This window comes from Devosia honganensis, from assembly GCF_042648785.1.
In the GTDB taxonomy this organism is placed as follows: domain Bacteria; phylum Pseudomonadota; class Alphaproteobacteria; order Rhizobiales; family Devosiaceae; genus Devosia; species Devosia honganensis.
In genome coordinates, this window is the sequence record NZ_JBHRYD010000013.1 from 182,760 (window position 1) to 239,781 (window position 57,022).

The 57,022-nt window shown below is 63.3% G+C and carries 53 protein-coding genes and 3 tRNA genes (1 of these 56 running past the window's edge); 41 read left to right on the plus strand and 15 right to left on the minus strand.

Features of this window, described 5'->3' with window-relative positions; genetic code table 11:
* Positions 1–93 precede the first annotated feature (93 nt).
* From ACFOOL_RS14045 to parE, 3 genes are all read right to left on the minus strand, one after another.
* On the minus strand, positions 94–1,137 hold the full coding sequence (locus ACFOOL_RS14045) for a GGDEF domain-containing protein (protein ID WP_380097843.1): 1,044 nt from the start codon (positions 1,135–1,137) through the stop codon (positions 94–96).
* Between the two features lie 160 nt (positions 1,138–1,297).
* Positions 1,298–2,755 (minus strand): DEAD/DEAH box helicase, encoded by a 1,458-nt coding sequence (locus tag ACFOOL_RS14050; protein WP_380097845.1) that lies wholly within the window; start codon positions 2,753–2,755, stop codon positions 1,298–1,300.
* A gap of 380 nt (positions 2,756–3,135) precedes the next feature.
* Positions 3,136–5,148 (minus strand): DNA topoisomerase IV subunit B, encoded by a 2,013-nt coding sequence (gene parE, locus ACFOOL_RS14055; RefSeq protein WP_380097846.1) that lies wholly within the window; start codon positions 5,146–5,148, stop codon positions 3,136–3,138.
* 281 nt (positions 5,149–5,429) lie between these two features.
* Between parE and ACFOOL_RS14060 the strand changes: the two genes are divergently transcribed.
* The gene (locus tag ACFOOL_RS14060) at positions 5,430–5,600 is read left to right on the plus strand and encodes a hypothetical protein (RefSeq protein ID WP_380097848.1); all 171 of its coding nucleotides are present in this window, start codon (positions 5,430–5,432) and stop codon (positions 5,598–5,600) included.
* A gap of 379 nt (positions 5,601–5,979) precedes the next feature.
* On the opposite strand, the gene tig is transcribed toward ACFOOL_RS14060, so the two are convergent.
* Both tig and ACFOOL_RS14070 read right to left on the minus strand, forming a co-directional pair.
* Positions 5,980–7,359, minus strand: coding sequence for a trigger factor (gene tig / locus ACFOOL_RS14065; protein WP_380097850.1), 1,380 nt, complete (start codon positions 7,357–7,359; stop codon positions 5,980–5,982).
* A gap of 49 nt (positions 7,360–7,408) precedes the next feature.
* A tRNA-Leu gene (locus ACFOOL_RS14070) sits at positions 7,409–7,493 on the minus strand.
* A gap of 329 nt (positions 7,494–7,822) precedes the next feature.
* On the opposite strand from ACFOOL_RS14070, the gene ACFOOL_RS14075 reads away from it, so the two are divergent.
* Entirely contained in the window at positions 7,823–8,161 is a 339-nt protein-coding gene (locus ACFOOL_RS14075) for a P-II family nitrogen regulator (protein WP_380097851.1), read from the plus strand.
* Positions 8,162–8,221: 60 nt separating this feature from the next.
* Positions 8,222–9,631: a type I glutamate--ammonia ligase gene (gene glnA / locus ACFOOL_RS14080; protein WP_380097852.1), complete on the plus strand. Its 1,410-nt coding sequence runs from the start codon at positions 8,222–8,224 to the stop codon at positions 9,629–9,631.
* A gap of 36 nt (positions 9,632–9,667) precedes the next feature.
* Here the strand turns inward: glnA and ACFOOL_RS14085 are convergent, their stop codons facing one another.
* A complete protein-coding gene (locus ACFOOL_RS14085) occupies positions 9,668–10,345 on the minus strand; it encodes a hypothetical protein (protein ID WP_380097854.1) in 678 nt (225 codons plus the stop codon).
* 128 nt (positions 10,346–10,473) lie between these two features.
* Here ACFOOL_RS14085 and ACFOOL_RS14090 point away from each other — a divergent pair, with 128 nt between their 5' ends.
* From ACFOOL_RS14090 to ACFOOL_RS14210, 25 genes are all read left to right on the plus strand, one after another.
* Positions 10,474–12,012: an NAD(P)H-hydrate dehydratase gene (locus ACFOOL_RS14090; RefSeq protein WP_380097855.1), complete on the plus strand. Its 1,539-nt coding sequence runs from the start codon at positions 10,474–10,476 to the stop codon at positions 12,010–12,012.
* A gap of 187 nt (positions 12,013–12,199) precedes the next feature.
* Positions 12,200–12,472 carry an HU family DNA-binding protein gene (locus tag ACFOOL_RS14095; protein ID WP_380097857.1) on the plus strand — a complete coding sequence of 91 codons (273 nt, stop codon included), beginning with the start codon at positions 12,200–12,202 and terminating at the stop codon, positions 12,470–12,472.
* A 132-nt stretch (positions 12,473–12,604) separates the two neighbouring features.
* Positions 12,605–12,680 (plus strand) — tRNA-Val (locus ACFOOL_RS14100).
* 199 nt (positions 12,681–12,879) lie between these two features.
* A tRNA-Asp gene (locus tag ACFOOL_RS14105) sits at positions 12,880–12,956 on the plus strand.
* Positions 12,957–13,124: 168 nt separating this feature from the next.
* Positions 13,125–13,835: a peptide-methionine (S)-S-oxide reductase MsrA gene (gene msrA / locus ACFOOL_RS14110; protein WP_380098018.1), complete on the plus strand. Its 711-nt coding sequence runs from the start codon at positions 13,125–13,127 to the stop codon at positions 13,833–13,835.
* A 92-nt stretch (positions 13,836–13,927) separates the two neighbouring features.
* Positions 13,928–14,473, plus strand: a complete 546-nt coding sequence (locus ACFOOL_RS14115; protein WP_380097859.1) for an outer membrane protein — start codon at positions 13,928–13,930, stop codon at positions 14,471–14,473.
* Positions 14,474–14,792: 319 nt separating this feature from the next.
* Complete coding sequence (locus ACFOOL_RS14120) at positions 14,793–15,371, plus strand: outer membrane protein (RefSeq protein ID WP_380097861.1); 579 nt, start codon at positions 14,793–14,795, stop codon at positions 15,369–15,371.
* 387 nt (positions 15,372–15,758) lie between these two features.
* Positions 15,759–16,124 carry an NADH-quinone oxidoreductase subunit A gene (locus ACFOOL_RS14125; protein ID WP_380097862.1) on the plus strand — a complete coding sequence of 122 codons (366 nt, stop codon included), beginning with the start codon at positions 15,759–15,761 and terminating at the stop codon, positions 16,122–16,124.
* Positions 16,115–16,696: a NuoB/complex I 20 kDa subunit family protein gene (locus ACFOOL_RS14130; RefSeq protein WP_380097864.1), complete on the plus strand. Its 582-nt coding sequence runs from the start codon at positions 16,115–16,117 to the stop codon at positions 16,694–16,696. Before ACFOOL_RS14125 ends, ACFOOL_RS14130 begins: the two co-directional genes overlap by 10 nt.
* A 9-nt stretch (positions 16,697–16,705) precedes the next feature.
* Positions 16,706–17,323 (plus strand): NADH-quinone oxidoreductase subunit C, encoded by a 618-nt coding sequence (locus tag ACFOOL_RS14135; protein WP_380097865.1) that lies wholly within the window; start codon positions 16,706–16,708, stop codon positions 17,321–17,323.
* A complete protein-coding gene (locus ACFOOL_RS14140; RefSeq protein ID WP_380097867.1) occupies positions 17,323–18,513 on the plus strand; it encodes an NADH-quinone oxidoreductase subunit D in 1,191 nt (396 codons plus the stop codon). The genes ACFOOL_RS14135 and ACFOOL_RS14140 overlap by 1 nt, the downstream gene beginning before the upstream one ends.
* Positions 18,513–19,820 (plus strand): NADH-quinone oxidoreductase subunit NuoE, encoded by a 1,308-nt coding sequence (gene nuoE, locus ACFOOL_RS14145; RefSeq protein WP_380097868.1) that lies wholly within the window; start codon positions 18,513–18,515, stop codon positions 19,818–19,820. The genes ACFOOL_RS14140 and nuoE overlap by 1 nt, the downstream gene beginning before the upstream one ends.
* Entirely contained in the window at positions 19,821–20,024 is a 204-nt protein-coding gene (locus ACFOOL_RS14150) for a hypothetical protein (RefSeq protein ID WP_380097870.1), read from the plus strand.
* A 2-nt stretch (positions 20,025–20,026) separates the two neighbouring features.
* Positions 20,027–21,340: an NADH-quinone oxidoreductase subunit NuoF gene (gene nuoF, locus ACFOOL_RS14155; RefSeq protein WP_380097871.1), complete on the plus strand. Its 1,314-nt coding sequence runs from the start codon at positions 20,027–20,029 to the stop codon at positions 21,338–21,340.
* A 4-nt stretch (positions 21,341–21,344) separates the two neighbouring features.
* Positions 21,345–23,447 (plus strand): NADH-quinone oxidoreductase subunit NuoG, encoded by a 2,103-nt coding sequence (nuoG, locus tag ACFOOL_RS14160; protein WP_380097873.1) that lies wholly within the window; start codon positions 21,345–21,347, stop codon positions 23,445–23,447.
* A 9-nt stretch (positions 23,448–23,456) separates the two neighbouring features.
* Positions 23,457–24,554, plus strand: coding sequence for an NADH-quinone oxidoreductase subunit NuoH (gene nuoH, locus ACFOOL_RS14165; RefSeq protein ID WP_380097874.1), 1,098 nt, complete (start codon positions 23,457–23,459; stop codon positions 24,552–24,554).
* On the plus strand, positions 24,554–25,042 hold the full coding sequence (nuoI, locus tag ACFOOL_RS14170) for an NADH-quinone oxidoreductase subunit NuoI (protein ID WP_380097875.1): 489 nt from the start codon (positions 24,554–24,556) through the stop codon (positions 25,040–25,042). Before nuoH ends, nuoI begins: the two co-directional genes overlap by 1 nt.
* 11 nt (positions 25,043–25,053) lie before the next feature.
* Entirely contained in the window at positions 25,054–25,662 is a 609-nt protein-coding gene (locus ACFOOL_RS14175) for an NADH-quinone oxidoreductase subunit J (RefSeq protein ID WP_380097876.1), read from the plus strand.
* 15 nt (positions 25,663–25,677) lie between these two features.
* A complete protein-coding gene (gene nuoK, locus ACFOOL_RS14180; RefSeq protein WP_380098020.1) occupies positions 25,678–25,986 on the plus strand; it encodes an NADH-quinone oxidoreductase subunit NuoK in 309 nt (102 codons plus the stop codon).
* Positions 25,987–25,995: 9 nt separating this feature from the next.
* Positions 25,996–28,065, plus strand: a complete 2,070-nt coding sequence (gene nuoL / locus ACFOOL_RS14185; RefSeq protein WP_380097878.1) for an NADH-quinone oxidoreductase subunit L — start codon at positions 25,996–25,998, stop codon at positions 28,063–28,065.
* Positions 28,065–29,645, plus strand: a complete 1,581-nt coding sequence (locus ACFOOL_RS14190) for an NADH-quinone oxidoreductase subunit M (RefSeq protein ID WP_380097879.1) — start codon at positions 28,065–28,067, stop codon at positions 29,643–29,645. Before nuoL ends, ACFOOL_RS14190 begins: the two co-directional genes overlap by 1 nt.
* Before the next feature lie 9 nt (positions 29,646–29,654).
* Complete coding sequence (gene nuoN / locus ACFOOL_RS14195; RefSeq protein ID WP_380097881.1) at positions 29,655–31,100, plus strand: NADH-quinone oxidoreductase subunit NuoN; 1,446 nt, start codon at positions 29,655–29,657, stop codon at positions 31,098–31,100.
* 1 nt (position 31,101) lies between these two features.
* A complete protein-coding gene (locus tag ACFOOL_RS14200; protein WP_380097883.1) occupies positions 31,102–31,932 on the plus strand; it encodes a biotin--[acetyl-CoA-carboxylase] ligase in 831 nt (276 codons plus the stop codon).
* Positions 31,933–32,005: 73 nt separating this feature from the next.
* Entirely contained in the window at positions 32,006–33,679 is a 1,674-nt protein-coding gene (locus tag ACFOOL_RS14205) for a ribonuclease J (RefSeq protein ID WP_380097886.1), read from the plus strand.
* Positions 33,680–33,747: 68 nt separating this feature from the next.
* Positions 33,748–33,999 (plus strand): DUF1467 family protein, encoded by a 252-nt coding sequence (locus ACFOOL_RS14210; RefSeq protein WP_380097887.1) that lies wholly within the window; start codon positions 33,748–33,750, stop codon positions 33,997–33,999.
* A 17-nt stretch (positions 34,000–34,016) separates the two neighbouring features.
* Here the strand turns inward: ACFOOL_RS14210 and ACFOOL_RS14215 are convergent, their stop codons facing one another.
* Positions 34,017–34,211, minus strand: coding sequence for a hypothetical protein (locus ACFOOL_RS14215; RefSeq protein WP_380097888.1), 195 nt, complete (start codon positions 34,209–34,211; stop codon positions 34,017–34,019).
* Positions 34,212–34,629: 418 nt separating this feature from the next.
* Between ACFOOL_RS14215 and proS the strand changes: the two genes are divergently transcribed.
* The 7 genes from proS (at position 34,630) to hflX (ending at position 43,810) form a co-directional block, all read left to right on the plus strand.
* Positions 34,630–35,979 carry a proline--tRNA ligase gene (proS, locus tag ACFOOL_RS14220; protein WP_380097889.1) on the plus strand — a complete coding sequence of 450 codons (1,350 nt, stop codon included), beginning with the start codon at positions 34,630–34,632 and terminating at the stop codon, positions 35,977–35,979.
* A gap of 62 nt (positions 35,980–36,041) precedes the next feature.
* The gene (locus ACFOOL_RS14225) at positions 36,042–37,349 is read left to right on the plus strand and encodes an ABC transporter permease (protein WP_380098021.1); all 1,308 of its coding nucleotides are present in this window, start codon (positions 36,042–36,044) and stop codon (positions 37,347–37,349) included.
* Positions 37,342–38,028: an ABC transporter ATP-binding protein gene (locus tag ACFOOL_RS14230; RefSeq protein ID WP_380097891.1), complete on the plus strand. Its 687-nt coding sequence runs from the start codon at positions 37,342–37,344 to the stop codon at positions 38,026–38,028. The genes ACFOOL_RS14225 and ACFOOL_RS14230 overlap by 8 nt, the downstream gene beginning before the upstream one ends.
* Positions 38,029–38,278: 250 nt before the next feature.
* Positions 38,279–40,609 (plus strand): sensor histidine kinase, encoded by a 2,331-nt coding sequence (locus tag ACFOOL_RS14235; RefSeq protein WP_380097892.1) that lies wholly within the window; start codon positions 38,279–38,281, stop codon positions 40,607–40,609.
* Positions 40,610–41,992 carry a nitrogen assimilation response regulator NtrX gene (gene ntrX / locus ACFOOL_RS14240; RefSeq protein WP_380097893.1) on the plus strand — a complete coding sequence of 461 codons (1,383 nt, stop codon included), beginning with the start codon at positions 40,610–40,612 and terminating at the stop codon, positions 41,990–41,992.
* Between the two features lie 186 nt (positions 41,993–42,178).
* On the plus strand, positions 42,179–42,433 hold the full coding sequence (gene hfq / locus ACFOOL_RS14245) for an RNA chaperone Hfq (protein WP_380097894.1): 255 nt from the start codon (positions 42,179–42,181) through the stop codon (positions 42,431–42,433).
* Positions 42,434–42,496: 63 nt separating this feature from the next.
* Complete coding sequence (gene hflX / locus ACFOOL_RS14250) at positions 42,497–43,810, plus strand: GTPase HflX (RefSeq protein WP_380098022.1); 1,314 nt, start codon at positions 42,497–42,499, stop codon at positions 43,808–43,810.
* A 48-nt stretch (positions 43,811–43,858) separates the two neighbouring features.
* Here the strand turns inward: hflX and mazG are convergent, their stop codons facing one another.
* The gene (mazG, locus tag ACFOOL_RS14255; RefSeq protein WP_380097896.1) at positions 43,859–44,668 is read right to left on the minus strand and encodes a nucleoside triphosphate pyrophosphohydrolase; all 810 of its coding nucleotides are present in this window, start codon (positions 44,666–44,668) and stop codon (positions 43,859–43,861) included.
* 175 nt (positions 44,669–44,843) lie between these two features.
* On the opposite strand from mazG, the gene ACFOOL_RS14260 reads away from it, so the two are divergent.
* From ACFOOL_RS14260 to ACFOOL_RS14285, 6 genes are all read left to right on the plus strand, one after another.
* Positions 44,844–45,035 (plus strand): hypothetical protein, encoded by a 192-nt coding sequence (locus ACFOOL_RS14260; RefSeq protein WP_380097897.1) that lies wholly within the window; start codon positions 44,844–44,846, stop codon positions 45,033–45,035.
* A gap of 1 nt (position 45,036) precedes the next feature.
* Positions 45,037–45,759, plus strand: coding sequence for a hypothetical protein (locus ACFOOL_RS14265; RefSeq protein WP_380097898.1), 723 nt, complete (start codon positions 45,037–45,039; stop codon positions 45,757–45,759).
* A gap of 179 nt (positions 45,760–45,938) precedes the next feature.
* Positions 45,939–47,582 carry a hypothetical protein gene (locus ACFOOL_RS14270; RefSeq protein WP_380097899.1) on the plus strand — a complete coding sequence of 548 codons (1,644 nt, stop codon included), beginning with the start codon at positions 45,939–45,941 and terminating at the stop codon, positions 47,580–47,582.
* 2 nt (positions 47,583–47,584) lie between these two features.
* On the plus strand, positions 47,585–48,139 hold the full coding sequence (locus ACFOOL_RS14275) for a hypothetical protein (protein WP_380097901.1): 555 nt from the start codon (positions 47,585–47,587) through the stop codon (positions 48,137–48,139).
* 49 nt (positions 48,140–48,188) lie between these two features.
* Entirely contained in the window at positions 48,189–48,686 is a 498-nt protein-coding gene (locus ACFOOL_RS14280; protein WP_380097903.1) for a M15 family metallopeptidase, read from the plus strand.
* A 66-nt stretch (positions 48,687–48,752) separates the two neighbouring features.
* Complete coding sequence (locus tag ACFOOL_RS14285; protein ID WP_380097904.1) at positions 48,753–50,123, plus strand: rolling circle replication-associated protein; 1,371 nt, start codon at positions 48,753–48,755, stop codon at positions 50,121–50,123.
* A 559-nt stretch (positions 50,124–50,682) separates the two neighbouring features.
* Here ACFOOL_RS14285 and ACFOOL_RS14290 read toward each other — a convergent pair.
* From ACFOOL_RS14290 to metG, 7 genes are all read right to left on the minus strand, one after another.
* Positions 50,683–50,901, minus strand: coding sequence for a hypothetical protein (locus ACFOOL_RS14290; protein WP_380097905.1), 219 nt, complete (start codon positions 50,899–50,901; stop codon positions 50,683–50,685).
* A 357-nt stretch (positions 50,902–51,258) separates the two neighbouring features.
* On the minus strand, positions 51,259–51,879 hold the full coding sequence (locus ACFOOL_RS14295; RefSeq protein ID WP_380097906.1) for a class I SAM-dependent methyltransferase: 621 nt from the start codon (positions 51,877–51,879) through the stop codon (positions 51,259–51,261).
* A gap of 122 nt (positions 51,880–52,001) precedes the next feature.
* Complete coding sequence (locus ACFOOL_RS14300) at positions 52,002–53,231, minus strand: MFS transporter (protein ID WP_380097908.1); 1,230 nt, start codon at positions 53,229–53,231, stop codon at positions 52,002–52,004.
* Positions 53,232–53,293: 62 nt separating this feature from the next.
* The gene (locus ACFOOL_RS14305; protein ID WP_380097910.1) at positions 53,294–53,989 is read right to left on the minus strand and encodes an ArsR/SmtB family transcription factor; all 696 of its coding nucleotides are present in this window, start codon (positions 53,987–53,989) and stop codon (positions 53,294–53,296) included.
* Between the two features lie 193 nt (positions 53,990–54,182).
* Positions 54,183–55,019, minus strand: a complete 837-nt coding sequence (locus tag ACFOOL_RS14310; RefSeq protein WP_380097912.1) for an MBL fold metallo-hydrolase — start codon at positions 55,017–55,019, stop codon at positions 54,183–54,185.
* A 3-nt stretch (positions 55,020–55,022) separates the two neighbouring features.
* Positions 55,023–55,802, minus strand: coding sequence for a TatD family hydrolase (locus ACFOOL_RS14315; RefSeq protein WP_380097914.1), 780 nt, complete (start codon positions 55,800–55,802; stop codon positions 55,023–55,025).
* Position 55,803: 1 nt separating this feature from the next.
* A protein-coding gene (metG, locus tag ACFOOL_RS14320; RefSeq protein ID WP_380097915.1) for a methionine--tRNA ligase crosses the window boundary here: on the minus strand, positions 55,804–57,022 show its 3' portion. 332 nt of this gene lie beyond the right edge of the window; the window shows 1,219 of its 1,551 coding nt (coding positions 333–1,551); the start codon falls outside the window, past its right edge; it ends in the stop codon at positions 55,804–55,806.

Sequence of the window (57,022 nt, forward strand, 5' to 3'; positions counted from 1 at the left end):
CCGAGGGCCTCTGTCCACGCGCAAGAAACTTGACTTTGGCGCTCCCAAGCCCGCCCGGGACAGGCCTGAGGGCGATGGCCTGGGCGTCACCCCTCACACCATCGAGATGTCCTTTGCCGGGACTTCTTCGATCTCCACCAGTTCGGACTCGGCCACCACGCGGTTGCGGCCGGCGTGCTTGGCGGCGTAGAGGCAGCGGTCGGCGCGTTCGATCAGGGTGGCTGCGGCCTCCGCCGGCCGGTATTGCGCCACGCCGAACGAGGCCGAGATCCGGCCCAGCCGCTCATTGGTCGAGCGCTTGAGCAATTCCTTGGCCTGGATGGCCTTGCGCACGTTTTCCGCGACGATGAGCGCGCCGCGCAGATCGGTCGAGGGCAGGATGGCGACGAATTCCTCGCCGCCATAGCGGGCCGCCAGGTCCTTGCCCTTGATGTTGGATTTGAGCGTCATCGCCACGAGGCGCAGCACCTGGTCGCCGGTCTGGTGGCCATAGGTGTCGTTGAAGGATTTGAACAGGTCGATGTCCAGCAGGATCAGGCAGAGGGGTTCGCCCGAGCGTCTGGCATCGTCGATGGCGTCGGCGAGCCCCTCGTCGAAGCTCTTGCGGTTGGCGATCTTGGTCAGCGGATCGAGCATGGATTCGCGCCGCACGTCGTCGAGATCGCGTTGCAGCGCGGCGATGTCCTCGCGCGAGGCTTCCAGCTTGACCTCGAGCTGCCGGTTGGTCTCCTGCATGCGGTGCGTCTCGGCCAGCAGCCGCAGCGACAGCGTCCTCATCGCCTGGGGTTCGAGGTCCTCTTCCAGATCGTCGCTGGCCGCCTGCAGCGCGCCCGAATAGGCGCTGGCCGTCACCATGGCGCCGTCGATCGCCTCGTTGACGGCGCTGATGCGGGCGTGCATCCGCGCCGAAACGCTCGACATGCGCTCATTGAGGTCGGATTTGAGGAATTCGTTGTAGAGCGTTTCCGCCAGATCCGCCGAGGGCGGGATGCCGCTGCGGAAAATGGCGTTGATGCGGTTGTTCAGCGAGGGGTTGATGCCCGTGGCGTAAGTATAGAGCAATTCGTAGAACGGCGGATAGGGCGGAATCTCGCTGCGCTTGAGCATGTCGAATGCTGCATTGGCATAGCCAAGCACACGGGTGAACTCCTGATCCGACACACTGACTACCTCGCGCCCATAGCCTCGACCGTAAGCAATAACTGAGTCGTATCGACTTGATACCGCCCCGTCGAGGGGCGGTACAATCCCAGTTTAGCAGGATTCGGCGCTTGCGCGGATCAATATTGTGCTTGGCTTATTGTAACGTCCGGGCCGGCCTCAAGAGAAACGCCGGAATCAGCTCCGCATCGCCGAAGGGCGAATTGGCGGGCGGGGCCTCGGCGGTCGGCGCGGCCTTGCGGTTTCTGCCGCTGGCGGCCGGCTTCGGCTTCTCGGCAGGGCTGGGCTTCTCGGCGGGAGCCGGAGCCGGGGAAGCGGGGGCAGGGGAAGTTGCCGGCGCCGCTTCTTCGCTCGCGGCGGCCTTGGCGGGTTTCGTCGCCCGTCCCCGGCGCCCGCGGCTAGGCTTTTCCTTGGTCTCGTCCTCGCTTGCAGGGCTTGCGGGGCGGGCAGGGGCCTTCGCCTTGCCGGGCTCTTCCACCCATTCTATGGGCTTCTGGATGAGGCTCAGAATGGCATCGAGATGCTTCTCGTCGCCCGGGCAGACCAGCGTATAGGCGACGCCGGAGCGGCCGGCGCGGCCGGTGCGCCCGATGCGGTGCACATAGTCTTCGGCATGCACCGGCACGTCGAAATTGAACACATGGCTCACCGCCGGGATGTCGAGGCCGCGCGCGGCCACGTCGCTGGCCACCAGCAGCGTCAACTGGTTGTGCTTGAAGGCGTCCAGCGTCTCCATGCGGCTCTTCTGGTCCATGTCGCCATGGAGGGCGCCGGCGGAATAGCCGTGGCGTTGCAGCGAGCGGGCCAGCGTGGCGACGTCGCGCTTGCGGTTGCAGAAGATGATGGCATTGGTCAGCCCTTCGGCCGCGTCGATGCGGGCGCGCAGCGCCTTGCGCTTCTCATCGGGCTTGGACGAGGCCCTCACCAACTTCTGGTCGATGGTCTCGGCGGTCGATGCGGCGCGCGAGGCGTGCACATGCACCGGGTCCTTGAGGAATTTCTTGGTCAGCCGCTCGATCTGCGCGTCCATGGTCGCCGAGAACAGCATGGTCTGGCGGCGCGGCGGCAGGCGCGAGCAGATTTTCTCGATATCGTCGATGAACCCCATGTCCAGCATGCGGTCGGCTTCGTCGATGACGAGGATTTCGACGCCCGTGAGCAATATCTTGCCGCGGTCGAACTGGTCGAGCAGCCGGCCGGGCGTGGCGATCAGCACGTCGACGCCGCGATCCAGCTTCTTGTTCTGGTCCTCGAACGACACCCCGCCGATGATCAGCGCCATCGAAAGCCGGTGGTTCTTGCCGTATTTCTCGAAATTGTCGGCCACTTGCGCCGCTAGTTCGCGCGTCGGCTCCAGGATGAGCGTGCGCGGCATGCGGGCGCGGGCGCGGCCGGCTTCCAGCAGCGTCAGCATGGGCAGGACGAACGAGGCCGTCTTGCCGGTGCCAGTCTGGGCGATGCCGATCAGATCCTTCTTCTGCAGAAGGTGGGGGATGGCCTGGGCCTGGATTTCGGTGGGCTTGGTATAGCCGGCCTCGGCCACCGCGTCGGTGACCTTGCTGGAAAGTCCCAGTCCGGAAAAGTCGTCGGTCAAGTCGGTCGTTCCACTCAACGGTGATGCCCGATGCCAAGCCGGTCCGAATAAGTCGGGCCGGTGCGCCGGTCTTGGATTTTATGCAAGTTCCGCTCTTCGGGCGGGCGATCCCTGCATGGCTGCGGACGGAGGAAACGCTGTACTAGAATATCCGCGTCGGACACCGGAACGCACGCCTTGCCGACCTGTGCCAATGCCCATGGACTACCCGCGGGCGCAGCGGCAAGTAACTGTCGGCTGCAATCAGGAATAGCCCAGCGGCGCGGACCATAACGCAAACCCCTCGACTGTCAACGGTCTTGCGCTGATCATGTGTCGATGAGGTTAAGAGCGGCATGTCCTGCGGCCCGACTGGCCGGGGCGCGGATTGCCGCCGGGGGTCACACGTCCAGATCGGTCACGAAAGCGGCATTTTCCTGGATGAAGTCGAACCGCGCTTCCGGCCTGTTGCCCATCAGCCGGTCCACCGTGGTCTTGGTGGCGTCGCGGTCGTCCAGCACCTTGACCTGCAGCAGGGTCCGGGTCTTGGGCGACATGGTGGTTTCCCGCAGATGCGCGAAGGGCATTTCCCCCAGGCCCTTGAAGCGGGTGATGTCCACCTTGCCCTTGCCGGTGAACTCGGACGCCATCAATTCGTCCTTGTGCGCGTCGTCGCGGGCATAGAGCGTCTTGCCGCCCTGGCTGATGCGGTAGAGTGGGGGCAAAGCGAGATAGAGATGCCCGTTCTCGATCAGGCGCGGCATCTCCTGGAAGAAGAAGGTGATGAGCAGCGAGGCGATATGCGCCCCGTCGACATCCGCGTCGGTCATGATGATGATCTTGTCGTAGCGCAGGTCTTCTTCCGAATAGCGCTCGCGCGTGCCGCAGCCCAGCGCCTGGATCAGGTCGGCGATGAGCTGGTTGGCGGCCAGCTTGTCGCGGCTGGCTCCGGCGACGTTGAGGATCTTGCCCCGCAGCGGCAGCACCGCCTGGTTGATGCGGTTGCGCGCCTGCTTGGCCGAGCCGCCCGCCGAATCGCCCTCGACGATGAACAGCTCCGCCCCCTGCGCCGCGTTCTGCGTGCAGTCGGCCAGCTTGCCCGGCAGGCGCAGCTTGCGCGTGGCGCTGGCGCGGTCGATTTCCTTTTCCTTGCGGCGGCGCAGCCGTTCCTCGGCGCGTTCCACCGCCCAGTCGAGCAATTTGCCGGCCTGGTGCGGCGAGGCCGCCAGCCAGTGGTCGAAGGCGTCGCGCAGCGCATTGTCGACGATGCGGGTGGCTTCGCCCGAGGCCAGCTTGTCCTTGGTCTGGCCCACGAATTCCGGCTCGCGCACGAAGACCGAGAGCATGGCCGAGCACGAGGTCAGCACGTCCTCCGCCGTCAGGTTGGCCGCGCCCTTGTTCTTGGTCAGCTCGGCATAGTTCTTCAGCCCGCGCAGCAGGGCCATGCGCAGACCCGCCTCGTGGGTGCCGCCATCGGGCGTCGGCACGGTGTTGCAATAGGATTGCACCCCGCCATCGCCCAGCGTCCAGGCGATGGCCCATTCCACCGAGCCGTGGCTGCCCGGCCGTCCGCTCCGGCCGGCGAAGATCTCGTCGGCGATGCGCGTCTCGCCCGCGATCCGCGCCGTCATGAAATCCTTGAGCCCGTCGGGATAGTGGAACACCGCCTTGGCCGGCACGTCCTCGCCGGCCAGGCTCTCGTCGCAGCTCCAGCGCAATTCGACCCCGCCGAACAGATAGGCCTTGGCCCGGGTCATGCGGAACAGGCGGCCGGGCGAGAAATGCGCGTTGGGCCCGAAAATTTCCGGATCGGGATGGAAGCGCGTCATCGTCCCGCGCCGGTTCTGCACCCGGCCGACATTGACCACGTCCTCCACCACTTTCCCGCGGCTGAAGGTGATGCGGTAGAGCTGCTGCTCGCGCGCCACTTCCACCACCATCTCGTCCGAGAGCGCGTTGACCACCGAGACGCCCACGCCGTGCAGCCCGCCGGAGGTCTCATAGGCCTTGGAGTCGAACTTGCCGCCGGCATGCAGCACAGTATGCACGATCTCCAGCGTCGAGCGGTTGGGGAATTTGGGGTGTTTCTCGACCGGGATGCCGCGGCCGTTATCGGTGATGGTCAGATAGCCGTCGGCGCCCAGATGCACCTCGATGCGCGTGGCGTGGCCGGCAATGGCCTCGTCCATGGAATTGTCGATTACCTCGGCGAACAGGTGGTGATAGGCGTTGGTATCGGTTCCCCCGATATACATGCCCGGCCGGCGCCGGACCGGCTCGAGCCCTTCCAACACCTCGATCTCGGCGGCGCCATAGGCGGCGGCCACGGGCACGCCCGCCTCGGCGGCGTTCCGCTCGGCCGGCTTCTTGGGCTCCCGGCTGGGAGCGGCGCTTCCGAAGAGATCCTGGGACATGCACTCTACCACTGTTCACAACCCGAATCGGGTCGATGATTTTCTAGCATATCCCAGCGCTTCCTGGGGTATCGGGCTGCCGCAACGTTTCCCACAAGGCTGGCGATCCCGGGGCCGTCAAGATGAACGGGTCGGGAACCTGATCCGGGACGGCTCCAATTCGATACAGTTTGCGTCCCAGGATAAGCCGCCGGATTTACCCCTCGTTTGCTTCTTGAAAGCACTTTCTTAAGCGCGCGCTGCTAAACAATGGACATACGGTTTTTGTCTGGAGTTGCCGTATGCAGGCCGACCCGCCCAGTATTGCGTATCGAGGGGAAACGGTTGGCCTGGCGCGTTTCGGACATTGGCCGGAAGCCGGGTTTTGGAGTATTGCGTACCGGCTGGCCAATTTCCGCGTCCCGCGCCTTTGCGCCCTGATCGGCGCCAGCCTGCTGTTCTATTTCGCCTGACCCCCGCCGCTGCCCTTGAGTCGGGCTCGAAGACGGCGCCGGGGCAGGGCGGCCACGCTCTCCGGGCTTCCCTCTTTTCCACTTGCTCCCTGCCTTCACCCGCGCCAGCCATCTGCCCCGATACACCCCCCATCGTCACCACCGGGCTTGTCCCGGTGGTCCATGCGATGCCTCGGGAAAGGTGGATTGCCGGGACGAGCCCGGCAATGACGAAGGGGATAGGGCGGGAAAAGAGGCGGAAACCTGGAAGAACCATCTCCTCCCACACTCGCGTACTCCCCAACCCCTCCCCCGTGTCCGGCCCGCGCCGCCGCAAAAACGACACGGGCCGCCCGGATCGCCCGGACGGCCCGCAATTCATGACCGGTTCGCGGCGAACCTAGTGGTGATGCTCCTCGGGGACTTCGTCCTCGTCGGCCTGGATCAGCTTGGCCAGTTCCTCGCGGGTCATCTTCTTTTCGGCGATCTCGCCCAATTCGATGATGTGGTCGACCACCTTGTTCTCGAAGATCGGGGCGCGCAGGCTGGCCAGGGCCTGCGGGTTCTTCCGGTAGTAGTCGTAAACCTGCTGCTCCTGACCGGGGAAGCGGCGCACTTCGGCGATCAGCGCCTGCTGGTGCTCCTCGTCGGTCACCTGCACCTCGTTCTGGTTGCCGATCTCGGCGACCACGAGGCCCAGGCGCACGCGGCGCTCGGCGATGCGCTTGTACTGGGCCTTGGCGTCTTCCTCGGTCGTGCCTTCGTCCTCGAAGGAACGGCCATGGTGCTCGATCTCGTGCACGACGCGCTGCCAGATGGTGTTGAACTCGGCATCGACAAGCTGCGCCGGCACGTCGAACTTGTGACCGTCGTCCAGGGCGTCGAGCACCTGGCGCTTCATGTGCTGGCGGCCCATCGAGGCGAGGGCGGATTCCATCTGCTCGCGCACCGTGCTGCGCAGCGCGGCGACGTCCTCGAGGCCCAGCCGCTTGGCGAATTCGTCGTCCAGCTCGCCGTCATTGGGTCCGTCGACATGCAGGATGGACACGTCGAAAGTGGCCTTCTTGCCGGCCAGTTCGGCATTCTGGTAGTCCTCGGGGAAGGTGACCTCGATCTCGCGGGTCTCGCCCTTCTTCATGCCCACCAGCTGCTCTTCGAAGCCGGGGATGAATTCGCCCGAGCCGACGGTCAGATGCGCGTGGTCGGCGGCGCCGCCCTCGAATTCCTTGCCGTCGATCTTGCCCACGAAGCTGAGGCCCAGCCGGTCGCCGTCCTCGACGACGCCCTCGTCGCCCTTGTCGGTATAGCCCCGGTTCTGGGCGAAGACGCGCTTGACCTCGGTTTCGACTTCCTCGTCGGAAACCTCGATCACCGGCTTGTCGAGCTTGACGCCCTTGATGTCCATGAGGGTGACGGGGGGAAGGATTTCGTATTCCACCTCGAACGCCAGGTCCGCCTTGCCGTCCAGCACGTCGTTGATGACGGCCTGGTCTTCCGGCAGGTCGACCTTGGGCTGGGCGGCGGCGCGTTCCTCGCGCTCGTCCAGCGTGTCCGAGACGGTGGCGTTGATGGCCTCGGTCATCACTTCCGACATGGCGGAGCGGCCATAGACCTTCTTCAGGTGCGAGACGGGCACCTTGCCGGGACGGAAGCCCTTGATATTGGCCTGGCCCTTGAGCTCTTCCAGCTTGGCATCGAGGCGCGAATTGAGGTCCGCCGCCGGGATGGTGACGCTGAGCTTGCGCTTCAGGCCTTCGTTGAGGGTCTCGGTAACCTGCATGGGGGTCTATTCCCGTACTTGAATTGATCTCGTTAGGCCGGGGCCGCGATGGTGCGGGTGAGAGGACTTGAACCTCCACGCCTTGCGGCGCTGGAACCTAAATCCAGTGCGTCTACCAGTTCCGCCACACCCGCAAGGGTCCCCGTTGGCCGGGTTGGCGTTGCATCTATATGAAGAGTGAAAGCCAGTCAAAGCCTCATTGCCCGGCGGAGCGGGCCCATCCGGCGCTTATCCCGCCCTTCGCCCGCGGGCGCGGCGCGCGGGGCTTGCACACAAGGCATGCATATTGCACAGTTTTTAAGCACGGCTGGTGGTGCCATCGTGGTTGTCGGCCGGTGCAGGGTTCCCTAACGCTTTTGGATTCAACGGGTTTTCGGCTTCTGGCATGAGGTGGCACGAGCCGTGCATACGCTTTGGCACACGCTAGGCGATTACTGCCGAAAACGGTCAGCGGAGGCATGAGTTGAAAAAGATCGAGGCTATCGTAAAGCCGTTCAAGCTCGATGAGGTCAAGGAAGCGCTCCAGGAGGTGGGCCTGCAAGGCATCACCGTCACCGAGGCCAAGGGCTTCGGGCGCCAGAAGGGCCATACCGAGCTCTACCGCGGCGCCGAATATGTGGTCGATTTCCTGCCCAAGGTGAAGGTCGAGGTAGTTTGCCCCGACGATCTGGCGGACAAGGCCATCGAGGCGATCCGCGCCGCCGCCCAGACCGGGCGCATCGGGGACGGCAAGATTTTCGTCTATTCCATCGAGCAGGCCATCCGCATCCGCACCGGCGAATCCGGCGACGACGCGCTCTGAGGCGGCCTGCCGCCACCTGCCGTTCATGAACAAGCATTCCGACAACCAGGGGAATATTGAATGACCACCGGAAGCGACATCATCCAGAAAATCAGGGACGAGAACATCCGCTATCTCGACCTGCGCTTCACCGATCTGCGAGGCAAGCTGCAGCACGTCACCATGGACGTGTCGGTGGTGGACGAGGACCTGTTCGAGGAAGGCGTCATGTTCGACGGTTCCTCCATCGCCGGCTGGAAGACCATCAACGAAAGCGACATGGTGCTGATGCCCGATCCGGAATCGGCCTATGTCGATCCCTTCTTCGCGGCCGCGACCCTGGCGATGAATTGCGACATTCTCGAGCCCGCCACCTACCAGCCCTATAACCGCGATCCGCGCTCCATCGCGCGCAAGGCCGAGGCGCTGGTCAAGTCGAGCGGCATCGGCGATCTGGTGGTGTTCGGGCCCGAGCCGGAATTCTTCATCTTCGATGACGTGAAATATTCCAACAGCACCTACAAGGTGGGCTTTTCCGTCGATGCCGGCGAATTGCCGATCAACAGCGACGCCGACTACGAGGGCGGCAATAGCGGCCACCATATCGGCCTCAAGAAAGGCTATTTCCCCGTGCCCCCGCTCGACAGCGGCCAGGATATGCGCGGCGAGATGCTCGAGGCCATGGGCTCGATGGGCGTCATCATCGAAAAGCATCACCATGAAGTGGCCTCGGCCCAGCACGAGCTCGGCATCCGCTTCAAGCCGATGATCAAGTCGGCCGACGACGTGCTCATCTACAAATATGTCGTCCAGCAGGTGGCCAATGCCTATGGCAAGACGGCGACCTTCATGCCCAAGCCGGTCTATGGCGACAATGGCTCGGGCATGCACTGCCACCAGTCGATCTGGAAGGACGGCAAGCCGCTGTTCGCCGGTGACCAGTATGCCGGCCTCTCCATGGAATGCCTCTATTATATCGGCGGCGTCATCCGGCATGCCAAGGCCATCAACGCCTTCACCAATCCGGCCACCAATTCCTACAAACGGCTGGTGCCGGGCTTCGAGGCGCCGGTGCTGCTGGCCTATTCGGCCCGCAACCGCTCCGCCTCGTGCCGGATTCCCTTCGGCCAGTCGCCCAAGTCGAAGCGCGTCGAGGTGCGGTTCCCCGATCCGCTGGCCAATCCCTATCTCGCCTTCACCGCGCTGCTCATGGCGGGTCTGGACGGCATCAAGAACAAGATCCATCCCGGCGATCCGATGGACAAGGATCTTTACGAATTGCCGCGCGAGGAGCTCAAGCAGATCCCGACCGTGTCGGCCTCGCTGCGCGAAGCGCTGGAAAGCCTTTCCGCCGATCGCGATTTCCTCAAGGTCGGCGGCGTCATGGATGACGATTTCATCGACAGCTATATCGACCTCAAGATGCAGGAGGTGATCAAGTTCGAGCACACTCCGCATCCGGTGGAATATGAGATGTATTATTCCGCCTGACCGTAAACGGGGAGGGGGCGGGCGCCGCCCCTTCTCTCAATGCATGTGCGGCATCGCCTCGTCCGGGCCGGGGGCGCCGGCATGGTGGATGGCCGCGTGCCAGTCGGTCGCGGCTTCAAGCAGGCCTTCCACCAGATCGGGGTCCTGCCGCTCGAAAAACCGCACGGCAAAGCCGATATCGAATACCCGCACCACTTCGCCGGTGACCTGGCCTACGGTGACCACCTCGCCCACCACCGGCTGGAAGGCGCCCGACACCGCCACCCCTTCCGCCGAATAATCGATGATCAGGCAGGGCTGGTGCCAGTTGTCCGGCCGGCCGATCACCGTGCGCGGATTGCTCGGCAGGGACCGTTCCACCTTGCGCCGGTCCGCCGCGGCGGTCCACAGGCGCTCGCTGAAACTGGTGATGGCATCGTTGAGCCGGTCGCGCCGCGCGGCGGTCTGGTCGATGTCGATCTCGAACCCGTCCTGATATTGCCGCCGAACCCGTCCGCCCAGCTCGCCGAATCTGCTAAAGTTGAACGAAACCGCCTCGCCGAACTCGGGAATCACCGGCGCGGTCACCCGCAGATTGTCGCTGCCGATGGTGCGCAGCCGGCAGGCGAAAAGATTTATCCCCGCCAGGGCGGGCTGCGGGCCGATCACATAGCGGCCGGCGACGGTCGTGATGCCGTGGAGTGCGATGGTGGGGCGGTCGAGGACTTCGGACAATTCCGGTCTCCTTCCTGTGGGAGCCCATCATGGTGGAATCGCGTCAATGCAGCGTTATCGCCTGCGATGGAAATGTCCCGGAAATGTTAACGATGTGCTGACATTCGCGCCCTGAAGGATAAAACGAGATGACCGGCGCCGATCCCGAGCATTTGCTGACCCCAGGCGAAATGGCGGAGGCCGACCGGCGGGCCGTCGCCGCCGGCATTCCCTCCCTGCATCTGATGGAAAACGCGGGCCGGGCCGTCGCCGACGCCATCCTGGCCCGCTACCGGCCCGCCCCGGTGCTGGTCCTGTGCGGGCCGGGCAATAATGGCGGCGATGGCTTCGTTGTCGCCCGCCTGCTGGCTGAGCAGGGGTGGCCGGTCACCCTGCGCCTTGCCGGCGATCGGGGGCAGTTGAAGGGCGATGCCGCCGCCATGGCCGCCCGCTGGTCCGGCTCCGCCGAACCATGGCGGCCGGGCGATCTGGAGGCGGCGGAGCTGGTGGTCGACGCTCTCCTGGGCGCCGGTCTCGATCGGGACGTCACCGGGCCCCTGGCCGAATTGATCAACGCAGTCAATGCCTTCGGTCTGCCGGTCGTCAGTGTCGACGTGCCCAGCGGCGTCGATGGGGCGACCGGGGAGGTGCGCAATTATGCCATCCGCGCCCGCCTGACCGTGACCTTTTTCCGGCGCAAGCCGGGCCATTTGTTGCTGCCGGGCCGGCTGCTCTGCGGCGAGACGGTGCTTGCCGATATCGGCATCCCTGCCGCCGTGCTCGATGCCATCGATTGCCGCGCCTGGCGGAACGGGCCGGTTCTCTGGAGCCTGCCGGCGATGGAGCCCGGCGGCCATAAATTCGACCGCGGCCACGTCGTCGTGGTCTCGGGAGACCGGCTGCAGACCGGGGCCGCGCGGCTCTCGGCACAAGGGGCCTTCCGCAGCGGCGCGGGTCTGGTGACGCTGGTGGGCAGCGAAGAATCGCTTCTCGTGCACGCCGCCCATGTCACCTCCATCATGCTGAAACCGGCGGAAACCCTGGAGAATCTGGCCGAAATCCTTGAGGATTCCCGCATCAATGCCGTGGTCATCGGGCCGGCTGCCGGCATCGGCGCTCACACCGCGGGGCGGGTGCGCGCCATTCTCGCTTCCGGCGCCGCCACCGTGCTGGACGCCGATGCCCTCACCAGTTTTTCCGCCAGGCCGGACGAGCTGTTCGCGGCCATCGAGGGGCGAACCGCCCCCACCGTGCTGACCCCGCATGAGGGCGAGTTCGCCCGCCTGTTCCCCGATCTCGGCGGCAGTAAGCCCGAGCGGGCCCGGCAGGCCGCCGCACGCTCGGGGGCGGTGCTCGTGCTCAAGGGCAGCGACACGGTGATCGCGGCTCCGGACGGGCGCATCGCGATCAACGACAACGCCCCGGCCTGGCTCGGAACCGCCGGGGCGGGGGACGTCCTGGCGGGAATCGTCGCGGGTCTCATGGCCCGGGGGATGGACGGCTTCGAGGCCGCCGCGGCCGGCGTCTGGCTGCATGCGGAGGCGGCGGGTGATTTCGGTGGCCCGGGAATGATGAGCGAGGATATCGCCGGGCGCCTGCCTGCCGTGCTGGCGCGCCTGGCGGCCGATCCGGCGCCGGGCTCTTCCGGCGGCCATCGGAGCGCGCCCGGCCGGGAAACAGGGACATGATCCCCGTAAAACCGGGCTTTGGCGACAAACTGGGCTTGCGAGGGTGATTTTTCCGGTCCATTAACAGATTCGCACCGTCGAACCGCCGAAGACCCCCGGATTTCCTTGCTTCTTACGCAGAATCGCCAAAGGTTGTCGGCGTTTTGGTTCGCCAGGGAACGGCGGGCATTCACTGTGAGGAAACGCTATGAACAAAAACGATCTGGTTGGCGTCGTTGCCGACAAGGCTACGATCACCAAGGCACAGGCCGCCGAAGCGGTTGACGCAGTGTTCGAAGCCATTACCGAGGCTCTCAAGGGCGGCGACGAGGTTCGTCTGGTCGGCTTCGGCACCTTCGCCGTATCGCAGCGCAAGGCTTCGACCGGCCGTAACCCTGCAACCGGCGCGGAGATTCAGATTCCGGCGTCGAACCAGGCCAAGTTCAAGCCCGGCAAGGGTCTCAAGGACGCGATCAACTAAGATCCGGTCCTTTTTGCGCGGCAATCGGCCCCGTATATGATTCGGCGGGGCCGTTTCCGTGCGCGCAAATCCAGTTGACGGGCAAGGACAGGCACCCTAAGCAGGGCGCCGGCCCCGTCTCCCCGGCGGCATGGGCGATTAGCTCAGTTGGTAGAGCGCCTCGTTTACACCGAGGATGTCGGCGGTTCGAGTCCGTCATCGCCCACCAGTCCTCTTTCCGCCGGTCCAGGAGACCTGGCACCTCAACCATCGCTTTAATTCTAGCTTCTTCATCTTTGAAGAGGCGGAGTTATCCACAAATCTGCTGATGTGACGAAATTATTCGGGCGAAGCGGGCAGGGTGCTTGACTTCCCCCATGGTGCCCAGTACATGGACGCCACGTTGCACGAACGTCCAGTTCGCCGCTGCGGGAGTAGCTCAGTTGGTTAGAGCGCCGGCCTGTCACGCCGGAGGTCGCGGGTTCGAGCCCCGTCTCTCGCGCCATTTCTTCTTTCGTCACCCCTGAAGATTTTGGCCGGACCGCCATATCGGGCGCAGGATCGCTTCATATCGCCGTGAGGGCGATGATCTCGCGACGCTTCGGGTCCATATTGGCCGATATCCGGCCAGCAATCGGTGCGAGGTGACGTCGTGCCCACGCCCATCCCGAAAATATCCGCAGCCCCGCGCCGCCGCGCCCTTCTATTGGGGCTGAGTGCGATTGTTCTGCTTCCCGCCTCCCTGCGCCTGACCCGCGCGCAAGAAGCGCCGGTGGTGATACCGCCGCCCTTGAAGGATCTTGTTCAATCCGGCGAAACGGCCGTCGTCACCCTGGCGGGCGGTTGTTTCTGGGGCGTGCAAGGGGTGTTCCAGCGGGTGCGAGGCGTGAAAAGCGCCGTTTCAGGCTATTCGGGCGGCGTCGCGGAAACTGCCAGCTACGACATGACCACGAGGGGCGATACCGGCCATGCCGAGACGGTGGAAATTACCTATGATCCTGCGATCGTCAGCTATGGGCAGTTGCTGCACATCTATTTTTCCGTGGCGCATAATCCGACCCAGCTGAATTTCCAGGGTCCGGACCGGGGCACGCAATATCGTTCGGCGATTTTCGTGCACAGCCGGGAGGAAAGGGAGGTCGCGCGGGCCTATATCGACCAACTCGACGCCACGGGCCTGTTCGGCGCGCCGATCGTTACGACGCTGGAGCCGTTCGAGGCTTTCTATCCCGCGGAACAGTACCATCAGGATTTTCTGACGTTGAACCCGGACTGGCCCTATATCGTGGTGAACGATTTGCCCAAGATCGCGGCCCTGGAGAGGCTTTTTCCCGAACGCTTCAGCGCCGATCCGGTTCTGGTGGGAACGCTCGTTCCTTCCTGAGCCCGGCGAGGCGGCGTTGGAAGTGATAGGAACCAGCCTCGCTACAGGACGTTTTCCGGGAGACCGACCATCCTGCCATAAGGAAGACAGCGATGCGGATCTTGAAGATCTTTTCCATTGCCGGACTGGCGCTTGCGGCATCGAGCGGAGCGTCAATGGCCGCCGACCTCATCACCGTGCCCGTCTCCACCCAGGCCGAGATGCCCCTCCATGACGAATCGGGTTTCGACTGGAGCGGCTTTTATGCCGGCGTCTATGGCGTGGCCCAGAATGGCCCGGTCAGCGGAACCCAATATGGAATCGGCATCAATGCCGGCGTGAACGCCCAGTTCGATTTTTATCTGCTGGGTGCGGAAGTGGCGGTGAAAGGCCTTGCCGGCGAGGTCGGGGACACGGCCTATGGCCAGATTCTCGGCCGCGCCGGCCTCGTCGTGAACGACAACGTGCTGCTCTATACCGCCGGCGGCTTCGGTATCGATCTGGGCGCGCCGTCCGAAGAGGATGCGCTGCTGGGCGGCGGCGTCGAATTGTCGGTCACCGATTCCGTCTCGGTGCGGGCCCAATATCTGCATGGCTTCCCGATCGAGGGCGGCAATCCCAAGGACCAGTTCACCATCGGCGCCAATTTCCATTTCTGAGTCGACGCTTGGGTGATTCCCGTTCCTGCGCATCAGCGTCTCGGGGCGGTTGGCATTTGCGGCGAAATCGTGTCAATATCGCTTGTCCGCCATGTTTGGGGGAGCATGGATTTCATCGTGAAATCGACATTTGAGGGGCGCGAAAGGCGGCTTTTGTATCAAATTGGACCAATTCCGCGGTATCTGTGCAACACCGACCCCGAAATGGTCATCAAATCTTATCCCCACCGCCAAAATTGGCTGGCGGCACCCTTGCCAGCCATGCGCCCGTGAGGCATTTATCGACCGACTACGGTTAACTCTACTGGGAGTGCAAGACATGTTTGTACGTTCTTTGTCGCTTGGCGTTGCTGCCGCGGCTCTTATGGTTGGTGGCGCTCAGGCTGCCGACCTCATCATCCCGACCACCCCGCAGCCGATCTATGAGCCGGCCGGTTTTGACTGGGAAGGCCTCTATGCCGGTGTTCGTCTCGGCGGTCAGTGGACTGGCGATTCTGCCTATGGCAATGCCAACCTCAGCACCGGTAGCGGTGTTCTCGGCGCCGCCGTCGGCGTGAACTTCATCCCCGTCGATCCCCTGCTGCTCGGCGTCGAAGTGACCGGCGACTGGCTGTGGAACGGCGACTACTCCTCGGGTGAGTTCTTCGCCAACCTGCGCGCCGGTGCTGTCGTGACCGACAACGCCCTCGTCTACGCGCTGGCCGGTGTCGGCTTCCAGAGCCGTGACGGCTTCTCGACCGAAGGCGTCTATCAGCTGGGTGGTGGTGTTGAATTCGCCGTCACCGACGCGATCACCGTCCGTGGTGAAGTCGTCGGCCAGGGTGACTTCCAGAACGAGGCCGGCGACCGCTTCTTCGAAGCTGCCAAGGCCACCGTCGGCGTCTTCTACCACTTCTAAGATTGAATCGGGGCGGGGCGCCAACGCCCCGTCGCCATCACTCTTGCAACCCAATTCGGCGGACCGATTCCATCGGTTCGCCGTTTTGGTTTTTCCGGCCGCTCTTCCATGGATTCCGCTCTCGCCGGACGGGGCAGGGCACTCTTTCCCCGGAAGGGCGTTTTGCCGCAATAATCATATCCCAGCCGGTTTTGCGAAGGCATGGAGAGGCCGCAGCCGGCGTTTCCGTATATGATTATTTTGGTCATATTTTCTTTCCCTTGAAACCCCTTGGGGGAAGGTCTAAGCCCTTCCGCATAACCCCGTGTGCCGGTGAAGTGCCCCAATTGCACCGATACCCGCATGCATCGCGGCCATCTCCGGCCGGCTTGAACATTAGGTTGCCGCATGACTGACTTGCTCAGCGATTACCTGCCCATTGTCATCTTTATCGGCCTCGCCGCGCTGATCGGCGCCGCGCTTCTGGTAGCGCCGTTCCTGGTGTCCCTGAAGCGCCCCGATCCCGAGAAGGTCTCCGCCTTCGAGGCGGGCTTCGAGGCGTTCAGCGACGCGCGCATGAAGGTGGACGTCCGCTTCTACCTGGTGGCGATTCTCTTCATCATCTTCGATCTGGAAATCGCCTTTCTCTTTCCCTGGGCGGTTGCGTTCCGGGATGTCGGCTGGTTCGGCTTCTGGTCGATGATGATCTTCTTGGGCGTGCTGACCATCGGCTTTATCTACGAATGGCGTAAGGGAGCTCTGGAATGGGATTGACCCCGTCCAGTTCGACACTGGTTACCCCGCGTCCCACCGGCGCTGTCGATCCGGAAACCGGCAAGCCGGTCGGTGCGGACGATCCGTTCTTCGCCGGCGTCAACGACGAGCTGGCCGACAAGGGCTTTCTCGTCACCACCGTGTCGCAGCTCATCACCTGGGCCCGCACCGGCTCGCTGATGTGGATGCAGACGGGCCTGGCCTGTTGCGCGGTGGAAATGATGCAGATGTCGATGCCCCGCTACGACATCGAGCGATTCGGCACTGCGCCGCGTGCTTCGCCGCGCCAGTCGGACGTGCTGATCGTCGCCGGCACGCTCACCAACAAGATGGCTCCGGCTTTGCGCAAGGTCTATGACCAGATGCCCGAGCCCCGCTATGTCATCTCCATGGGCAGTTGTGCCAATGGCGGCGGCTATTACCACTATTCCTATTCGGTGGTGCGCGGCTGCGACCGGGTGCTGCCGGTGGACATCTATGTTCCCGGCTGTCCGCCGACCGCCGAAGCGCTTCTCTACGGCATCTTGCTGTTGCAGAAGAAAATCCGCCGGGACGGCACGATCGAACGATAGGGCAGGGACATGGACGAAACCGTTGCAGTCAACCCGCTCACGGCGCTTGGCGAGCATGTCGCCGCCTCGCTCGGCGAGGCCGTTCTGGGCTTTGAGGTCGCCTTCGGCGATCTTTCCGTCACCGTGGCCCGCGATTCGATCGTCGAGGTGGTCACTTTCCTGCGCGACGACCCGAAATGCCGGTTCATCAGCTTCGTGGACGTGTGCGGCGCCGATTATCCGGCGCGCGAATACCGTTTCGACGTGGTCTATCATCTGCTCAGCCCGCATCTGAACCAGCGCATCCGCATCAAGCTCGAGGCGGACGAGGCCACGCTCGTGCCGTCCATCTGCGATGTCTTTCCGGGTGCGAACTGGTTCGAGCGCGAAGTCTACGATCTTTATGGTGTGCTGTTCTCGGGTCATCCCGACCTGCGGCGCATCCTCACCGATTACGGTTTCGACGGCCATCCGCTGCGCAAGGACTTCCCGCTGACCGGCTTTGTCGAGGTACGCTACGACGAGGAGCGCAAGCGGGTGGTCTACGAACCGGTCAAGCTGGCGCAGGAATTCCGCTCGTTCGATTACCTGTCGCCCTGGGAAGGCACCGATTACGTGCTGCCCGGCGACGAGAAGGCTAACAACTGATGTCCGAAGTCGACGTTCGCAATTTCACCATCAATTTTGGGCCGGTGCACCCCTCGGCGCACGGTGTGCTGCGCATGATTCTCGAGCTCGACGGCGAATTGGTCGAACGCGTCGACCCGCATGTCGGCCTTCTGCACCGCGGCACCGAGAAGCTGATCGAATACAAGACCTATTTGCAGGCCGTGCCGTATTTCGACCGCCTCGACTATGTGGCGCCGATGAACCAGGAGCACGCCTTCGCGCTGGCGGTCGAACGCATGCTGGGACTGGAAGTGCCCCGCCGCGGCCAGTTGATCCGCGTCCTTTATGCCGAAATCGGGCGCTTGCTCGCCCATCTGATGAACGTCACCACGCAGGCCATGGATATCGGCGCGCTGACCCCGCCGCTCTGGGGATTCGAGCAGCGCGAAAAGCTGATGATCTTTTATGAGCGCGCTTCGGGCGCGCGTATGCATGCCGCCTATTTCCGGCCCGGCGGCGTCCATCAGGACCTGCCACAGGACCTGATCGACGACATCGCCGTCTTCTGCGCGGAATTCCCCAAGGCGATCGAGGATATCGATATCCTGCTCACCGAGAACCGCATGTTCAAGCAGCGCAATGCCGAGATCGGCGTCGTGCCGCTCGAGGATGCCTGGGGCATGGGTTTTTCGGGCGTCATGGTGCGCGCTTCCGGCGCCGCTTGGGATTTGCGCAAGAGCCAGCCCTACGACGCCTACGCCGAAATGGATTTCGACATTCCCGTCGGCACTCATGGCGACTGCTATGACCGCTACCTCGTGCGCATGGAGGAAATGCGTCAGGCCAACCGGATCATGCAGCAATGCATCGAGAAGCTGAATGCGCCGGACGGAAAGGGCCCCGTGGCCTCCACCGACGGCAAGGTGGTGCCGCCCCGCCGCGGCGAGATGAAGCGGTCCATGGAAGCGCTCATCCACCACTTCAAGCTCTACACCGAAGGCTACAAGGTGCCTGCCGGCGAGATTTACGCCGCCGTCGAAGCTCCCAAGGGTGAATTCGGCGTCTATCTGGTGTCTGATGGCACCAACAAGCCCTATCGCTGCCATATCCGCGCGCCGGGCTTCGCCCATCTGAGCGCCATGGATTATTTGTGCCGCGGCCACATGCTGGCCGACGTCACGGCGATCCTGGGATCGATTGATATCGTGTTCGGAGAGGTTGATCGCTGATGGCTACGCGACGCCTTGCAGATGAGTCGGTGCAGCCGGCAAGTTTCGCCTTTACCCCGGAAAACCTGGCCTGGGCGGAAAAGCGCATCGCGCTTTATCCGGTCGGCCGCCAGCAATCCGCGGTGATCCCGCTGCTGATGCGGGCACAGGACCAGGATGGCTGGGTCAGCCGCGCGACGATCGAGACGGTCGCCGACATGCTCGACATGGCCTATATCCGCGTACTGGAAGTGGCGACCTTCTACACCCAGTTCCAGCTTCAGCCCGTGGGCCGGCATGCACATGTGCAGGTTTGCGGCACCACGCCCTGCATGCTGCGCGGCGCCGAGGACCTGATCGAGGTCTGCAAGCGCAAGATCCACCCCGAGCCGCATCAGCTCAACGAGGACGGCACCCTGTCCTGGGAAGAGGTGGAATGCGCCGGAGCCTGCGTGAACGCACCCATCGTCGCGATCTACCATGACAATTACGAGGATCTGACCCCCGAGCGCCTCGAAGAGATCATCGATGCGTTCCATGCGGGCAAGGGCGATACCATAAAGCCCGGCCCTCAGATCGACCGGCAGTTTTCCGGCGCGGCGGGCGGCGAGAGCTCGCTGCTCGAAACGCCCACCGCCGAGCGCAAAAAATTTGTGCCGCCGCCGGTGGCCGAGGAGCCTTCGCCCGCCGTTACCCCTGCGCCCGCGCCCACCACTGCGGCCAAGCCCAGGGACGTGGTCGAGGAAAACGCTCCGGCGATCAAGGGTACGCCCAGGGCGGCCAAGGTGAGCCAGGCCAAGGCCGAGAGCGAGCGCAAGGCCGCCGATGACGCCGCCGGCGCGGATGGCGAGCCGAACACCGCCATGCGCGAGGATGCGGTGGGCGCCGAAGCCAAGGGCGGCAAGGTCGATGGCGGCAAGGCTGTCGGCAAGGCCAGCACCAACGCGCCCGCCGAGGGCGGCGCCTCCACCGCGGTGAAGAAGTCGAGGCCGGTGGTGAAGGCCGAAAAAGCCAATCCGAGCGAGGTGACGCCGAACGCCGAAAAGGGCGGCCAGTTGCGCCCGCTCTTCGAGCGGCCCGAAGGTACCGCCGACGATCTCAAGCTGATCTCCGGTATCGGCCCCGTGATCGAGAGGAAGCTCAACGAGCTCGGTATCACCAGGTTCGACCAGATCGCCGGGTTCAAGAAGGCCGACATCGCCCGCGTCGACGATGCGCTGGATTTCCGGGGACGGATCGAGCGGGACGACTGGGTCAGGCAGGCCAAGGCGCTCGCCAAGGGCGGGGCCGAGGAATACCGCAAGGTCTTTGGGAAGGACCCGCGTTAAATGGCTGGACGCAAGATCGATTTCGCAGCACTCACGATCGGGGACTACGCCGTTGGCGTCGTGTTCGCCCTCGTCGCCACGGCTGTCGTTTCCGGTCTGGAGCTGGCTGCGAATATGGCGCTGCCGGGCCTTGTGGCCTCGGCGGCAGGTGCGGCGATCGGAATTGCCGCCTGGTTCACTTATCTGTTGAAGCGGAAAAGCTGATCATGCTCGCCGACAAGGATCGCATTTTCACCAATCTCTACGGGCGCCACGACTGGACGCTCAAGGGCGCGCGCGAACGCGGCGCCTGGGTTGGCACCAAGGAATTCATCGACTCCGGACGCGATTGGATCGTCAGCGAGGTCAAGGCATCGGGGCTGCGCGGCCGGGGCGGCGCCGGCTTCCCCACCGCGCTTAAATGGACCTTCATGCCCAAGGAGGGCGCCGGCGACGGCCGCCCCAGCCAGCTTCTGGTCAATGCCGACGAATCCGAGCCCGGCACTTGCAAGGACCGGGAAATTCTGCGCCACGATCCGCATCATCTGGTGGAGGGCTGCCTGCTGGCCGGTCGCGCTATGGGAGCGCACATCGCCTATGTTTATATCCGCGGCGAATTCGTCCGCGAGCGCCAGCGTTTCGAGGAGGCTGTGCAGCAGGCTTACGACGCCAGGCTGATTGGCAAGAACAACGTTCATGGCTGGGATTTCGATATCGTCGTGCATCACGGCGCCGGTGCCTATATCTGCGGCGAGGAAACCGCCCTGATGGAATCGCTGGAAGGCAAGAAGGGCCAGCCCCGCCTCAAGCCGCCATTCCCCGCGGCCATGGGCGTTTATGGCAACCCCACCACCGTCAACAATGTCGAATCCATCGCCGTGGTGCCTGAAATCCTGCGCCGCTCCGGGGCTTGGTTCGCCTCGATCGGCCGCCCCAACAATACCGGCACCAAGCTGTTCATGGTGTCGGGCCACGTCAATAAGCCCGCCACCTTCGAAGAAGCCATGGGCGAGAGCTTCAAGGACATCATCGAGAAGCATTGCGGCGGCATTCGCGGCGGCTGGGACAACCTGCTCGGCGTGATCCCGGGCGGCGCCTCCTGCCCGGTGGTGCGCGGCGAGGACATGATGGACGCCGTCATGGATTTCGATGGACTGCGGGAAAAGAAGTCGTCCTTCGGCACCGGTGGCATGATCGTCATGGACAAGTCCACCGACATCATCAAGGCGATCTGGCGCATCTCGGCTTTCTTCAAGCATGAGAGCTGCGGTCAGTGCACGCCGTGCCGCGAAGGCACGGGCTGGATGATGCGCGTGCTGGCCCGCATGGTGGAGGGCCGCGCCCAGAAGCGCGAGATCGACATGCTGTTCGAGGTGACCAAGCAGATCGAGGGGCACACCATCTGCGCCCTGGGCGACGCGGCCGCCTGGCCGGTGCAGGGCCTGATCCGCAATTTCCGCGACGTCATCGAAGCGCGGATCGAGCAATATACCTATTCGTCCACCAGCGACGGCGCCGTGCCGTCGATCGCTGCGGAGTAAGCCGATGGCTCAGATCAAGGTTGACGGTCAGCTCGTCGAAGTCCCCGATCATTACACCCTGCTGCAGGCGGCCGAGGCTGCCGGCGCTGAAATTCCGCGCTTCTGCTACCACGAGCGGCTGTCGGTGGCCGGCAATTGCCGCATGTGCCTGGTCGAGGTGAAGGGCGGCCCGCCCAAGCCGCAGGCGTCCTGCGCCATGGGGGTCAGGGATTTGCGGCCCGGCCCCAATGGCGAGCCGCCCGAGATGTACACCAATACGCCCATGGTCAAGAAGGCCCGCGAAGGCGTGATGGAATTCCTGCTGATCAACCATCCGCTCGATTGCCCCATCTGCGACCAGGGCGGCGAGTGCGACCTGCAGGACCAGGCCATGGCCTATGGGGTTTCCGGCTCGCGCTTCTACGAGAACAAGCGCGCCGTCGAAGACAAATATATGGGCCCGTTGATCAAGACGGTGATGACCCGCTGCATCCAGTGCACGCGCTGCGTGCGCTTCACCACCGAGGTGGCCGGAATTGCCGAGCTCGGCGCCACCGGACGCGGCGAGGACATGGAGATCACCACCTATCTGGAAAAGACGCTCTCCAGCGAATTGCAGGGCAATGTCATCGACCTGTGCCCGGTCGGCGCGCTGACCTCCAAGCCCTATGCCTTCCAGGCCCGCCCCTGGGAGCTGAACAAGACCGAATCCATCGACGTGATGGACGCTCTCGGCTCGGCCATCCGTGTCGACAGCCGTGGCCGCGAGGTCATGCGCGTGCTGCCGCGGGTCAACGAGGCCATCAACGAGGAGTGGATTTCGGACAAGACCCGCTTCATCTGGGACGGGCTGCGGAGCCAGCGCCTGGATCGGCCCTATGTCCGCAAGGGCGGCAAGCTCCAGCCCGCGAGTTGGGACGAGGCCCTGGCTGCCGTGGCCGCAAAGGTCAAGAAGGCCGGCAACAAGGTCGGCGCTATTGCCGGGGACCTGGCCGCGGTCGAGGAGATGTATGCGCTCAAGGCGCTGCTTGCCTCCATCGGCTCGGGCATGACCGATGTGCGCCCGCCCATGTCGGGGATCGATCCCTCGATGCCGCGCGCCGCCTATCTGTTCAATCCCACCATCGCCGGTATCGAGCAGGCCGACGCCATCGTCATCATCGGCGCCAATCCGCGCCGCGAGGCCGCGGTGCTCAATGCCCGCATCCGCAAGACCTGGCGCGCTGGCAACCTGCCCGTGGCGGTGATCGGCGAACAGGTCGATCTCACCTATGACTACGAATATCTGGGCGCCGGTTTCGAGACGCTGGCCGACCTGGCCAATGGCAAGGGCGCCTTTGCCGAAACGCTGAAAAATGCCCAGCGCCCGCTGATCATCGTAGGGGAGGGCGCCGTATCGCACGCTTCCCTGGGCAAGCAGGCCGGCCGCGACACTATCGCGCTCGCCGCGAAACTCGCCAGCGGCCCCAACGTCATCGAAGGCTGGAACGGCTTTGCCCTGCTGCACAATGCCGCGAGCCGTGTCGGGGGCCTCGATATCGGCTTCGTGCCGCATGACGGCGGCGTCTGCTCCGCCGACCAGATCGCGCTGGCCGGCAAGGGCGAACTGGATGTGCTGTTCCTGCTCGGTGCCGACGAATACGACATGTCCGCCATGGGCAAGGCATTCGTCGTCTATATCGGCTCGCATGGCGACAGCGGCGCGCATCGTGCCGACGTCATCCTGCCCGGCGCGGCCTATACGGAAAAGTCCGGCACCTATGTCAACACCGAGGGCCGGGTGCAGGTCACGACTCGCGCCGTCTTCCCGCCCGGCGACGCCCGGGAAGACTGGGCCGTCATCCGCGCCCTGTCCGGCGCCATGGGCAAGCCTTTGCCGTTCAACTCGCTGGGCGAGTTGCGCCAGGCTCTTTATGGCGAGTTTCCGCATCTGGCGCGTATCGACGAGATCGAGCCGGGCCGGATCGCCGATATCGCAGGCCTCGCTACGGCGGCGATCAAGACCAAATCGGCTCCGTTCACCTCGTTCGTCGCCGATTTCCATCTCAGCAATCCGATTGCACGCGCTTCGGCGACCATGGCCGAATGTGCCGCCCTGGCCGCCGGCCAGCGACAGGCCGCGGAGTAGGGGCGTATAATGGACTTCATTCTCTTGGCCCTCGATTATCTGCTCGGCATCCCGGTTCTCGGCTGGGGCACGCAGGTCGGCTTCGTCTACAAGGCGCTTCTGCTGCTCGTCGTCCTTTTGGTCTATACCGCCTTCATCCTGCTGGCGGACCGCAAGGTCTGGGCAGCGGTGCAGATCCGGCGCGGTCCCAACGTGGTAGGGCCGTTCGGCTTGCTGCAATCCTTCGCCGACCTGCTGAAATTCGTCTTCAAGGAGCCCATCATTCCGGCGGGCGCCGACAAGATCCTGTTCCTTGCCGCGCCGCTGATCACCGCCACGCTCGCCCTGGCCGGCTGGGCCGTGATCCCCGTCTTCGACGGCTGGGCCATGGCCGATATCAATGTGGGCATTCTCTACCTGCTCGGCATTTCCTCGCTCGGCGTCTATGGCGTCATCATCGGGGGCTGGGCCTCGAACTCCAAATATCCCTTTTTCGGCTCGCTTCGTGCCGCCGCGCAGATGGTGTCCTACGAGGTTTCCATCGGCCTGGTCATCATCACCGTGCTGCTCTGCGTGGGATCGCTGAACCTCAACGACATCGTCGTGGCGCAGCAGGAAATGGGCCTGGCTCACGCGCTGGGCGTGCCCTGGCTGAGTGTGCTCAACTGGTTCTGGCTGCCGCTCTTTCCGATGTTCGTGGTGTTCTACATTTCGGCCCTGGCCGAGACCAATCGCCCGCCCTTCGACTTCGCCGAAGGTGAATCGGAACTGGTAGCCGGCTTCATGACCGAATATTCGGCCACGCCCTATATGCTGTTCATGCTGGGCGAATACATATCCATCCTCCTGATGTGCGCCATGACCACCATCCTGTTCCTGGGTGGCTGGGCTGCGCCCGTCGATCTGCCGCCCTTCACCTGGATTCCGGGTGTGGTGTGGTTCTTCATCAAGGTGAGTCTCGTTTTCTTCATGATCGCCATGGCCAAGGCCATCGTGCCCCGCTACCGTTATGACCAGCTCATGCGGATCGGCTGGAAACTGTTCCTGCCGCTCTCCCTGTTCATGGTGATCATCGTCGCTTTCGTCCTCCAGCTCACCGGCTGGGGCTGGCACGGGGGGATTTCCTGATGCGTGTCGGACAGATCGTCAACAAGCTTCTGCTGACCGAACTGGTCGCGGCCTTCTTCCTGGCCATGCGCTATTTCTTTTCGCCCAAGCCGACCATCAACTATCCGTTCGAAAAGGGCCCGATCTCCCCGCGCTTCCGTGGGGAGCACGCGCTGCGCCGCTATCCCAATGGCGAAGAGCGGTGCATTGCCTGCAAATTGTGCGAGGCCATCTGCCCGGCGCAGGCCATCACCATCGAGGCCGGCCCGCGCCAGAACGACGGCACCCGTCGCACGGTGCGCTACGACATCGACATGGTGAAGTGCATCTATTGCGGTTTCTGCCAGGAAGCATGCCCGGTCGACGCCATCGTCGAGGGGCCGAACTTCGAATTCGCAACCGAAACGCGCGAGGAGCTGTACTTTTCGAAGGAAAAGCTCCTGGCCAATGGCGACCGGTGGGAGCGTGAAATCGCGGCCAGCATCGCCGCCGACGCCCCCTATCGCTGAGAGGGAAGACCATGAGCCTTCCACTGTTCTTCTTCTACCTGTTCTCGGCCATTGCCGTGGCGTCGGCCTTTATGGTCATCTCGTCGCGCAACCCCGTGCATGCGGTGCTGTTCCTCATCCTTACCTTCGTCAATGGGGCCGGCCTGTTCATGCTGGCCGGCGCCGAGTTCCTGGCGCTGATCCTGATCGTGGTCTATGTGGGCGCGGTCGCCGTGCTGTTCCTGTTCGTGGTGATGATGCTGGACGTCGACTTCGCGGAGCTGAAATCGGGCTTTCTGCAATATGCGCCCATCGGCATCGTCGTGGGCGTGGTGCTGCTGCTCGAACTACTGCTGGTGGCGGGCAGCTTCGTGGTCTCGCCCGAGATCGCCGGTGGAGCGTCGCTGCCGATCGATGCCACCGTGGAGAACACCAGGGCGCTCGGACAGGTGCTCTATACGCGTTACGTCTTCCTGTTCCAGGGAGCTGCGGCCGTGTTGCTGGTGGCCATGATCGGCGCCATCGTGCTGACCTTGCGGCATCGCCAGGGTATTAGGCGCCAGAATCCGGCCTCGCAGCTTGCGCGCAAGCCCAGAGAGACGGTCAAAGTCGTCAAGGTCAAGAGTGGTCAGGGACTATAGGGGATTATCATGGGCTTGGGAATCGGGCTCGGTCACTACCTGACCGTCGCGGCAATCCTGTTCACGCTGGGCGTGCTGGGTATTTTCATCAACCGCAAGAACGTCATCGTCATCCTCATGTCGGTCGAATTGATGCTTTTGGCCGTCAACTTGAACATGGTGGCTTTCAGCGCCGAGCTCGGCGACCTGCAGGGCCAGGTCTTCGCGCTGATGATCCTGACCGTGGCAGCCGCCGAGGCCGCGATCGGACTTGCGATCCTGGTCATCTTCTTCCGCAACCGCGGCTCCATCGCGGTTGAAGACGTCAACATGATGAAGGGCTAGAGCACCGCTATGATCATTCAGGCGATTGTTTTCCTGCCCCTCGTGGGGGCGCTGGTGGCCGGGCTGCTCGGCCGCGCCATCGGACACCGTCCAAGCGAGTTCATCACCACCGGCCTGCTGCTGATCGCAGCGGTGCTGAGCTGGGTGGTATTCATTCCCGTCGCCTTCGGGGGCGGGCTCGCCGGCGGCGAAGGCGGTGTGCTCAAGGTCGAGGTGATGCGCTGGATCCAGGTCGGCGACATGGACCTGCGCTGGATTCTGCGCGTGGACACGCTCACCGCCATCATGCTGGTGGTCGTCAACACCGTGTCGGCGCTCGTCCACCTCTATTCCATCGGCTATATGAGCGAGGACCCGCACCGGTCGCGCTTTTTCGCCTATCTCTCGCTCTTCACCTTCGCCATGCTGATGCTGGTGACCGCCGACAACTTCCTGCAGATGTTCTTCGGCTGGGAAGGCGTGGGCCTGGCCTCCTACCTGCTCATCGGCTTCTGGTACACGCGGCCCTCGGCCAATGCCGCTGCGATGAAGGCCTTCATCGTCAATCGCGTTGGCGATTTCGGCTTCATCCTGGGCATTTTCGGCGCCTTCATGGTGCTCGGCCATATCGACTTCGACAGCGCCTTTGCGGTGGCCGGCGATTTCGCCTCCACCGGCCTGCCGGTCATCCGGTTCCTGTCCTGGAACGTCGATGCGATGACCGTCATCTGCCTGCTGCTGTTCCTGGGCGCCATGGGCAAGTCGGCGCAGTTCCTGCTGCACACCTGGCTTCCCGACGCCATGGAAGGTCCCACCCCGGTTTCGGCGTTGATCCACGCCGCGACCATGGTGACCGCCGGTGTCTTCATGGTGGCGCGCCTGTCGCCGCTGTTCGAGACCTCGCCTGCTGCCCTGACGGTGGTGATCGTCATCGGCGCCATCACCGCCTTCTTTGCGGCGACGGTGGGCTTGGTGCAGAACGACATCAAGCGGGTGATCGCCTATTCGACCTGTTCGCAGCTCGGCTACATGTTCGTGGCGCTGGGGGCGGGGGCCTATTCGGCCGGCGTCTTCCACCTGTTCACCCATGCCTTCTTCAAGGCCCTGCTGTTCCTGGGCGCCGGCTCGGTCATCCATGCCATGCACCATGAGCAGGACATGCGGAACATGGGCGGGCTCAGGAAGAAGATCCCCGTCACCTATGCGATGATGCTGATCGGCACGCTGGCGCTGACCGGGGTCGGCATTCCGGGGACCAATTTCGGCTTTGCCGGCTTCTTCTCCAAGGATGCCATCATCGAAAGCGCCTTCGCCTATGGCGGCAATGTGGGCAGCTTCGCCTTCTGGCTGCTGGTGATCGCCGCGCTCTTTACCAGCTTCTACTCGTGGCGGCTGGTGCATCTGACCTTCCACGGCTCGCCGCGCGATGCGCAGCACCATGGCGAAGGCCCGCATCCGGACCCGGCCCATACCGATCCGGAGAGCCATGACGAACCCATCGGCGGGCATGCGCACGGCTCGGCCTATGACAATGCCCATGAATCGCCCAATGTGATGCTGGTGCCGCTTTACGTGCTGGCCATCGGGGCCGTTCTTTCCGGCGTGGTGTTCTACGGCGTGTTCTTCGCCGATCTGGCGCAGATCGAAAGCTTCTTCGCCGGCTCGATCCACGTCGACCACGAGATCATCGAAGGGGCCCACCACGTCCCGCTCTGGGTGAAGTGGAGCGCCACCATTTCCATGATCATCGGCTTCGTCGCCGCCTGGTACATGTATATACGCCGTCCCGAAGTGCCCGGAAGGCTGGCCGCCACCAATCCCGGTCTCTACCGGTTCCTGCTCAACAAGTGGTATTTCGACGAGCTTTACGACCGCATCTTTGTGCGCCCGGCACTCTGGATCGGCAATGCCGTCTGGAAGGGTTTCGACGACTGGCTGATCGATGACAAGATCACCGAGGGGCTCGGGCGCCGCGTGCAGAACGTCACGAGCTGGATGGTCAGATTGCAGTCCGGCTATCTCTACCATTACGCCTTCGCCATGCTCATCGGCATTGCGGCGCTGTTGACCTGGGCCATTGCGGCCGGGGGACTGATCTGATGACCTTCGCCAATTCCATTCTGTCGATCCTCACCTGGCTGCCCACGGTCGGCGCGGCGGTGCTGATGTTCACCCCGCGCAATTCGCTCAACGCCATCCGCTGGATGGCGCTGATCGTGACGCTGGTGGTGTTCGTGTTGTCGCTGGCCCTCTGGCAGAGCTTCGATCCGACCGATCCCGGCTTCCAGTTCGTGGTGAATCTGCCCTGGCTGGGCGACAGCATCGGCTATCGCGTCGGCGTCGACGGCATTTCGGTGCTGTTCGTGGTGCTCACCGCCTTGCTCATGGTGGCTTCCATCCTGGCGAGCTGGGACGTCCAGATGCGGGTGAAGGAATACATGATCGTGTTCCTGATCCTCGAGACGCTCATGATCGGCGTCTTCACCACGCTCGACCTGGCGATGTTCTACGTGTTCTTCGAGGGCACGCTGCTGCCGATGTTCCTGATCATCGGCATCTGGGGCGGCTCGGCGCGCATTCAGGCCAGTTACAAGTTCTTCTTCTACACCTTCACCGGTTCGGTGCTGATGCTGCTGGCGATGATGGCCATGTATTGGGATGCCGGCACGTCCGACATCATGCGGCTGCTGACACATCAGTTCCCGGGCGGTCTGCAGATCTGGTTGTGGCTGGCCTTCTTCGCCTCCTTCGCGGTGAAGATGCCGATGTGGCCGTTCCACCGCTGGCTTCCCGAGGCGCACGTGCAGGCGCCGACCGCCGGTTCGGTGATCCTGGCCGCAATTCTGCTCAAGCTGGGCGGCTACGGCTTCCTGCGCTTCTCCCTGCCCATGTTCCCGGACGCTTCGGCGCAGCTCGCCAATTTCGTCTTCATCCTCTCGGTCGCGGCCATCGTCCTCACCTCGCTGGTGGCGCTGGTGCAGACCGACATGAAGAAGCTGATCGCCTATTCCTCCGTCGCCCATATGGGTTTCGTGACCATGGGTATCTTCGCGGGCAATTCGCTCGGCATCCAGGGCGCCATGTTCCAGATGATCTCGCACGGCCTCGTCTCGGGCGCGCTGTTCCTGTGCGTCGGCGTGATCTACGACCGCATGCACACCCGCGAGATCGCCGCCTATGGCGGCCTGGTCGAACGCATGCCCCAATACGCCTTTGCCTTCATGGTCTTCACCATGGCCAATGTCGGCCTGCCGGGCACATCCGGATTCGTGGGCGAATTCCTCACCATGATCGGCGCGTTCCAGGTCAATACCTGGGTGGCGCTGGGCGCGGCTTCCGGCATCATCCTGTCGGCCGCCTATGCGCTGTGGCTCTATCGGCGCCTAATTTTCGGCGCGCTGACCAAGGAAAGCCTCAAGGGCATTCTCGACCTCAGCCTGCGCGAAAAGGTGGTCCTATACCCGCTGCTCGTCCTGATCGTGGTGTTCGGCTTCTATCCCGCGCCCATTCTCGACACGACGGCGGCCGCCGTGGACAATCTGGTGGCCCATTATTCGAACGCCGTCGGCCTCGACCCGGCCGTGGCCCAGGCCGACGCCCGCGCCCCCCTCGACTATGTCGCGCCCGAGGGCGCGGCCTTGCCGGCCGATGGCGATGCGGCCGAGCCTGCTGCGCATTAGGAGACAGACGTGAACTCTGACGTTACCGATTTCGCGAGCTTGGCTCCCGCCTATCCCGAATTGCTGATGGCGGCCGGCATTCTGGTGCTGCTGCTGGTGGGCGTCGTCATCAACAAAGAGCGCTCGCTTCTGGTGTCGTGGCTGTCCATCGGCCTGCTGGTCGCTGCCGGGCTGCTCGTCGCCTTCCAGCAGGTGGACGGGGTGATTTTCAACGGCCTGTTCATCGCGGACGGCTTCGGCCGCTACATGAAGGTCCTGGTCATGGGCGGCGCCGCCCTGGCGCTGATCCTCGGCCTGTCCAATGCCGAAGAACACGGCGTGCACAAATACGAATATTCCATCCTGGCGCTGCTGGCCGCTTTGGGCATGATGGTCATGGTCTCGGCTAACGACCTGATGAGCCTTTATGTCGGCCTCGAGTTGCAATCGCTGGCGCTCTACGTCATGGCGGCCATCAAGCGCGACGACAGCCGGGCCTCCGAGGCGGGTCTGAAATATTTCGTGCTGGGTGCGCTGTCCTCGGGCCTGTTGCTCTATGGCGCCTCGCTGATCTACGGCTTTACCGGGCACACCAATCTGGGCGAGATCGTCGTGGCCATCGCCAATGAGGGGCGCTCCATCGGCCTCATCTTCGGCGTGGTATTCCTGCTTTCCGGCATCGCCTTCAAGATTTCGGCCGTGCCGTTCCACATGTGGACGCCGGACGTCTACGAGGGTGCGCCGACGCCGGTGACCGCGTTCTTCGCCATGGGGCCGAAGGTGGCAGCGATGACGCTGATGATCCGGCTGGTGCTCGATACCTTCGCGCCCATCACCACGGACTGGCAGCAGATCGTCATCTTCCTGTCCATCGCCTCCATGGTGCTGGCGGCCTTTGCCGCCATCGGCCAGAAGTCGCTCAAGCGCTTTATCGCCTATTCCTCGATCGGCCATGTGGGCTTCGCCCTGGTGGGCCTGTCCTCGGGCACCCAGGTCGGGGCAGAAGGCGTTGCGATCTATATGGCCATCTATCTGGTCATGACGGTAGGGTTCTTTGCCTGCATCCTGTCGCTGCGCTCGGAAACCGGCTATGTGGAAAACATCGCCGACCTCGCAGGCGCCGCTCAGACGCGGCCTTTCGTGGCCGCCGCCATGGCGATCATCATGTTTTCGTTGATCGGCTTGCCTCCGCTCGCCGGCTTCTTCGCCAAATGGCACGTCTTCCTCGCCGCCATCGAGGCGCATCTTTTCGTGCTGGCGGTGATCGGGGTGCTGGCTTCGGCGGTGAGCGCCTTCTATTACCTGCGCATCGTCAAGGTGATGTACTTCGACGAGCCGGTGAAGCAGTTCGCTGCTGTGCCGGCCGAGCTCAACGTCGTCATGGCGGTCTCCGGCTTCCTGCTCGTCACCTATTATTTCACCGTCGGCAGTCCGCTGACCGGCTGGGCGCATATCGCCGCCCGAAGCCTGTTCTAGGGTGACGCAGTTCGAGCTTGGCGTCGAGGCGAAGCGGGCCGGTTACCGGTTGACGGGATTCGACGCCATCGGATCCACCAATAGCGAGGCGCTCGCCGCCGCGGCGGCGGGCGATCCGGGCGGCATCTGGTTCGCCGCCCTGCACCAGACCGCGGGGCGAGGGCGCCGTGGACGCCAGTGGCACAGCACGCCCGGCAATCTGGCAGCCAGCCTGCTGATTGTGCCCGATGCCACGCCCGATCTGATCGCGACGCTGGGCTTCGTGGCCGGCATCGCCCTCAATCGCGCCCTTGGCGTGGTGCTGCCCGGCGGAGCGATCCGCATCGGCATCGACGGCGCCGATGACCGGGACCGGCGTGCGCGCATCGCGCTCAAATGGCCCAACGATGTTTTGGCCGATGGCGCCAAGCTGGCCGGCATCCTGCTTGAGGCCGCACCTGCCCGGAACGGCCGCTCCCCCATCATCGTGGGCATCGGCGTCAATGTGGTTTCCGCGCCGGAGGGCGTGCCTTATCCGGCTACCTGCCTGCGCGCCCTTGGCGTCGACAGTAGTGCGCAAGACGTCTTCGAGGCTTTGTCCGACGCCTGGGTGGAGGCTTTCGGCCTTTGGGATGACGGACGCGGCGTAGCAAGAGTTCTGGAGCAATGGCGGGGCCGGGCGGCCGGCATTGGAGCGGACGTCGCCGTCTCCCAGGACGGTAAGGTCGTTCGGGGCATTTTCGAAACCATCGATCCGGCGGGCCGGCTGATCATCCGCGACGAGAGCGGGGGACGCATCGCGATCACCGCCGGCGACGTGCATTTTGGGGCAACGGCCAGCGCCCGGAGCTGACCACAACATGAGGCGCGGCGACCGGCGACCAGAGTTCGCCCGGCGTCGCGCCATGAAAGGAAGAAGAAGACCCATGGCCAGAAACCAAAGGGATGAACTCGTTTTCGTGCCGCTTGGCGGCGTCGGCGAAATCGGCATGAACATGGCCGCCTACGGCTTTGGGCCGGAGCGCCGCCGCAAATGGATCGTCGTGGACTGCGGCGTCACCTTCGGCGGCCCCGACCTGCCCGGCATCGAGCTCATCATGGCCAATCCGGAATTTCTGGAAGAGAACGCCGACGACGTCCTGGCGCTCGTCCTCACCCATAGCCATGAGGATCACTACGGCGCCGTGCTCGACCTCTGGCCGGTTTTCGACCGGCCGGTCTATGCCACCCCCTTCACCGCCGCCATGCTGGCGGCCAAGCGGGCAGGGGACGGTATCGTCGAAAATGTCGACATCACCATCATGGAGCCGGGAAAGCCGTTCACCGTTGGCCCCTTCACCATCGAGGCGATCAACGTCGCCCATTCGATCCCCGAATCCAACAGCCTGCTCATCACCACGCCGGTCGGCCGCGTGCTGCACACCGGCGACTGGAAGTTCGATCCCACTCCGGTGATGGGCCGGCCGACCAATATCGCCCGCCTGCAGGAAATCGGCACCGATACCGCCCTGCCGCTGGCGCTGGTCTGCGACAGCACCAATGCCATGAAGGAGGGTGAGAGCCCGAGCGAAGCGGAAATCGCCGACAGCCTCGTAAAACTCATCTCCGAAGCGCCGCATCGGGTCGCGGTCACCACCTTCGCCTCCAATGTGGGCCGCGTGGTGTCCATTGCGCGCGCCGCCCACAAGGCCGGCCGCGAGGTGGTGATGTCCGGCCGCTCGCTGCATCGCATCATGGGTATCGCGCGGGAGCTGGGCATGCTGGAGGGACTGCCGACCCTGCACGACCAGGATGCCTATAAGAGCATCGCCCGCGACAAATGCGTGCTGATCTGCACCGGCAGCCAGGGCGAGGCGCGCGCCGCCATTGCCCGCATTGCCCGTGGCGACCATCCGGTAATCGATCTCAATGCCGGCGACCGCATGATTTTCTCCTCCTGGGCGATCCCGGGCAATGAGCGCGAAGTCATCGATATTCAGAACCGCCTGATCGACAAGGGTGTCGAGGTCATCACGCGCGACGATGCCCTGGTCCACGTCACCGGCCACCCGCGCCGCGAGGAGCTGCGCCGGCTCTATTCCTGGGTGAAGCCGCAGGTGCTGGTGCCGGTGCACGGCGAGGCCATGCATCTGGAAGCCCATGCCAAGCTGGGCCGCGAGCAAGGCATTCCCAATGTCTGCGAGGCGCGCAATGGCGACCTGGTACGGCTCTTTCCCGAACCGCTGGCCTTCCCGGCCGAAGTGCGCACCGGCGAGCTCTATCTCGACGGTCTCGTGCTGTGCACGCCCGAGGAAAGCGGCGTCAAGGGCCGTCGGCGCCTGTCCTTTGGCGGCATGATCATCGTCAGCCTCTGCGTCAACGCCAATGGACAGGTCGTTTCCGGACCCGATATGGTGCTTGAGGGCCTACCGGAAACCGAGGACGAATCCCTGACTGAACTGGTCTCGGACACCGTGGCGAGCGTGATCCGGTCGATGCCGCCCAAGCGCCGCGGTAATACCGAAGTGCTGAATTCGGCCCTGTTCAAGGCCATTCGCGGCGAGGTCAACGCTTTCTGGGGCCGCAAGCCCAATGTGAGCGTATTCGTTCACCGGGTATGATCATCGGCGAAGCGGCCGCGACACGGTGACCGCTTTTCCACCCACCAGAACTGGGGCTAAGTGGGCATATGCAGATCGGTTCCATTTTCGCTGTTTACTTCGTCGTGTGGTGGCTGACCTTCGTGGCGGTGCTCCCCATCGGCAATAGGAGCCACCACGAGCTCGGCGTCGAGGTGGTCGCGGGGGGCGATCCCGGATCGCCCCTGCGCCCGCGCCTGATATTCAAGCTGCTGCTGGCCACGCTGCTGGCAGCCGTGTTCACTGCCCTGCTGCTCTGGGGCGTGAGCAATGAAACGCTGCATCATTACTGGAACCGTTAGGCCGCCGGCGGTACTGGCTAGCGACGCCTGCCCGTGGCATGGGCATGGGCCATGGTCAGCGCCGCCACGATATCGGCGTCGCTCGCCGGCTCCAGCAGCATCGTCGTCCAGCCCTGCCGACCCCAGCCATTGTCGATGGCCTTGAACAGGTCCGGGGCCAGGTGGCATTTGAAAATCTGCTCGTCCGGCGTGAACCTGATATTGGCGCTCAAGCCATCCGGCGCGAGCGTCGCGAATGTGCGTTTTACCTTGAATGCAGTGCGATCGAAGTGGGGCGCGGCAACTGCCCCCTCCAGTGCCAGAGCCATTCGTGTGAATGTTTTAGAATCCGCCATAACGCCCTGATCCTAAATAAAAAAGCAGGGCACTAAGGCCCTGCTGGAATGAGTTCGTTCGACAATACGCTGGTCTTAGGCTCGCTACGAAGCGGCTGCCAACGCTCCTCCCTTGACGTTGTCGACGTCCGGCGGTTTGGGCCGCCTTTGTTTTATTGGCAGGGACCCTAACAACAGTTTTAAACTCTGCCAAGTAGATTCTGCATAGCTAGGATGCTTGCATCGTATGGACGGTTAGGATTTGAGTGGGCATCGAGAAAACCCACGAGTCGAGTAGCGCTTTTTCGGAGTTCCCATGCGCCTTTCCCGCTATTTTCTGCCGGTCCTGCGCGACGTGCCCAAGGAAGCCGAGATCGTTTCCCATCGACTGATGCTCCGCGCCGGTATGATCCGCCAGCAGGCGTCCGGCCTCTATTCCTGGCTGCCGCTCGGCTACAAGGTGCTGATGAAGGTCCAGCGCATCATCGAGGAGGAGCAGAACCGCTCCGGCGCCATCCAGTTGCTCATGCCTACCATCCAGCCCGCCGATTTGTGGCGCGAATCGGGGCGCTACGACGCCTATGGCAAGGAGATGCTGCGCGTCGAGGATCGCCACGAGCGCGAATTCCTCTATGGCCCCACCAATGAAGAGATGATCACCGACATCTTCCGGGCCTATGTGAAGTCCTACAAGGACCTGCCGCTCAATCTCTACCATATCCAATGGAAGTTCCGCGACGAGGTGCGCCCGCGCTTCGGCACCATGCGCAGCCGCGAATTCCTGATGAAGGACGCCTATTCCTTCGATGTGGACGAAGCCTCGGCGGTCAAGGCGTTCCAGCGCATGTTCGTCGCCTATCTGCGCACCTTCCGCCGCATGGGGTTGGTGGGTATTCCCATGCGCGCCGATACCGGTCCCATCGGTGGCGATCTGTCCTATGAATTCCACGTTCTGGCCGATACCGGCGAGAGCGCGGTGTTCCTCGACAAGGGCCTGCTGGATAAGCCCATCCCGCCCGTGGACACCGATTTCCGCGGCGACCTGGAGCCTATCTTCAAGGATTGGACCGGGTTGTTCGCCGCCACCGACGAAATGACCGACGAGGAAAGCTTCCGCGCCGCCGTTCCAGCCGACAGGCAACTCATGGCGCGCGGCATCGAAGTGGGACACATCTTCTATTTCGGCACCAAATATTCCGAGCCGATGAAGGCCAGCGTTACCGGGCCTGACGGCAAGGACGTCGCCGTGCACATGGGGTCCTACGGCATCGGCCCCACGCGCGTCGTGCCCGCTATCATCGAGGCCAGCCATGACGAGAACGGCATCGTCTGGCCAGTTTCGGTGGCCCCGTTCGAGGCGGTTCTGATCAATCTCAAGGCCGGCGACGCCGAGACGGACGCGGCCTGCGACGCCCTCTATGGCAAGCTCGGCGCAGCCGGAATCGACATTCTTTACGACGACCGCGATCAGCCCGCCGGCTCTAAATTCGCCACCGCCGATCTTGTCGGCATTCCTTACCAGCTCATTGTGGGACCTCGCGGCCTCAAATCGGGCGAAGTGGAAATCAAGCATCGCAAGAGCGGCGAGCGCGAGACCCTGCCGCTCCCGGGCGCCGTTGAACGGCTCAAGGCCCTGATCGAACCCCAGCGGATGACCGACATTTGACCATCAGCGCGCGCGAAGCCCCGGACACCCGGGCCACCAGGCCTTTTTCACGGTTCGAATGGATGATCGCGGGGCGGTATCTGCGCGCGCGCCGCAAGGAGGCGTTCATCTCGGTGATCGCCGGACTCACCATGGTGGGCGTCGCCATCGGTGTGGCGACGCTGATCGTCGTCATGTCGGTGATGAACGGGTTCCGCGGCGAACTGCTCGACAAGATCCTCGGGCTCAACGGCCATTTCACCGGCTATCCCATCGAGAGCCAATTCACCGACTACAAGGAGACGGTGGCCGCGCTCGAGCAGGTGAACGGCGTCGGCTTCGCCGTCTATTTTGTCGAGGGACAGGTGCTGGCCTCGGGGCGCGGCAATTCCTCCGGCGTCACCGTGCGCGGCATGGACGAGGAAAACCTCAAAAAGCTGAGCCTGCTTTACAATTCGGCGGAGCAGGGGGGCTTCGACCAATGGGACGACAGCCGTGGCGTGGCCATCGGCTACCGGCTGGCCCAGTCCCTGGGGGTCGGCATCGGCGATCAGGTGCAGATCATCAATCCCGACGGCGCCATGACCCCTTTCGGCTCCACGCCGCAAATCCGGTCCTATCCGGTGAACGCCATCTACAATCTGGGCATGGTCGAGTTCGACAGCTATTTCATGTTCATGCCGCTCGAGGCCGCGCAGGACTATTTCCGCATGGTGGACGAGGTCCTCAAGCCCGGCATGGGGCCGCTCGACCCGCTGGCCAGCGACGAGGAAATCGACGCCGCCTATGAGCGCGTGCCGCGCGCCTCCGCCATTGAAATCTTCATCGACGATCCCGATGCGGTCGGCATCATGCGCCAGCGGTTGCAGGCGGTGCCGGACTTGCGGCCGCTGGTGCTCACGTCGTGGCAGCAGCGCAACGAAACCTTTTTCTCGGCGCTGCAGGTCGAGCGCGTGGTGATGTTCACCATCCTGTCGATGATCATTCTGGTCGCGGCCTTCAACATCATTTCCAGCCTCATCATGCTGGTGAAGGACAAGGCCGCCGATATCGCCGTGCTGCGGACCATGGGGGCGACGCGCGGCGCGATCATGCGCATCTTCTCCATCACCGGCACGTCCATCGGCTTCATCGGCACGGCGGTCGGCCTGGTGCTGGGTGTCGTCGTCGCCGCCAATGCCGAAACCATCCGCGCATCCATTTCCGATCTATTGGGAGTGACCCTGTTCCCGCCCGAGGTCTTTTTCCTTTCCTCCCTTCCCAGCCGCACCGACCCGGTGGAGGTCACGGTGGTGGTCTGCATGGCGCTGGGGCTCAGCTTCCTCGCGACGCTCTATCCGGCCTGGCGCGCCGCCCAATACGATCCGGTGGAGGCGCTGCGTTATGAATAAGCCGCATCTGCGCCTTACCGGGGTGCATCGCCACTATGGGGAGGGCGAACGCCTCGTCCGCGTATTGGAAGCCGCTGACCTGACGGTGGAGAGCGGCGAGTTGGTGGCGCTGGTCGCTCCCTCGGGCGCCGGAAAGTCCACCCTGCTGCATCTGTGCGGCCTGCTGGAGAGCCCGCAGGCCGGCGAAATCGAGATCGTCGGCCAACCCACCAGCAGATTGGGCGACCGGGCCCGAACCCGGTTGCGGCGCTCCACTGTGGGCTATGTTTATCAGTTCCACCACTTGCTTCCCGAATTCACCGCGCTGGAAAACGTCGTCATGCCCCAGCTCATCGCCGGGCGCAGCCCGAAACAGGCCGAGGGCAGGGCGATGGAATTACTGGACCTGCTCGGCGTGGCGCAGAGAGCCGAACACCGGCCTGCCGAACTGTCCGGCGGCGAACAGCAGCGCATCGCCATCGCCCGTGCCGCTGCCAATCGTCCCCGCGTCATCCTCGCCGACGAACCCACCGGCAATCTCGATCCCGAAACCAGCGATCGCGTCTTCGCGGCGCTCGAAGGGCTCATCCGCAACGAAGGCGCCGCCGGGCTCATCGCCACTCACAATCATGATCTGGCCCGCCGCGCCGACCGTATCGTGACGCTGAAAAACGGTCTCGTCGTCCCGCACACGCTTTAAGACTGGATGCTGACGCAACCGGATTCCTGAGGCTTCGTCATTGCGGAGCTTGTCCCGGCAATCCATCTTCGCGCCGCATTGCATGACCCCAATCGCCACCGGTGTCACATTTCAGCAACAATTGTCTTGAAGGGTCGCCCGAATTGGGTCAGGCTTCCCCTTCCTGCTGTGACGGCGCGGCGAATGCCGCCAGTGGATGGAGTGCGGTCGCGCCGGCGATCCCGGCGAAGCAAAAGGTTTTGGGCGGTTCATGACCGAAGCGGTCTCGGCCATCGATACGGAATTTGAAGACCGCCCGGCCGAGCCGCCGGCGCGGCGTTCGTTCCTCCATCTGCAGCAGAACCAGTCGCTGCGCGTGCTCGGCTTCGGGGTGGTGTTCGCCTCGGTGCTGATGTCGTCGCTGTCGTTCCTGATCCTGTCGGGCACCACCAATATCGAGCCGTCGCCGGCCGTTTGGACCATTATCTGGATTGTGACGGGCGTATTGGTGCTGCTTGTGATCGCGCTAGTGGTCACCGAGGCGATGCTGCTGATCCAGGCGCGCATGCGGCGGGTGCCGGGAGCGGGCCTGCAGGTGCGCATGGTGGCAATGTTCGCCTTCGTTGCCGCGGTGCCGGCGGCGCTGGTGGCCGTAGTGGCGACCATCGCGCTCAACCAGGGTCTCGACCAATGGTTTTCGGAGCGGACGCGCGCCATGGTGGAGAGCTCCCGCCTCGTCGCGCGCTCCTATATGCTCGAGCACGCGCAGGTCTTGCGCGACGACATCATCTGGGTGGCGACCGAGCTGGAACAGGCCCACGCCACCTATGAGAGCGATCCCACCCGTTTCGAGCGCATCCTCACTGCTTTGGCGGTGACCCGGTCGCTGCCCTTCACCTCGCTGATCGACGAGGATGGCAACACCCTCATGCGGGCCCAGATCAATGTGGCCGGGACCTTTCCCAAATTGCCGGTCGGCATCACCCAGGGCGTGATCGAAGGCATTCCCACGCCGATCGCCCCGGGCTCGACCCAGTTCGTCGGATCGGTGGTCAAGCTGCGCGGCTACGATGCCACCTATCTGTTCGTGGCCCGCCCCGTCGATGCCGAAGTGCTCGAATATATGCGCCTGACCGACCAGAACATTACGGAATATCGCGAATACGCTTCGAGCCGCCTGGTCTTCCAGATCACCTTCACCATCATGTATGTCGGCTTGGCGGTGGTGCTGCTCCTGGCCGCGCTGTGGGTCGGCATTGCGCTGGCCAACCGCTTCGTCGATCCGATCCGGAACCTGATGATCGCCTCGCGCCGGGTCAGTTCGGGCGATCTCGACGTGCGGGTGCCGGTGCAGGAGGGGACCGGCGATCTGCGCGACCTGTCCCACGGCTTCAACCGGATGACCCGCCAGCTCAAGACCCAGCGCGAGGCTCTGCTCAAGGCCAATGAGGTCAACGAGAAGCGCCGGCAATTCACCGAAGCCGTGGTGGAAGGCGTTTCGGCCGGCATCATTGGCCTCGACCCCTTCGGCGCCATCACGCTGGTCAATCAGCGCGCCTGCGAAATGCTGGGCCGGACCGAGATCGAGCTGATGGGTGAGCGGATGGAAGACATCATGCCCGAAATCGCTCCTACCATGGACAAGGCGCGCTCGGCCCGGCGGGGGCAGGTGCGCGGGCAGATCCAGCTCGGCAACGAAACCGACCGCCGCATCTATCAGGTGCAACTCACCCGGGAGGGCACCATCGCCGAATCCAAGGGCTATGTGCTGACCTTCGACGATATCACGGATCTGGAATCCGCCCAGCGCACCAGCGCCTGGGCGGACGTGGCGCGCCGCGTCGCCCACGAGATCAAGAACCCGCTGACGCCGATCCAGCTTTCCGCCGAGCGCCTGCGCCGGCGCTATGGCAACAAGCTGGAGGACGATCGCGAGATTTTCGACAAGTGCATCAACACTATTGTGCGGCAGGTGGGCGATATCGGCCGCATGGTGGACGAGTTCTCGGCCTTTGCAAGGATGCCCGAATCGGTGCCGGAACTGGCCGACCTCAGCGACACCGTCCGCCAAGCCGTATTCCTCGAAAGCGTAAGGCTGCCCGAGGTCGATATCGTCACCGTGCTGCCCGACGAGGCGATTTATGCCTGGTTCGACAGCCGGTTGGTTTCCCAGACACTGACCAACCTTATCAAGAACGCAGTCGAGGCATTTGAAGGCCTTTCCCGGTCGGGAGATTGGCAGCCGATCATCACCGTCGAAGCGCATGTCGAGGGCAATCACGCCCGGGTTTCGGTGTCGGACAACGGCAAGGGCTGGCCCGGGGAAAACCGCCAGCGCCTGCTCGAGCCCTATATGACCACGCGGGAGAAGGGCACGGGGCTGGGACTGGCCATCGTCGCCCGGATCATCGAGCAGCACGGCGGCATCGTCGAGCTCATCGATGCCGACCCCGATCCGCAGGGCCGGGTAGGGGCCTGCGTGACGTTCACAATTCCTTTGCATTCACCTGCAAGGACCACCAGCGAGGATGGGGCCGCGGCGGCGGACGATCCCTCATCCCAGAAGGAGGCGCCGCAATTATCTGCGGTTGTTCAAAAATAGATGGCACTCGACATTCTGATTATCGACGACGAGGACGATATCCGCGACCTGATCGCGGGCATTCTCGAGGATGAAGGCTATGAGGCTAGGCAGGCCCATGACGCCGATAGCGGCCTCAACGAAATTGCTCGCCGGCGGCCGAGCCTGGTGTTCCTCGATATCTGGATGCAGGGTTCGCGTCTCGACGGGCTGCAACTGCTCGACGTGTTTCAGAGCCAGCATCCCGACATGCCCGTCGTGATGATCTCGGGGCACGGCAACGTGGAAACGGCGGTCTCCGCGATCCGTCGCGGCGCCTACGACTATATCGAAAAGCCGTTCAAGATCGACCGGCTGCTGCACATCACCCAGCGCGCCATGGAGGCGACGCGCCTGCGCAACGAGGTGGCGGAGCTCAAGGAGCGCTCGGCGGGCAAGAGCGCCGAAATGGCCGGCATTTCTCCGGCGCTGCAACAGGTGCGCGCCATCATCGAGAAATCTGCGCCGACCAATTCGCGTATTTTCATTTCCGGGCCATCCGGTGCGGGCAAGGGCCTGATCGCCCGCCAGATCCATCAGCGCAGCCCCCGTCTCGACGCGCCTTTTGTGGAGATCAACGCATCGCTCTATGCGCCCGAGGAAGTCCCGGTGGTGCTGTTCGGGCGCGAGGCGCGGGAAAAGAACGGTCTGCTCAAGGTGGAGGTCGGCGCCCTCGAGCGGGCCCATGGCGGCACGCTCTACCTTTCGGAAGTGACGACGCTGCCTCAGCAGGTGCAAACGACCCTGTTGCGCACCCTGGTGGAAAACCGGTTCCAGCGTGTCGGCGGCACCCAGGCCGTTCCCATCGATGTCCGCATCATCTCCTCCAGCTCGCAGAATGTCGCGGCGCGGATCGAGGCGGGTGAGTTCCGCTCCGACCTCTTCCACCGCCTGTCCATCGTGCCGCTTCCCCTGACGCCGCTGCGCGAGCGCCGCGAGGACGTGCCGCCTTTGGTGTCGGTCTTCATCGAGCAGGTGTGCCGCATGCACAATCTGCAGCGCCTGACCATCGGCGACGACGCCATGGCGGTGCTGCAGGCGCAGGACTGGCCCGGCAATGCCCGGCAATTGCGCAATTCCATCGAGCGCCTTCTCATTCTGATGAAGGACCAGCAGCCCGAGGACGGCATCATCACCGCCGCCATGCTGCCCTCCGATATCGGCGAGGTTCTGCCCACGGTCGGGGACACGGATTCTTCCGCGCATCTGATGAGCCTGCCGCTGCGGGATGCGCGGGAGGTGTTCGAGCGCCAATATCTTCTGGCTCAGATCGAACGGTTCGGCGGCAATATCTCCAAGACCGCGGAGTTCGTCGGCATGGAGCGCAGCGCGCTGCACCGCAAGATCAAGTCCCTTGGCCTCTGAAGGGAGTGGGGAGGCGGCGTCGTCATGGACAGGCTTGCGGCGGGTAGGCAGGTCACCGCTTCTGTGCCATAGTGACCATATACGATAATTCGGGCCTCAGGGACTGGGCGGCAGTTTCTGTAAGGCCCGAGCGCAATTTATTGTGACGACAACAGCGACAATCAATGCCGCGGCAAAGAGGCCTGAATGCCCAGCGAGAAGCAGCAAAACCTGCAGGATTCCTTTCTCAATCACGTTCGTAAGCAAAAAGTCCCGGTCACCATTTTCCTGGTCAATGGCGTGAAGCTGCAGGGGGTGATCACCTGGTTCGACAATTTCTGCCTGTTGCTGCGCCGTGACGCGCAGTCGCAACTGGTCTATAAGCACGCCATATCCACCATCATGCCCGGGGCGCCGATCCAGTTGTTCGATCCCGAGCAGCAGAACAGCGACCGCGACTGACAGGCTTATATGGACGATTTTGAGGACGGGGAACGCACCCGGGGCGGCGGCCCGAAGCCGTATATCGATCGGCAGGAAAAGCCGACGCGGGCGGCGCTCGTCTGCCCCGAGATTCGCGGCAAGTCCTCCCATCACAACATAGAGGCGCGGCAGGCCGAATTCGAAGGCCTGGCGGGCGCGATCCGGCTCGACATCGTCCTTTCGGAAATCGTCAGGGTGCGCGAAATCCGTCCGGCCACCTATCTGGGCGCCGGCCACGTGCAGGCGCTGGCCGAACGCATCGCTGCCGAGCATATCGATCTGCTGCTCGTGGACGCGGCGCTCTCGCCCATCCAGCAGCGCAATCTCGAGCGGGAAACCGGTGCCAAGGTCCTCGATCGCACGGCGTTGATCCTCGAGATTTTCGGGGAGCGGGCCGCCACGCGCGAAGGCGTGCTGCAGGTTGAGCTGGCGCATCTGAACTACCAGAAAAGCCGGCTGGTCCGGTCCTGGACCCACCTTGAGCGCCAGCGCGGCAGCGGCGGCATGGGGTTCATGGGCGGCCCGGGCGAAACGCAGATCGAAAGCGACCGCCGGCAGATCGCCGAGCGCATCGACCTGCTCGAGGACCGGCTGGAAAAGGTGAAGAGGACGCGCGCCCAGCAGCGCAGCCTGCGCCTGCGGGCGATGATCCCCGTGGTCGCGCTGGTCGGCTACACCAATGCCGGAAAGTCAAGCCTGTTCAATGCTTTGAGCGGCGCCACCGTCTTCGCCGAGGACCTGCTTTTCGCCACGCTCGATACCACAGTGCGCAAGATCGGTCTGCCGCATGGCCGCGAGGTGATGCTCAGCGATACCGTCGGTTTCGTCGCCGACCTTCCGCACGATCTGGTGGCGGCGTTTCGCGCGACGCTCGAGGAAGTGATCGATGCGGATATCGTCCTGCACGTCCGCGACATTGCCAGCCCCGATCACCCGGCCCAGGCCAGGGACGTGCTTGCGGTACTGGAGGAACTGGGCGTTTCGCCGGAAACCACGCCGATCGTCGAGGTGTGGAATAAGATCGACCTGCTGGACGAGCCGGACCGCGCGTTGACCGGCGCGGTGCCGGCGGGCAGGGTGGTCGCCACCGTGCCGGTTTCCGCCCATACGGGGCAGGGGCTGGACGAGTTGAAACTGGTGATCGAGCGCGTCTTGGGTGAGCAAAGCCGCACCTATCACGTCCACGTGCCGCACAGCGCCGGCAGCGATATCGGCTGGCTCCACAATCATTCCGAAGTGATTTCCCGCAGCGAGCCGACCGAGAGCGGATCGGACTACGTGGTGCGGGTCGATCCGCGCCACCGCGCGGAATTTCTGGAGCGTTTCAACGGTCGCATCGCCGTTTCGGACCTCTGAAAGGCAGCTACCTCCAAGGGCGCCGATTCCGCCTGACGATGAAAGGCTCTAACCCTTGTCCAGGGCCCGTATCTCGTTCCAGTAGCTGTCCAGCCGCTCCAGCCCGGCCGCTGCCGGTTCCACGTCGTCCTCGCGGCAGCGGGCTTCGACATAGTGGAAGCGGCGCATGAACTTGCTGTTGGCGTCCCGCAGCGCCGCCTCCGGGTCGATGCCGGCCTTGCGCGCCATATTGGCGACCGCGAACAGCAGGTCGCCCAACTCTTCGTGCAGGGCCGCCTGGTCGCTGGCGTCGTGCGCGTCTGAAACCTCGTTGAGTTCCTCCTCCACCTTGGAACGGACGGCCTGCAGGTCCGGCCAGTCGAAGCCGATCTTGGCGGCGCGCCTGGTCAGTTTTTCGGCGCGGGCCAGGGCGGGGAGGACCTGCGGCACATCGTCGAGCAGCGACGGCGCCGTGTCGCCCTTGCGCTCTGCCTTGGCGGCGCGCTCGCGGGCCTTGATCGCCTCCCAGCGATTCTGGGCATCGTCAGCGCCATCGGCTACCACGTCGCCGAACACATGCGGATGGCGGCGGATGAGTTTTTCAGTGATGGCATAGACCACGTCGCCAATGTCGAAACGGCCTTCCTCCTTGGCCATTTGCGCGTGATAGATCGGTTGCAGCAGCAGGTCGCCCAGCTCGTCGCGCAGATCGGCGAAATCCTCGCGCTCGATGGCGTCAGCCACCTCATAGGCTTCCTCGATCGTGTAGTGGCGGATGGAGCGAAAATCCTGCTCCAGATCCCATGGGCAACCGCCATCGGGATTGCGGAGCGCCGCCATGATTTCGATCAGGCGGGAAATGTCGCGGGAAGGCTGCATAGCTCGGATCCTGGGAATCGTCAGGGCGACATCATAGCAAGGCAAGGATGGGACACCGAAGCCCGATCGGCCCTCGACGCCCGCATATCTGTATTTCGCATAATATATAGAGGCGCGCCAAAAACCCCCGCCCCGTTCTGATCCTTCCGTAGGTCGAAACCTACGGAGGGCTTTCATGCTCAACACGATCAAAACGCATATCCTGCTGCCTCTCATGGGCAGGGTAGGGACCGCCACGGCGGCGCTGCTCGTCGGCTATGGCGTGCAGGGCGATCTGGCGTATCAGGTCGGCGCTTACGTCATCGCCGGTTCGGCGCTTGTGTATGACCTGATTGCCGATTGGTACGTCAATCGGCGGGTGCGCTGACATGGATTGGTATGACCGGGTTACCGGCACTACCGAATATCAGCGCCAGTCGTGGCGCGACAATTACAACGACGGCCGCGCTGCCGGTGATTGGACCGGCAGCGTCAACGCTCGCCTTGACCGTGAGCGGGAGGCCTTTCAGGGCGCAACGTGGTCCGGCTCCAGTAGTCAGCCCTCGGCGCTCGAGCTTGCGCGCTCGATGGGTTCCGGCTCGGGAACGTCCGGAGCCAGCACTGGTTCAGGCGGCGGCGGCTCCGGCCCCGGCTCGCCCCGCGTGACCACGGGTCGCGGCGGCGGTGGCCGGGGTTCCGGCTCCAATCTCGTTCTGTCCACTCCCGGCCCGTTGGAAATCGGCGTCAAGGACGAGGGCACCGGGCTGCTGGTCGGTGGGGATTGGTGGCAATCCAATCCTTGGTGGTCGGACGCCTCGGAATGGGAGGAGCGTTACGGCGAGCCCGGCGACTGGATCGGCGGTGTTGTGGTCGCGTCAGCTGATCTGATGTTCAACGCCGGGCGCTTTGCTGATTGGGGATTCGGAACGGATATCGTTTCGAATGCCCGAAAGGATGATCCGCGCGCCCGGGAAATTATGGACAGTTGGGCCACTGGCCCGGGCGCTTGGAACGCGATTTCGGATGCGTTCGTGCGTCAGGACGGGCGGATTTCGCAGCAACTGCACCGCGCATTGGGCACGGGGTACGTGGTCCCAATGGGCGGCTTTTAGCCAAGCGTGGCGCTGGTGATCGCATGGACGATGGAAACCGCGGCCCATGGGATCAGCGGCCACAGGAACCAAACCAGAATACGGAGGCCGGGTTTCGGCATGAGACGCATCCCCTGTCGTAAGTGCGCACGGCGTCGAGCCGCTATTGCGCGAATTTGGAAGAAACTTAGGAGAAAGCATTGAAGAACGTCAATCGTCTACAGACGCGGCCTGTCAAGTTCCCGCGTTCCAAGCGCAATCATGCGATTGCGAAAATCACTTCGGTGAAGCCGGGTGTTTGTGCCCCGATCGCGGCTATTCCGATGTTCCGCGAGGACGCCATTGTCGGGCGGCGCTCGAGTGACGGGAAATGGAATAGTTCGCGCATTTCCTTCGCTATCGAGATGGCGGAAACCAAGGACCTGATTATCAACAAGGTCCGGGCGCGGGTGACGGCCTATTGCGTCCCATGGCTCGCTTTCGAGCGCTTTGCCGGAAGCCGGGACGAATTCGACCGCTCCTATGCGGGCGAAGAGGGCCTTGCTGGGCAGGTGATCCCGTTTGTCGAAACTCACACTATGGGCGCTTATGGCGCTAGCGAGTTCTACAAGACGCTGGGCCTGCATGCGGAGCCGGGCACCGATGTTAACTCGATGTATCTGGAAGCGTATAACGCGGTCTGGAATTACCGGGCGAAGAACCGCTCGGAGCAGATCACGCCGCGCAGCCGGCTGACCGAAACGCTTGCGCCGGCCTTCTGGCCCGCTGGACGCTTTGAGCATCTGGTTCCGGATTTCGATGCGGCGGTGATGGATGGTCAGGTTGCGCTCAATGTTGTTGAGGGCAGGCTGCCGGTTTCGGGCCTTGGTTTGGGCACTGTCGGCGGTATTGCCAGCCGCGATGTTTACGAGACTGGCAAAGAGGACATGGTTCAGTACGCTCGTGGTACTCAGGAGCGGTTATTCGTGGAAATGGACGGCGACACTTCGCGTCCGGCCATTTTCGCGGAAATGGCGGCAAACGGCGTGACCATCTCGCTGGCCAATATCGAGATGGCCAAGCAAGTGCAGGCGTTTGCCAAGCTTCGTGCCAAGTACGAAGGGCACGATGATGACTACATCATCGATACGTTCCTGATGAATGGCCTTTCTCTGCCAGATCAGGCGCTAAAACAGCCCTTCCTGATCGCGGATCGGACGTTCACGTTCCGGCAGGCGAAGCGTTATGCCACTGACCACGGCAATCTGGACGAGGCGGCGGTGTCCGGTATCGCCACCGGCGATATCACGCTGCGCGTTCCCAAGCTGGATGTGGGCGGCATCGTCATCGTCCAGGTCGAAATCCTGCCCGATCAGCTTTTCGAGCGCCAACAGGACCCGTTCCTGCATTCGACGGCTGTAGATCAGTGGCCGCAGGCGCTGCGCGATTTCGCGGACCCGGAAAAGGTCGATGTGGTCGTCAACGGCGAGATCGATACTGACCATTCCGATCCTGATGGCCTGTTCGCCTATGGCCCGCTCAACTGGAAGTGGAACGCCTTCGGTCCCGGGATCGGCGGCAAGTTCCTCAAGCCAGAAGTTGGCGGTGGCACGAATGTGCTGCGTCAGCGCTTTTGGGCGCATGAGGAAGTGGACCCGGCCTTGGCGGAAAGCTTCTATCTCTGTCAGGAACTGACCACTTCCATCTTCCTCGACGAAACCAGTGATCCGTTCGAGTTGATGGTGCAGGGCAATGTCGTTCTCGACGGCCTGACGCAATTCGGCGGCATGCTGATCGAGGCCACCGACAACTATGACAAAGTCATGGGCCAGATGGACCATACCCGTGTGAAGGATGAGGCATAACCATGGTTATCAAGCTTAAAGACCCCCGGCGCTGGTTCCAGCTTCCGGTGGGTGACGTCATCAGCCTTGAAGGGCAGGGGCGCAGGCCGGTGCGGCTGGAAGTCAACGCGGTCACGGATGCCAGTTTCCAACTGGTCTACCCCGACGACAAGGTGATTTTCCTTGCCGCGTTTAGGGGCATGGAGACGATCGAATTCGTCGCTGACGGCCCGGTGGAAGTGTGGGTTACCTCCGAATCGGAGGTGTACTTCTACACCGATGAGGGCCGCAATCTGGCCTTCGTCAATGACGGCAAGGTGGTGTTCGCCAAGCCGCATCAGCGCCGCTCCGAAAGCGAGCAAATCATCTACATGCAGAGCCTCATGCTCGAAAATGAGCGCAGGCGTAATGCGAAGCTGCAGGCCGCCGTGGCCGAGGCCGAGGCAAGGGAGGCCGACAGTGCGGACAGTGGCGGAGATGATCAGGGAGAGCTTCCTGCGGGTGAGGGCCAAGAGGACCCACCTCCCGCCCCTGACCCCGAGCCAGAAGGCGTGGCTGAGGAACAGCCCGCCTCCTGAACCGGCCTCGATTACCCTCCCGGGCAAGTTCCGGGAGGCGCTCGAGGGTATGAGGGATCGCGAGTTTCTCGCGTCCCTCCGGCATCAGGAACAGCAGTTCAGGGCCGGGCGCGAGGGCGCGCATCCGTTCATCGTGGCGTTCGAAGGCCGGTTCATCCGGCGCATGCGGGCGCTCGGAGTGCCGATGTTCGCCCACGAGGTCTGGCGAATGCCGGAGCGTCAGGACGAATTATATCGGGCAGGGCGCTCCAAGGCGAAAGCCGGGCAAAGCCCGCATAATTTCGGCTGCGCGGTCGATCTGGTGCACGGAACCCAAGGCTGGAACCTGAACGATCAGCAATGGTCGTTGATCGGCCATGTGGGCAAAGAGGTCGCGCTGTCGCTCGGCGTCAAGCTCGTATGGGGCGGGGATTGGAAATTCTATGATCCCGCCCATTGGGAGCTAGCGGACTGGCGCGTTATTCGTGGCGTGTTCCAGTCCAATCCGGACGTTAGGACGGTGCCGGAAGCATTGGCGCTGCTCGCCAAAGAGCGCTCACAGGTGTGAGCAAGATGCGCGCGCGGGGTTGTATATATAACCCCGCGCGCGCCCGCCCCCGTTTCTTGGGGAACTATGCAGTTAGTGACAGGCGACGAATTTACGATGTGCAAAGCTCCCAATACGCTCTCTGACGGTACGGTCGTCGCCTGTCGCAACTGCGAGCTATGCCGATACAATCGGGTCAAAGACTGGGCAGGGCGCAACATAGCTCAAGCCAAGGTCAGCGCGGCGTCCTTCGCCTGCACACTGACCTACGGCCCCGAACTGGACGAGGACCGCATGCCCATTGCTGGCCGCTCCGATCATATCCGGGCGGCGGTGCTGACCTACTCGGACGTGCAAAAGTTCATCAAGTATTTGCGCTGGCTCGGCTATGCCGTGGATTATTTCGTCACCGGAGAATTGGGCGGCCTCAAGAGCCGCACCCATTGGCATGTCATCCTGCATTTCCGGGACCGTGTGCCGACGCACGAATTGGGCATCAATTTCAGCGATCGGCACCGGAACGAATACGGCAAGCTCTATGACCACGAAGTCTGTGCGGCTTGGCCGCACGGCTTCATGTTCTGGAAGAAAGCGGTGTTCGAGGACATTTTTTACAACTGCAAATACATCCTCAAGGACGAGGATGATGAGGCGGCGCAGCGCAAGCCGCAAATGTCCAAAAAGCCGCCGCTCGGCGCGGAATATTTCATCCGGTGGGCTGACCTGCATGTGGATCAGCACCTAGCGCCCCAAACGCTGGATTACCGCTTTCCGGAGGTCAAGAAGAAGGACGGTTCGCCGCTTCTGTTTCGGCTGAAAGGCCGCACGGCGGAAATCTTCTTGGATCGCTTCATCGCCCGTTGGCCGGAGGTCCACGGCGATAGGCCGCGCCCAAAAAGCGAATTGGTCGATCTTTATGAGGAATACGGAAAGATCGTCACAGACGAAGCGCGGATGCTCATTCGGCAGGAATTTCCGGGCGGCGAAAGTCGCGACCGCATTCCAACGGGTCAGGAAATCAAGGCCATGGCTGACGAGAGCCGGGACGAGCTCGAGCAGTGGAAGCGCGACATGCGCATTATCGAAATGGATCACTGGCGTTACCAGTGGGTGAAAGAGGGTGAAAATGGCGAAGAAGAAAGACAACGACAAGCGCTCGTCGAGTTCGACGAGTTCTGCGAGCGGGCGGACCACGCCGACGCGTTCGAGCAATACGTCCAGTACAAGAGCAAGCTCGGTTGGACGTTCATCGTCGGCAAGGGCTGGTGTCGCTCGAGCGACCAGCCCGATATCGGTGGCCACAAATCGTTTCGGCAGTGGGTTCTCGAATTCAGGGCCCGCAATGTCGCTGGTGTCGGAGCAGAACAGCGACAGCGACCACTCGGGAAAGTCGGGCGCTGGAATGCGCATTACGGCGAAAAAGGCGGACCCGGTACGGGTGGCGACGCGGCGGAATAGTCAGCTAAGTTTATCGGTCACAGGGCAGTTGGAGCGCAGAGGAATTGCCACCTCGCCCGTGCGGGACGCGCGGACCGGAGAGGGTAAAACTGTGCGGGGGAAATCCCCCCCGAAAAACAATCGGGTGGATGCCAAGCGGCGGCGGGCGGAGCCTGCCAAGAGCGACCCGGGGCCTTCGAAGAAGTCGGACGCCAAGGCCGCGCACCGGGATAAAAAGGAGCCGCCGCGCTGCAAGGCGCGTCCCGAGGACAACCGGCCCAAGGGCGGTGGCGGCTCCGGTAAAAGCTTCGTGCCGTGGAAGGGCACTAAGTACGGGTGTTGAACCGCGCAACGGCGCGGCAATGGCAGCATGTGCAGGGCGCGGCCTTTGTGGGCCGCGCCTTTGTTTGTGGACGTGGCTTTGCCATGTCGTACTGCCACCATGCTGCCCATTCTTGTGCGGCCATCTCGGAGGCGAAGCCGGCGACCGCGCCTTGCCTCCGGGCCTCGATGGACCCGGTTATGATCCGGGGTGGCTCGCCCAAGGCGGCTACCACGTACCACTTGCGAGGCCGGGCCATTAGTTCAGGCCTTCGAATTTATTCGTTGCGGAGTTGCGCAGCGAAACCGGCGATAGGGCCGGGTTCTCCCGCAAGCGCCGGAGCATGGTTAATGCGTCGGCGGCTTGGTCGCGATGTACCCAACCGGTCACTTGAACGTAGCCTGCCGCTTCCATGCGGCGGCGGAAGTCAGCTTGGCGATTGCGACTCCCGTTATTAGTGACGGATTTGGAATTCATGGTGTGCCTCCCACTTGGAACAGGGTTGAGGCCGAAAGGGCCTCAACCGCTGCCAAGCGGCGAGCGTCAGCGTTGGCGGGGAAATCGCGGTCAAGTTGCGAGTGGTGCGGACGCAACGAAGACCTAGCCGTTAGGCCAGGTCGTAGTGAGTCACGGTCGCTGCTTGACGGCGATTGGGGTGCAACCCCTTAAGGGGACCGGGTCGGTAGACCCGCTTGACGGCTCCACCCAAATCAGTTCATGGCTGGATTCCTGCGGAGGGGTCTCCGGGGTGGTTCTGGGTTTTTGTTCGCATAATATATATTATGGAACTTTTACTCATCCGGAACCACAGGAAACCGGCTTCCGCGCGGCTCTTCAGGAAACGCTCCCGACAGGACGGCGCGCCACGAGATCGATCAACGCCGACAGTCCTTCGTGACCACGGCCTTCTCTGATGACCGTATCGTGCTCGTCCAGACTCAAAATTTCGAAGTCGTCGAACGCCGTCAAAAGCAGGTCTCGGGTATACATCTGCTCGCGTTGCGGAGGCCCGCCCGTGCCCAGATCCACCTGCTCGGGACGATAACCCTGCATCAGCACCAGTCCGCCGGGCTTCACCGAGCGCTTCATCCCCTCGAATATCTCCGCGCGCATTGCGGGGTCGGCGAATTGGATGAAGATGGCGACCACGTAGTCATAGGCCGCTTCGGGCCAATGCCACATCGAAAGATCGGCCTGCTCGAGTTCGATCTCCACCCCCGCCTCCTGTGCCAGTCTTGCGCTCTTTTCCAGCGCGACGGAGGATGAATCGATAGCGTGGACGTCAAGACCGAGCCCGGCGAGGAAAACGCCGTTGCGTCCCTCTCCGTCGGCGACGGCCAGGACCCGTCGCCCAGCCGCGAGACGACGAGCCTCCAGCTTCAAGAAAGCGTTCGGCTCCCGCCCGAACAGATAATCGTCTCCGCGATAGCGCTCGTCCCAGGGGTTGGTGCTCATACGACTGCCGGCCCGGCTCTTTTTCGCCAATGGACATAGTGCACGACCGACCCAGCGCCACCATGAGCGGCTAGGCTAGAGCGGGCCGAACAAAGCTTCAAGAACCGGCCCACGTCCGCCATTTACCCCGCTGTCCTGGTGCGCCGCATGGCAGCCGAGCCGAACAGGGCCAGGACCGCCAGTACGAGAGGAATGAAGGAGAGCCAGAGCACTGTGCTCCACCCATAGGCCGACAGCAGGCCTCCCGACAGGAACGAGCCTAGCGCCATCGTCCCGAAAATGATGAAATCGTTGAGGGACTGCACCCGGGCCTTTTCTTCCGGGCGATGCGTTTCCAGCACCATGGCGGACGCACCGATGAAGCCGAAGTTCCAGCCGATCCCCAAAAGGATGAGCGTGCCCCAGAAATGAGCCACGTCGATGCCGAGCAGCCCCACCGCCGCGGACGCGCCGGTGAGCGCGAGGCCGGCCATGACGACATTGCTCGCTCCGAACCGCGAAATCAGCCGTCCGGTAAAGAAGCTGGGGGCATACATGGCGATCACGTGCCATTCGAGGCCGAGATTGGCCGCCTCCTGTGACAAGCCGCACATCTGCATGGCCAGTGGCGCGGAGGTCATGAGGAAATTCATCAGCAGATAGGAGACCACCCCGCAGATGACCGCGATGATGAACCGCGGCTGTCGCGCGATGACCGCAAGCGGCCGCCCGCCGGCGACTTCTGCCGCCGTCGGGGCCGGCAGGCGCACGCCCAGCAAGATGACGGCCGACAGCACCGCCACTGCCGCCTGCGCGATAAAGGTCGCCGCGAACATGTGCGGCATCCACAGATACATGGTGTGTGTCACCAGTTGTGGCCCGACGACGCCGGCGACCACCCCGCCCGCCATGACGAACGACAAGGCGCGCGGCCTCCGCTCGGGCGGAACGCAATCGGCCGCCGCAAAGCGAAACGACAACACGACCGCGGCATAGGCGCCGCCGAAGAAGGTCGCGACGTTGAACAGCCAGAACGAGCCGATCACTACCGCCAGGGTCGCGAGCAGGCCGACGAGTACGCCAGCCCCCGTCCCGACGAGGAAAGCCGCGCGGCGCCCGTAGCGCTGAGCGATGGCGCCGGCCGGCAGGGTGCAGGCAGCCATGCCCACCACAAAGACGGATATGGGCAAGGTCGCCAGCGCCGGGCTGGGGGCGAGCGCGTTTCCGACGATGGCGCCGGTCGCATAGACCACGACCGAATTGGCTCCGGCCAAGGCCTGGGCGATGGTTAGCCTGGCGACATTGCTGCGTCCATGGAGATATTGCGCGGCAGATGCGGAGTCGAGCTCTGGGCTAGCGATAGTTTGCGACATGGACACTTCAACCGGAAAGAGATGCTCGGTGCCCAAGCACCGCAATAGTCATGAAATTGCCGTCAGGCTGGTTGGGACGTCTCGACGGCGAGGCCCGCGGCCTTCCATTCGGGAAAGCCGCCTTCCAGCCGCAGGGCGTTAAAGCCCTGCGCCCGCAAGGCGGACACGGCCTCCACCGCGTAAATGCAATAGGGTCCGCGGCAATAAGCGACGATTTCGCCCTCTTTGGGCAATTCGCCGAGGCGTCTCTCGAGGTCCAGGAATGGAATGTTGCGGGCGCCCGGCAGGTGGCCCTGGGCGAATTCATCCTGGGAGCGGACATCGAGCAAGATGACGAGGCCTGCCTCCAGGCGTTCCGCCAGCGCCTCGCGGGATACCGGCTCCATGGTGTCGCGGGCATTGAAATAGTCGTCCATGACGCGGTTTATCTCGGCGATGTTCCTTTCGCCGACCCGGCCCAGCGCACCGATCAGCGTCACCACCTCCGCATCGCCGGCAAGACTGTAGAGAACATGCTTGCCGCGCCGCTCCGTCTCGACCAGCCGCGCCCGCCGCAAAATCTGCAAATGGCGGGAGGTGTTGGCGAAAGACATGCCGGATTGCTCGGCGAGCTCTTCGACGGAATGCCGTCCTTGGGCGAGTGCTTCTAGCAATTCCAGCCGATTCGGATGGCCCAGCGCTTGCGCGATCTCGGCGAGGTGTTCGAAAATGACATGCTTTGGACGGGGGTTCGACATCGGCAATTCTGTTGCCATCATTCATGTGAATAATTGAATGAATAGTATCGAGGCCTCTTGCGAAACACAATCCTTGATCTCGAGATCTTGCTCGGAGCAGCAGCCGAACCGGCTCGCTAAGGCACTGGTGCCCAGGAGCCGGTTGACCGAACTCGTGAACAGCGCCTTTGAAGGGAATTGCCGGATGCGATCGCCAACGACCCGAGTTCACGCTCTACCGATTGAGGATACGACCGGACAGGACGTCGATGCGCATGCCGTCGAAGGCCGGCGTGACGTTGTCGGGCGTCTCGGCCTCCGTCGCGGCGTAGTCCAGGTCGATATGCATATTGGTCAGCACCGTCTGGCGCGGCGCGAGGCGTTCGGCCAGCGCCAGCGTCTCCGGCAGGCTGAGATGGCTCGGATGCGGCGTGCGGCGCAAGGCGTCGACGATCCAGATATCAAGAGCGGCCAATGCCTCCAGCGAGCGGTCCGGAACGGCGGACAGGTCGCAGCTATAGGCAAGGCCGCCGATGCGATAGCCGAAGGAAACGATGTCGCCATGGATCTGGTCGAAGGCGTCGATGGACATGGTTCCGCCCGGCCCGTCGACCGCGACGCGATCGCCATGCTCGATCATATGCGCGTTGAGGATCGGTGGATAGGCGCTGCCCGCCGGGGTGGAAAAGCAATAGCCGAAGGCTTCGTTGAGTCGCTCTCCGCAGGCCCGGGAAAAATAGACGTCGACGCGGCGCCGGTTGTGCAGGGCCAGCACGCGCAGATCATCGATGCCGTGGCTATGGTCGGCGTGCTCATGCGTGTAGAAGACCGCATCGACCCGATCGACCTCGGCATCGAGCAATTGCTCGCGCAGATCACAGCCGGTGTCGACCAATATACGCGTCGGTTGCGCCACGCCCTCCCGCCAGCCTTCGATCAGCAGCGAGCAGCGCCGGCGGCGATTGCGTGGCTCGTTGGGATCGCATTCGCCCCAGTCATTGCCGATTCTGGGAACGCCGCCCGAGGAACCGCAGCCCAGAATGGTGGCGATGATCCGGTCCGGCTCTGCCATGGATCAGCCCAGGCCGGTCTTGGAAAACAGCCGTCCGAAATTGACCGTGGATTCGGCGCCGACCTGTTCGAGCGATATGCCGCGGATCTCGGCCAGCTTCTCCGCTGTATGCCGTACATAGCTAGGCTCGTTGGGCTGGCCGCGATGCGGGATCGGCGCCAGGTAAGGCGCGTCGGTTTCGATCAGGTAGCGCCCGGCCGGGACGATGCGGGCGACCTCGCGGATTTCCTCGGCATTCCTGAAGGTGATGATCCCGGAAAACGAGATATAGCCGCCCAGCGCCAGGGCGCGCCGCGCCAGTTCCATTCCGCCGGTGAAGCAATGCAGGACGAAGGGGAAAACCCCCTGCCCGGCTTCCTCCTCCAATATATCTGCCATGTCGGCATCGGCCTGGCGGCTGTGGATAACCAGTGGAAGACCGGTGATCCGCGCCGCCGCGATATGGCGGCGCAGCCCCGTCGCCTGCGCTTCGCGCGGGGAATTGTCATAGAAGTAGTCGAGGCCCGCTTCGCCGATAGCGACGCAACGCGAATGGGCACTTAGCCGGACGAGTTCATCCGTTCCTATATGTAGTTCTTCATGTGCATTATGCGGATGCGTGCCCACCGAGCACCAGACGTTCGCATAACGTTCCGCCAACCCGGCATAGGTGGAAAAGTTTTCCACCCTTGTGGAAATCGTCATCATTCCGGTGACCCCCGCCGCCGCGGCGCGCGCCATGACGCCGTCCAGATCGCTGGACAGCGCCTCGAAATCGAGATGGCAATGGCTGTCGATCAGCATGTCACTCGGCCGGCTTTTCCAGGCGGGCGAAGACGCCCTGCGGCGCAGGCAGTTCGGCGCCCGATGCCAACCCGTTGACCTTGCCGGCATCGGCCAGCGTCCGCCGCTCTACGGGAATTCCGAGCTGGTCGAGCAGCCGCGCCGCCGATGCGGGGACGAATGCCAGCATCGGAATGGCGAGGCGCCGAACGGTATCCACCGTTACGTAGAGCACGTTCGCCATCCGCGCCGGATCGGTCTTTTTCAGCGCCCAGGGCTCCTGGCCGGCGAAGTAATTATTGGCCGAGGAGAGAGCGCCGATCAGCGCCCCGGTCGCTTCATGCACCAATTGCTGGTCCATGGCCTTCTGCGCCGCCTCGAGGGCCTGGCCGACCTCGGCGATGAGCCCCTCGTCGGCATCGGTCAGCGCCCCGATTTCGGGCACCCTGCCCTCGCAGTTCTTGTTGATCATCGAAAGCGAGCGCTGCGCCAGATTGCCCAGATTGTTCGCCAGATCCGCGTTGACGCGATTGACCAGCTTTTCGTGGCTGTAGTCCCCGTCATTGCCGAAGGAGACTTCCCTGAGGAAGAAATACCGTACCGCGTCGGCGCCAAAAGTTTCGACCAGATGAAACGGATCGATGACATTGCCCAGCGACTTGCTCATCTTCTGGCCTTCCACGGTGAGAAAGCCGTGGGCGAAGACGCGATGCTGCACCGGTAGGCCGGCGCTCATCAGGAAGGCGGGCCAGTAGACGGTGTGGAAACGAATGATGTCCTTGCCGATGACATGCAGGTCCGCCGGCCAGAATTTCCGGAACAATTCGCTTGCCGTATCGGGATAGCCGAGGCCGGTGATGTAATTGGTCAGCGCGTCGACCCATACATACATCACATGGCCGGGTGCGTCCGGCACCGGAATGCCCCAGTCGAAGGTGGTGCGGCTGATAGACAGGTCCTGCAGCCCGCTCCTGACGAAGGAGATGACCTCGTTGCGCCGCTCCTTGGGAGCGATGAAATCGGGATTGGCTTCATAAAGATCGAGCAGCTTCTGCTGATAGGCCGATAGGCGGAAAAAATAACCCGGCTCCTCGACCCATTCCACCTCGGCGCCCGAGGGTGCATAATGCTTGCCGTCCTTTTCAGTGAGCTCACCCGCGTCGAAATAGGCTTCGTCCCGCACCGAATACCAGCCCTTATAGGTGGACTGGAAAATGTCGCCGTCGGGGTTTTCCGCCATC

Coding starts and splice junctions, on each gene's coding strand:
- parE (WP_380097846.1), bottom strand. CDS start 5,148: ATGTCCCAGGATCTCTTCGGAAGCGCCGCTCCCAGCCGGGAGCCCAAG.
- ACFOOL_RS14060 (WP_380097848.1), top strand. CDS start 5,430: ATGCAGGCCGACCCGCCCAGTATTGCGTATCGAGGGGAAACGGTTGGC.
- tig (WP_380097850.1), bottom strand. CDS start 7,359: ATGCAGGTTACCGAGACCCTCAACGAAGGCCTGAAGCGCAAGCTCAGC.
- glnA (WP_380097852.1), top strand. CDS start 8,222: ATGACCACCGGAAGCGACATCATCCAGAAAATCAGGGACGAGAACATC.
- ACFOOL_RS14090 (WP_380097855.1), top strand. CDS start 10,474: ATGACCGGCGCCGATCCCGAGCATTTGCTGACCCCAGGCGAAATGGCG.
- ACFOOL_RS14095 (WP_380097857.1), top strand. CDS start 12,200: ATGAACAAAAACGATCTGGTTGGCGTCGTTGCCGACAAGGCTACGATC.
- ACFOOL_RS14115 (WP_380097859.1), top strand. CDS start 13,928: ATGCGGATCTTGAAGATCTTTTCCATTGCCGGACTGGCGCTTGCGGCA.
- ACFOOL_RS14120 (WP_380097861.1), top strand. CDS start 14,793: ATGTTTGTACGTTCTTTGTCGCTTGGCGTTGCTGCCGCGGCTCTTATG.
- ACFOOL_RS14125 (WP_380097862.1), top strand. CDS start 15,759: ATGACTGACTTGCTCAGCGATTACCTGCCCATTGTCATCTTTATCGGC.
- ACFOOL_RS14130 (WP_380097864.1), top strand. CDS start 16,115: ATGGGATTGACCCCGTCCAGTTCGACACTGGTTACCCCGCGTCCCACC.
- ACFOOL_RS14135 (WP_380097865.1), top strand. CDS start 16,706: ATGGACGAAACCGTTGCAGTCAACCCGCTCACGGCGCTTGGCGAGCAT.
- ACFOOL_RS14140 (WP_380097867.1), top strand. CDS start 17,323: ATGTCCGAAGTCGACGTTCGCAATTTCACCATCAATTTTGGGCCGGTG.
- nuoE (WP_380097868.1), top strand. CDS start 18,513: ATGGCTACGCGACGCCTTGCAGATGAGTCGGTGCAGCCGGCAAGTTTC.
- ACFOOL_RS14150 (WP_380097870.1), top strand. CDS start 19,821: ATGGCTGGACGCAAGATCGATTTCGCAGCACTCACGATCGGGGACTAC.
- nuoF (WP_380097871.1), top strand. CDS start 20,027: ATGCTCGCCGACAAGGATCGCATTTTCACCAATCTCTACGGGCGCCAC.
- nuoG (WP_380097873.1), top strand. CDS start 21,345: ATGGCTCAGATCAAGGTTGACGGTCAGCTCGTCGAAGTCCCCGATCAT.
- nuoH (WP_380097874.1), top strand. CDS start 23,457: ATGGACTTCATTCTCTTGGCCCTCGATTATCTGCTCGGCATCCCGGTT.
- nuoI (WP_380097875.1), top strand. CDS start 24,554: ATGCGTGTCGGACAGATCGTCAACAAGCTTCTGCTGACCGAACTGGTC.
- ACFOOL_RS14175 (WP_380097876.1), top strand. CDS start 25,054: ATGAGCCTTCCACTGTTCTTCTTCTACCTGTTCTCGGCCATTGCCGTG.
- nuoL (WP_380097878.1), top strand. CDS start 25,996: ATGATCATTCAGGCGATTGTTTTCCTGCCCCTCGTGGGGGCGCTGGTG.
- ACFOOL_RS14190 (WP_380097879.1), top strand. CDS start 28,065: ATGACCTTCGCCAATTCCATTCTGTCGATCCTCACCTGGCTGCCCACG.
- ACFOOL_RS14205 (WP_380097886.1), top strand. CDS start 32,006: ATGGCCAGAAACCAAAGGGATGAACTCGTTTTCGTGCCGCTTGGCGGC.
- ACFOOL_RS14210 (WP_380097887.1), top strand. CDS start 33,748: ATGCAGATCGGTTCCATTTTCGCTGTTTACTTCGTCGTGTGGTGGCTG.
- proS (WP_380097889.1), top strand. CDS start 34,630: ATGCGCCTTTCCCGCTATTTTCTGCCGGTCCTGCGCGACGTGCCCAAG.
- ACFOOL_RS14225 (WP_380098021.1), top strand. CDS start 36,042: ATGATCGCGGGGCGGTATCTGCGCGCGCGCCGCAAGGAGGCGTTCATC.
- ACFOOL_RS14230 (WP_380097891.1), top strand. CDS start 37,342: ATGAATAAGCCGCATCTGCGCCTTACCGGGGTGCATCGCCACTATGGG.
- ACFOOL_RS14235 (WP_380097892.1), top strand. CDS start 38,279: ATGACCGAAGCGGTCTCGGCCATCGATACGGAATTTGAAGACCGCCCG.
- ntrX (WP_380097893.1), top strand. CDS start 40,610: ATGGCACTCGACATTCTGATTATCGACGACGAGGACGATATCCGCGAC.
- hfq (WP_380097894.1), top strand. CDS start 42,179: ATGCCCAGCGAGAAGCAGCAAAACCTGCAGGATTCCTTTCTCAATCAC.
- mazG (WP_380097896.1), bottom strand. CDS start 44,668: ATGCAGCCTTCCCGCGACATTTCCCGCCTGATCGAAATCATGGCGGCG.
- ACFOOL_RS14260 (WP_380097897.1), top strand. CDS start 44,844: ATGCTCAACACGATCAAAACGCATATCCTGCTGCCTCTCATGGGCAGG.
- ACFOOL_RS14265 (WP_380097898.1), top strand. CDS start 45,037: ATGGATTGGTATGACCGGGTTACCGGCACTACCGAATATCAGCGCCAG.
- ACFOOL_RS14275 (WP_380097901.1), top strand. CDS start 47,585: ATGGTTATCAAGCTTAAAGACCCCCGGCGCTGGTTCCAGCTTCCGGTG.
- ACFOOL_RS14280 (WP_380097903.1), top strand. CDS start 48,189: ATGAGGGATCGCGAGTTTCTCGCGTCCCTCCGGCATCAGGAACAGCAG.
- ACFOOL_RS14285 (WP_380097904.1), top strand. CDS start 48,753: ATGCAGTTAGTGACAGGCGACGAATTTACGATGTGCAAAGCTCCCAAT.
- ACFOOL_RS14290 (WP_380097905.1), bottom strand. CDS start 50,901: ATGAATTCCAAATCCGTCACTAATAACGGGAGTCGCAATCGCCAAGCT.
- ACFOOL_RS14295 (WP_380097906.1), bottom strand. CDS start 51,879: ATGAGCACCAACCCCTGGGACGAGCGCTATCGCGGAGACGATTATCTG.
- ACFOOL_RS14300 (WP_380097908.1), bottom strand. CDS start 53,231: ATGTCGCAAACTATCGCTAGCCCAGAGCTCGACTCCGCATCTGCCGCG.
- ACFOOL_RS14305 (WP_380097910.1), bottom strand. CDS start 53,989: ATGATGGCAACAGAATTGCCGATGTCGAACCCCCGTCCAAAGCATGTC.
- ACFOOL_RS14310 (WP_380097912.1), bottom strand. CDS start 55,019: ATGGCAGAGCCGGACCGGATCATCGCCACCATTCTGGGCTGCGGTTCC.
- ACFOOL_RS14315 (WP_380097914.1), bottom strand. CDS start 55,802: ATGCTGATCGACAGCCATTGCCATCTCGATTTCGAGGCGCTGTCCAGC.